The following is a 55,671-nucleotide window of genomic DNA, read 5'->3' on the forward strand; positions in this document are numbered from 1 at the left end:
TGGCAGTGGCCGCGCGGGATGGTCAGCGGGCTGCCGGCGGTGAGGATGCGGGGGCCGGGACGGGTGCCCGCGTCGATCGCGTCGCGCAGCCGCAGGGCCAGCCCGTCCCGGTCGCCGAGGTCACGCACGGTCGTGACACCGGCGGCGAGCAGCCGTGCCGCCCGGTGCGCCATGTCGACCGCGAGGGTGGCGGGCTCGGACCGCAGCAGCGCGCCGAGCGGATCCGGGCTGGCGTCCATGGCCAGGTGCACGTGCCCGTTGACCAGCCCCGGCAGCAGCGTCGCGGTGGGAAAGTCGAGGTGCGGGGTGTCCGGGGGCGCGACGCCCTCCAGGGTGGCCCGTGGGCCGACGGCGGCGATGTGGGCGTCGTCGACGAGCACGCCGCCGTCGACGATGCTCTCGCCGGCCGGACCGGGCAGCACGACCGCGGCGGTGACCAGCATCATGGGCGGCGCACCGTGCCGACGATCCGCCGCAGCACCTCGGTCAGGACGTGCCGGGGGGAGGCGAAGTTCAGGCGGACGAAGCCGTCCCCGCCCGGGTCGAAGTCGGGGCCGGCGCTGAGCAGCACCCGTCCCTCGCGCAGGAACCGGGACGCCGGGTCCTCGTCCCAGCCGAGCGCGCGGCAGTCGAGCCAGGCGAGGTAGGTCGCCTCGGGGGCGCGCAGGCGGATCCGGGGGGCCTCCCGCCGGAGGACGTCGCACACCAGGAGCCGGTTCCGCTCCAGGTACCGCAGGGTGGCCGTCTGCCAGGCGTCGCACTCGGTCCAGGCCGCGATCGTCGCCTGCACGCCGAGGACGTTGACCGTGCCGAACAGTTCGGCGGGCTGGTCGGCGAGGGCCTGCCGGGCCGCCGGGACACCGACGTGGCAGACGGCCGTACGCAGCCCGGCGAGGTTGAACGCCTTGCTGGCCGAGGTGACGGTGATCGTCCGCGCCGCCACCTCCGGGCTCAGCGAGGCGAAGGGGATGTGCGCGTACGGCTGGTAGGTCAGGTCGCTGTGGACCTCGTCGGAGATGACGAGCAGGTCGTGCCGTACGGCGATCTCGGCCATGGCGTGCAGCTCGTCGGCGGTGAACACCCGCCCGGTGGGGTTGTGCGGGTTGACCAGCAGCAGGACGCGGCAGCCCGTCCCGGCGGCCTCCCGGGCGAACCGTTCGGCGTCGAACTGCCAGCGGGACCCGTCGTCGCGCATCGGGATCGGCAGCACCCGCCGGCCCATGGCGGTCACGCCGGCGGTGATCGGGCGGAAGGCGGGCGTGTGGACGGCGACGACGTCACCGACGGCGGTGACCAGGTGCAGCATCACCTGCACGGCCTGGGTGACGTTGGCGAACTCGCGGACGTGCTCGGCCCTCGGGTGCCAGCCGTGGCGGCTGGCCATCCGCGCGGCGAAGACCTCGCGCAGCGGGCTGACCCCACCCGGCCAGTCGGGGTAGCCGAGGTCGGCGCCCCCGGCGATGCGCCGGACGCGGTCGAGGATCGGGTCCGCGACCGGGAAGTCCATGTCCGCGACCCAGGCGGGCAGCACGTCGACCGGGACGCACCGCCACTTGGCGCCGGGTCGCTGCCGCAGGTCGGCCAGGTCGAGGTCGTCGAAGGAGCGGGTGATGACCTCGGCGGAGGTCGTGGTGAGGGCTGCCCCCATGTGCGGTGTCTCCCGTGGTGGCCGAACGGTTGCCGTCATCGCGCGAGCTGGGGCACCACCTGGTCGGCGATCAGGTCGACGTGCGCCTCGTCGGACAGGTCGAGCAGTTGGAGGTAGATCCGCTCGACGCCGGTCTTCTGCTGCCACTGCCCGATCCGGTCGACGACCTCGGCGGGGGTGCCGGCGATGCCGTTGGCCCGCAGGTCGGCGGGGTCACGGCCGATGGCCTCGGCGCGGCGGCCCACCTCGGCGTCGTCCCGGCCGACGCAGACCGTCTGGGCGACCGACCGGACGATCTCGGCGGGATCGCGGCCGAGCCGGTGGCAGGCGGCGTCGACCCGCTCGAACTGCGCCGCGCAGGTCGGGATGTCGCGCAGCGACACGTTGAACTCGTCGGCGAAGCGCGCGGCCAGGGCCGGGGTCCGCTTGACGCCCTTGCCACCGATGATGATCGGCGGGCGGGGGCTCTGCGCCGGCTTCGGCAGCGCCGGCGAGTCGGTCAGCTGGTAGCACCGGCCGGTGTACGAGTACGTCTCCCCCACCGGGGTGGCCCAGTACCCGGTGATCAGTTCGAGCTGCTCGGTCAGGCGGTCGAACCGCTCGCCGAGCGGCGGGAACGGGATGCCGGTGGCCTGGTGCTCGCCCTCGAACCAGGCCGCGCCGAGGCCGAACTCGACCCGACCTCCCGACATCTGGTCGACCTGGGCCACGATGACGGCCAGGGCGCCGGGGTGCCGGAAGGTGGCGGCGGTCATCAGCGTGCCCAGGCGGATGCGGGAGGTCTCCCGCGCCAGGGCGGCGAGGGTGGTCCAGGCGTCGCTGGGGCCGGGCAGGCCGGCGCCGGACCCGGTGGTCATCAGGTGGTCGGAGCGGAAGAAGGCGGGAAAACCGGCGTCCTCGGCGCGCTTCGCGATGCGGAGCAGATCCTCGTGCGACGCGCCTTCCTGAGGCTCGGTGAAGATCCTCAATTCCATGGCGGTCACGGTAGACGAGCCCTCGCAGCGGCCGTCGTAAATCTTTCCGGCATCTTTCGGCGGGCTCGGCGAGCCTGTTCCGGCGCTACCCGACAACCATCAGGGACACCACGACACCGACGGTGACCAGAATCGAGAGGCAGGCCAGCACGGCGGATCCCGACAGCGCGCGGGAGCCGCCGACGGCCACCGACCGGTCGCCCCGCTGCGGCATCCGCGCGAGGTGATTCATGTCGGAGAGCATCGCCTCCCAGTTCACGTCCGCCGAGTACGACATCCGGTCGGCCCGGCTCGGCACGGCCTGGGCGGACTCGTCGTGGAGATGCTGCACGGCCTGCTCCGATCCGCACCGGGCGTCGCGCTGCCGCCCGACGACCCGGGCGCGGGTGTCTGCCGGGGAGGACCGACGGGACGGAATCGTCGCCCCTGGTCCGGGACGTCGCGATTCTACGAGCGTGCTCCACGGTGGAGGCGGATTCCTTCTCGTTTCTTTCACGCCGGGCGCGGATCGGTGGCGGCGTGGCGCACGCGATCCCGGCCGGGGCTACCGCCGGGAACAGGCCGGCGACGCCCGGTGGGAGATACCGCACACGACGATCCGCGTCAAGCCGGGTTCGTGCTGAACGGTCCCGATCTCCAAGGCTTCTCAGCGCCGTAACAAGCCATAAAATATTGGCGCTTGCCACTCGAAATGGCTCGCGGGGGGCACCTTGCATCACGCAGCCGGCGTTCCGCATCCGCTATGCCCATCACCCCGGTCCCCCCGCTGCAGTTCGCACCACGCCGACGACAGCACTCGCGAAGGGTGATCCGGGGGGAACATGTTCAACCGCAGCATCCACGATGTGGAAATCATCCGTTGGCCGGAAGAATCGGCACGGCGGGAACTGTGCCGGAACTCAGGACGATTGCGCCTGCTCATCGTGGCGACCGGCACGACGCCGCCGATGTGCACCGACCCGCGGGAGGACTGGGTACGCGTCCCGGCGCCCCGGGAAGATCTCAGCCTGCGGGCCAGGGCGCTGCTGGCACGCGCCGGCTCGCATCAGATCCCGCAGGTCAACATGGACGGTGTCCTCACCTTCCGCAGCCAGTCGGTCGCCCTGTCACGGGGTGAGGCAGCCGTGATGGAGGTGCTGATCCGCAACTTCGGGCTGCTCGTGGCCCGGGAGGCGCTCTGCGACGAACTCGCCGGCGGCGACCAGCTCTCCAGCCGCAACTCCCTCGATCTGCACATCATGCGGCTGCGCCGCCGGATCACGCCGCTCGGGCTCGTCATCCGTACCGCCTGGGGTCGCGGCTACATCGTCGAATCGGCCGATCCGGAGAGCGGCACGAACTGACCCGGCACGGGGCCCGGATACCGCCGACGATCGACACGTCGACGGCGGCATCCGCGCCTCGCACTCGGGTGTGGTCCCGGCACCTCGACGGGCGCCTGCCCCCGCCAGGGGACGTCGGCGATCGGCATCGGACGCGTCCCGGGAAGCGCCCCGCGACCGCGGTCACCCCCGGGCGACCGGACAGGCCGGCCCGGCCACCGTCCGGCGCGACGTCGCCGACCCGACCTGGACCCGGGCGCTGCCGGCAGTGGACACGTCACCGGCCGGCGGGCCCTACGTGTACGGGTCGACCCGACCGATGACGATCGGACGGGTGTTCATGTCGTACCAGGTCGGGGAGCTCAGACTCCACCGGTGCGCGACGATCCGGCCGGTGGCGCGGCTGGTGCGGACGAACATCCAGCCGGCGCCGTTCGCCTCCGCCCACTTCTGGGCGCCGGTGTCGTAGTAGAAGCGGCTGTCCGGGTAGCCGCGCGGGTTGGCCGGATTGCCGTGCGGGCTGGCGGTGCTGTCGAGCAGGGAGATCGCCCACTCCCGGTGGCCGGGGTGGCTGTCGTCGGACAGCCGGCTTCCCGGGCCGATGACCGCCGTGTGTCCACTCTCGCCGTCGCTCGCGCCGATGTACCTGATGGCCATGACGTCGCCCGGGTACAGGGTCATGTAGGGCCGGAACGCCAGGTCGAAGGCGCGCATGCCCGGGGATGTCGTCGGTCCGGTCACGGTCGGCGGCAGAGCGTCGTGGAAGGCGGCGTTGTTCGGGAACTGCGCGCCGAACTCGCTGCTGAAGAAGGTCGGGGTCGCCCACGCGAAGGCGTGGGTCAGCAGCCGGCGGACGACAGTGGCGCACCGGGTCTCGTTGCGGTAGGTGGTCGGCTGGCCGGGCGTGCCGAAGACGACGGTGGTCGCGGCCCCGGTGACGGCCCACGGCGACGACGGTCACCCCGGCACGGAGGGTGGGTCGCCGTGCTCTGGTCTTCATCACTGCGCTCTCCGTGCCCTGAGGGTGCCGGGCAACGGCTTCGGCGTCCGCTCTCCGGCAGTTGCGCTGTCGGCGTCCCGACGGACCGATGGTCGGTCGGCGGTCCGTTCCGGCCCGCCCCGGCATTGATCCGAGCGCCGCCGACCGGCGTTCGGCGGCTGCCCGTGGCGGCGTCCCGGGCGGCGACGCCGGGCAGCGCACGCCGCGAGATGGCCGGCGCACCCTCCTGGTGTGACGATCCGGTGGTCCCTCGTGTCGCGCGACCAGGAGGCCCGCCGCCATGAGCTCCGACGTGTCGCTCGTGCTCTTCCCCGTCGCCCTGGGCATCGTCATGCTCGGCCTGGGGCTCACCCTCACGGTGGACGACTTCCGTCGTGTCGCCACCTATCCCCGGGCCGTGGTCGTCGCCCTGGTCTGTCAGATGCTGGTGCTGCCGGCCGTCTGCCTGGGCCTGGTGCTCGTCGCCGACCTGCGGCCGGAACTGGCGGTCGGCATGATGCTGCTCGCCGCCTCCCCCGGCGGCAGCACCGCCAACCTCTACAGCCACCTGTTCGGCGGCAACGTCGCGCTCAACATCACCCTGACCGCCATCAACTCGGTGCTCGCCCTGTTCACGCTGCCGCTGATCGTCAACCTGTCCATCGCCGCGTTCATCGGTTCGGACAGCGCCATCGGCCTGCAGTTCGACAAGGTGCTCCAGGTGTTCGCCCTGGTCCTCGTCCCGATCGCCGTCGGCATGACGGTCCGCCGGCATCGTCCGAGGTTCGCCGCGCGGATGCAGCGACCGGTGAAGGTGCTGTCCATCGTGGTGCTCGTCGTGGTGCTCACCGGCGCGGTGATCGGCATCAAGGACGAGCTCGCCGCGACCGTCGGCGCGGTCGGCCTCGTCGCGCTGCTGTTCAACCTGATCAGCCTGGCCATCGGGTACGCCGCTCCGCGCCTGCTGCGCGTCGGGCACCCGGAGGCCGTCGCGTCGTCGTTCGAGATCGGCATCCACAACGCCACCCTGGCCATCACGATCGCGCTCAGCCCGGCCCTGCTCGACAACAGCGACATCGCCATGCCGGCAGCCATCTACGGCACCCTGATGTTCTTCACCGCCGGCGTCGTCGGCCTGCTCTCGGTACGCCGGGGCGGCGGCCGGGTCGGGGCCACGCGTCCACCGGCCCGGACGGCATGACCCGAGCTGCTGCCGTCCGGCCGGCGACGCGACGACCGCAGCACACCTCGGTCTCTCAGCGGCGACCGGGGACGGTCAGGCCCGACTCGTACGCCAGCACCACGAGCTGGGCCCGGTCCCGGGCACGCAGCTTGACCATGGCCCGGTTGACGTGGGTCTTCGCGGTCAGCGGGCTGATCACCATGTGGTCGGCGATCTCGTCGTTGGACAGGCCCCGCGCGACCAGGGCGACGGCCTCGCGTTCCCGGTTGGTCAGCCCGTCCAGGACCGTGTCGGCCGCCCGGTGGAGCGGCTCGGCGACGTACCGCTCGATCAGCTTACGGGTGATCGACGGCGCGAGCAGGGCGTCACCGCGCGCGGCGACCCGTACGGCGTGCAGGAGGTCCTCCGGTTCGATGTCCTTGACCAGGAACCCGGCCGCCCCGGCGCGCAACGCGTGGAAGACGTACTCGTCGAAGCCGTAGTTGGTCAGCACGACCACGTGCACCCCGGCCAGGGCCGGGTCCGCGGCGATGCGCCGGGTCGCCTCGATGCCGTCCATCACCGGCATCTGGATGTCGACGAGGGCGACGTCGGGCAGGTGCTCCCGGACGAGCGCGAGCCCCTGCTCCCCGTCGGCGGCCTCGGCCACCACCTCGATGTCGTCCTCGACGTCGAGGAGCGCCCGGAACCCGCTGCGCAGCAGCGGTTGGTCGTCGACCAGCAGGACGCGGATCACGACGTCCCGGCCACGGGGAGTTCGGCGCGTACCGTGAAGCCACCCTCGTCCCGGGGCTCCGCGCGCAGCCGGCCGCCGAGGGCGGTGACCCGTTCGCGCATTCCGAGCAGCCCGACGCCGGGCGGCGCGGCGCTGTCCGGCGTGGCCCGGCCGTCGTCGTCGACCCGGATGGCCAGGACGTCCGGGCGGTAGTCGATCAGGACCGACGCCGTGCCGGCGCGGGCGTGCCGGGCGACGTTGGTCAGCGACTCCTGCACGATCCGGTAGGCGGTCCGGTCCACCGCCGCCGGCACGTCCTGTCGTCGTCCCTCGATCGTCAACGTCGCGTCCAGGCCGGCCAGCCGGGCCCGCCGCACCAGCTCCGGGACGTGGGCGAGCCCGCGCGGCGGCGTCCGGTCGTCGTCGCGCAACGCCTCCAGGGTCGCGCGCAGTTCCCGGCTCGCCTCACGACCGGCCTCCTGGATGGCCAGCAGGGCGTCCGGCACCCGCTCCCCCCGCTTGCGGGCCAGGTGGACGGCCACCCCGGCCTGCACGGTGATGACCGAGATCTGGTGGGTGAGCGAGTCGTGCAGCTCCCGCGCGATGTGCAGCCGCTCCTCGTCGGCGCGCCGCAGCGCGGTCTCCTCCCGGGTGCGCTCGGCCTCGTCCGCACGCCGCTCGGCCTGCCGCAGCGCTTCACCCGCGGCGCCGGCAGCGACCAGCCACGCCAGTTCCAGGGCCCCCCGGGCCCGCGCGAACGCCTCCCCCACCGACAGGTCCTGCGGCAGGGCGAGGGCGGCGAGCGGAAGAGCGGCCAGCATCAGCACCGCCGCCACCACCGTGACGGCACGATGGCCGGCCCGCACCGCGGCGTACACGGCGAACAGGAACGCGACGGCCGGCACGTCGACACCGACCGCCTGGTGGCCCACCGCGCAGAGCCCGGTGACGGCCAGGACGGGTACGGGCGCCCGCCGGCGCGCGGCCAGCGCCAGGCCACCGGCGACCAGCAGCGCGTAGCCGAGCGGATCGGCGTCCGTGGCCGGCCGGCTCCCGGTCAGCCCGGCGAGCAGCAGCGCCGCCGCCACGCCGACGGCGATCGCCGCGTCCACCACACCGGCCGGAACGCCGGACCGTCCTGTGCCCACCCGCGCACCCTAACCGGATCCCGCCGGTGGGCGACTCCTCCTCGCAGACGAGCCACCGCCTACCACGGACGCGGTAGCACCCCGCCGTCTGCGACGTCCGCGGCAGTCGGATACGCCACCCACGGCAGCGCGAACTGCCTCCCTGTGCAGGACGACCGGCGGCGCGCCCGGCGACATGATCAGACGGCAGCCACACCTCCGGAACGAGACGCACCACAGAGGAGAGCGACATGAGTTCGTCAGTAACCCGGACGGCGGTCCGGCTGGTGCTCACCGCCGGCGCCGCCGCCCTGCTCGGCGGGCTCGGGCTCGCCGCGCCGGCGGCGGCGCACGTAGCGGCCCGGCCGATCGCCGCCGACGCCTACACCATGAGCGCCGGACGACTGGGGTCGAGCGTGGCCGCCGTGCTGGGGCTGGCCGGCGTGATCGTCGCCGGGCTGGCGCTGGCCCGCCCCACCAGCCGGGTCGGCACCGGCACCGGGCGCGGCGGGGCGTACCTGGCGCTGGCGGCGGGACTGGTCGGCCTGGCTCTCGGCGGGCTGGTCGTGGTCACGTCCGACAGCGGAATCGGGACCGGCAACGGGCGCGGTGGGGCGTACGTGGCCCTGGTGGTGGGGGTGGTCGCCGTGGCCCTCGGCGGGCTGGCCCTGACCCGCTCCCGGCGCACCGGCTGACCGGGTCGACCACACCCGGCGTGGTCCCGCCTCGTCCGCATGTGCCGGGGCGGACGTCGGGCGCTGCCCGTGGCCGATCGCCACGGGCGGCGCCACCACGTCGACGGGCACGCGGGCGGGCAGCGGGTCGTCATCGGCGCGGGCACACCGGCAGCGGGATCTCGAAGTGCACCGTCTGGTGGGTGTCCGGGCACCCGTCGCGGGCGTCGTGGACGGGCACGGCCACCGACCGCCAGAACCCTTCGGCGCCCTCGATCCGGGTGTCGGTGTGCAGGTACAGCGCCCGGTAGCCGGGCTGCGCGGCGACGAACTCGGTGGCGAGGTCCACCAGCGCCCGGGCCAGTCCCCGGCGCCGGTGCGCCGGCCGGACGTACACCCGGAACAACTGGGCGGTGCTCTCCGGCGGGTACCGGTCGACCAGGAACCGCGGATGCGGTGGGCTCTTCGGTGCCGCCGCCCGCACGGCAGTGGTGCCGACCACCTCGTCCGCGAGGGTGGCGACGAACAGCGCGTGACGGGCCGGCCGTAGGTAGGTGCCGGCCAGGTCGATCACGTCGGCATGCCACTGTGGGCGGTAGCCGTGGCCGAAGTCGTGGTAGAAGGTGTCGAGCATGACGCTGCGGGCACCGGCGAGGTGCCGGGGCGTGGCCTGCCGCACGGTGTAGTCGCCGACGAGGTGTCCGGTCACAGTGGTTCGCTCGCTCTCGTGATCAGGTGGTCGGTGGGGCGCAGCAGGGCGCGGGTCAGCGGTTGCCGACCGGCGGTGAGCAGGTCCGCAGCCGTGCCGTGCTCGACGATCCGGCCCTGGTCGAGGACGACGACGTGGTCGGCGAGCCGGGCCACGACCTCCCGGTCGTGACTGATCACGACCAGGGTCAACTCCTCCGTCCGGCGTAACTGCCCGACGAGGTCGAGGATGCGGTCCTGGGTTCCGACGTCGAGCCCGGAGGTGATCTCGTCGCAGATCAGCAGCCGGGGCCGGGCCAGCAGGGCGCGGGCCAGCGCGGCGCGTTGCAGTTCCCCGCCGGAGAGCCGCTCGGGGTGGCGGCCGGTGAACTCCCCGGTGAGGCCGACCCGGGTGAGGACGGCCTGCGCTGCCTGACGGGCCGTCGCCGTCTCCAGGGCACGCAGCCGTACCGCGACCCGGGCCACCTGGTCGAGCAGCGGCCGGTACGGGTGGAAACTCGCCCGGGGGTCCTGGAAGACGTACTGCACGGCGGCGAGGTCGGCCCGGCTGCGCCGGTCGAGGCTCGCCGCCAGCCTCCGCCCGTCCAGCTCGACGGTACCGCCGGCCGGCCGGTGCAGGCCGGCGATGCAGCGGGCCAGGGTGGTCTTGCCACTGCCGGACCGGCCGACCACGGCGAGGCACCGCCCGGCGGTGAGGCCGGCGTCGATCCCGTGCAGGACGGTGTGCCGGCGGGTGCCGTCGCGGTGCCGGGCCACCAGTCCGGTGACCCGCAGCACCGGGGGCCGGTCCCGGTCGGGTGGGTCACCGTCCGCCGGTCGGTCGTCGACGACCGTGGCGGGCGGCCGGTGCAGGGCGAGGACCTCGGCGGTGGGGCCGGTGGCGCGTACCGTCCCGTGCGCCAGGACCAGGGTGCGGTCGGCGACCAGGCGTACCAGGTCCAGGTCGTGGCTGAGCAGCACGACGGCCAGGCCGGCCGTGGCGAGGCCGCGCAGCTCGGTGGCGATGTCGACCCGGTTCAGGTTGTCCTGCCCGGTGGTGGGTTCGTCGGCGATCAGCAGCCGGGCCCGGCACAGCAGCGCGTGGGCGAGGACGAGACGTTGCTGCTGTCCGCCGGAGAGCTGGTGCGGGAAGCGGCGCAGCAACTCCCGCCCGTTCGGCAGGCCCACCCGGGCGAGTGCGTCGGCCACGGCCCGGCGGAGCTGCGCCCGGCCGCTCGCGCCCGGGGCGGCGTGCCGGTGGGCGATCTCGCGGAGCACCGCCCCGATCCGGCGGACCGGGTTGAGCACGGCGGCGGGCTGCTGGGGTACGTAGGCGACGGTGCCGGGTGGCGGTGGGGTGTCCGGGGTGACCGGCTGGTCCGCGATCTCGATCCGGCCGGTGAGCCTCACCCCCGGCCCGGTCTCGCCCAGCAGGGCGCGGCCGGTGGTGGTCTTGCCGCTGCCGGACGCCCCGATGACGGCCAGGACCTGCCCGGCCGCCACGGCGAACGACACGTCGTCGACCAGGAGTTTCGCGTCGTCGGTGCGGGCGCCGAGCCCGGTGACGCGGACCAGTGCAGGACTCACCGCAGCACCTCCGCCGGATCCCGGTCGACGGTGGACCGCCGGCCGGCCAACATCTGGTCGGCGACCAGGTTGACGCCGACGGCCATGGCCACGATCAACGCGGCCGGTACGACGACCGCCCAGGGTTGCAGGAACATGCCGGTGCGGTTGCGGTCCACCATCACCGCCCAGTCGGATGCGTCGGGTGCCACCCCCACGCCTAGGAAGCTGGCGGTGGCCACCAGGTAAAGGGCGCCGATGAACCGGACCCCGGCGTCGGCGAGCAGCACCCGACGGATGCCGACGGTGACGTAGCCGATGGCCCGCCGCCACCAGGTTTCCCGGTACAGCCGCATGGCCTCCGTCACCGTGCCGTGCGCCAGCGGCAGCGCGGCGGCCCGAGTGACCCGGGCGATCTCGGGCAGGGCGATCAACGCGACGATCATCGTCAGGGTGGCCGGGCCGCGTGGCGCGGTGGCCGCGACGAGAATGAGCAGCAGCAGGGACGGTACGGCCAGCAGCAGGTCCAGTGGCCGCATCAGCAGCTCGTCGACCAGGCGGTGCCGGGTCGTCGCGGCCAGCAGTCCCACCGGTACGCCGACCAGGTACGCCAGCGCGGTAGCGGTGAGCGCGACCAGCACCACGGACCGTCCGCCGAGGAGCAGCTGGTCGACGACGTCCCGGCCGACGAAGTCGGTGCCGAGCGGGCCGGCCGGGTCGAACGGTCGCCCGTGCCCGGCCGGGCCGTCCACCAGCAGCGGCCCGGCCAGGGCGAGCAGCAGCGGTCCGCCGAGCAGGACCGCCCCGGCGGCGGTTCGCAGCCCGCGGTTCACCGGACACCGGCCGTGCCGGGGGCGAGCCGGAACGCCACCAGGTCGGCGGCCAGGTTGACGGTCACGGTGGTGACCGCGACCAGCACGCAGAGGCCCTGCACGGTGGGCACGTCCCGGGCGGTCACCGCATCGACCAGGGCGGTGCCGAGGCCGGGAATGACGAACACCGCCTCGACCACGATCACCCCGCCGAGCAGCCAGTCGGTGGTGCGGGCGAGCTGCTGCACCACCGGGGCGAGGGCGTTCGGCAGCGCGTGCGCCAGCCACCGTCGGCGGGCCGGGATGCCCAGCCGGCGGGCGTGGGCGACGTACGCGGAGCGGACCGCGTCGACCATGCCGGCCCGGGTGAGCCGGCTGATCGAGCAGATCGGTCGGGCCAGCAGCACCAGCAGCGGCAGCACCAGCACCGCCGGCTGGGCCAGCAGGTCGCCGTCGGTACCGACGGCGGTGGGCGGGAACCAGCCGAGGTGTACGCCGAACAGGGCAGCGAGCAGGACGGCCAGCGCGAACTCGGGTACCGCGTAGAGGCCCACCGCCACCGCGGACAGAGACCGGTCGAGCCGGCCGCCCTCGCGGCGTGCCGCCAGCATGCCCATCCCGACGGCGAGGGGGACGAGCAGCAGCAGGGTCGCCGCGGCCAGCAGCACCGTCGGTGCGGCGGTGGCGGCCAGCACCTCGATCACCGGCCGTTGCGAGACCAGCGAGACACCCAGGTCGCCGTGCAGCAGGTCGACCAGCCAGTCCAGGTAGCGTTCCCCGGCGGGTCGGTCGAGTTCGAGCCGGGCCCGGATGAGCGCGATGCGCGCCGGATCGGGCTGGTCGCCGGCGATCACCACCGCCGCGTCCCCGGGCAACGCCTCGGTGAGGACGAACACGGCGGTGGCGACACCGGCGACCTGCCCGACGCCGAGCAGTAGCCGCCCGGCGGCGTAGCGGGGCAGACTCACCCCAGCCAGACCTTGTCGAAGCGGGCCCAGTCCAGGGTGTTGGCGGGGGCGTCGGCGGAGACCCCGCCGACGTTCGGGCCGGTGGCGACCAGGAAGTCGGCGAACCCCCAGATCAGGAAGCCACCCTCGGCGTGCAGCATCCGCTGCATGTCGTCGTACGCCTGCCGGCGGGCCGCCTCGTCGGGGCTGGACACCGCCTTGGCGTAGAGCGCGTCGAATTCGGGGCGGGCCCAGCGGGTGGCGTTGGTGGTGGAGTTGGTCAGCAGCCGCTGGGAGATGTGCGTCTCGATCGGCATGGCCCCGGAGCGGTAGCAGGCCAGCACGCCGTTGGTCAGGATGTCCTTCCAGTAGGTGTCCTTGTTGCCGGTGGTCGGTACGACGGTGAGGCCGACCTGCCGGGCCTGGTCGGCGAGGACGGTGGCCGCCTCGACGAATCCGCTGGCCACGGCGGCGGTGTCCAGGGTGATCCGCAGCCCCTTCGCGCCGGCCCGGTCGATGAGGAAGCGGGCCCGGTCGAGGTCCGGGGTGCGTTGCGGGATGTCCCCGGCGTAGTACTGGTAGCCCTTGCCGTAGAGGTCGTTGCCGACCTGACCGGCGCCGGAGAGGACCGTGTCGACGAGCTGCCGCCGGTCGGTGAGCAGGAACATCGCCTCGCGCAGGTCCCGGTTGTCGAACGGCGGCCGGTCGACCTTCATGGTGAAGCCCTGCATGGTGCTGTTCGCCATCCGGGTGATGGCGACCCGTCCGTCACCGGCGTGGGTACGGGCGGTGGTGGGGGTGATGTCGTGTGCGTACTCCACCTGCCCGCCGAGCAGGGCGTTGATCCGCGCCGACTCGTCGTTGCTGATCAGGTACTCCAGCTCGTCGAGGTACGCCGCTCCGTCCCAGTGGTCGGGGTTGCGCCTGAGCAGCAGCGACCGACCCGGCTGGAAGGAGTCGAAGACGAACGCGCCGGAGCCGACCGGCCGGTCGAAGGTCTCCGTGTCCTCGGGCACGATGTAGGCGCCGAACGCGGCGAGCAGGTTGCCGAACTCGGCGAACGGGCGGGTCAGGGCGAACTCGACGGTGCGGTCGTCGACCGCCCGGCTGGCCCGCAGGTCGATCATCGCCAGGCTGGCCTTGGCCCGGAACGCGCGTTTCGGGTCGGTGATCCGGGCGTAGCTGGCCAGCACGTCGGCAGCGCGCACCGGGCGACCGTCGTGGAAGGTGGCCTCGCGCAGGTGGACCCGCCACCGGGTGAGGTCGGCGTGGGGTTCCCAGCGCTGCGCCAGGCGCGGCCGGATCGACACGTCCGGGCCGTAGTCGGCGAGCTTGTCGTACATGGCCTTGGCCCGGGACGCCTCGACGAAGAGGTTCGCCAGGTGCGGGTCGAGGGTCTCGTTGGCGCCGCCACCGGCGAACGCGGCCCGCAGCCGGCCGCCGCGCCTGGGCTGCCCGGTCGGGGCGGTGGCCGGTGCGTTGTCGGTACCACAGCCGGTGAGCAGCACCGCGGAGAGCGCGGCGGCGCCGCCGAGCAGGCCGCGGCGGCTCAGTCCGGGTGTGGCGCCGGTCGGAATGGGGGTCATGCGTGGCTCGTCCTTCCGAGGGGGTGCGTGGTTCAGGCCGCGTCGTTGCGGCGGCGGGCGACCAGGTGCAGGCGGTCGCCGGAGAGCGTGGTGGACAGCTCGGCGTCCGGCTGCCACGGCGGTTGGGTACGCGGCCCGGGCAGGTCGAACAGGGCGAGCACGTCGAACCCGGCGGCGTCGAGCAGGTGCCGCAGTTCCAGGGGGAACAGCAGCCGCCAGGCGGAGTTCTGCACCAGCGGCTGCCCGCCGTCCGGCCAGGTCCAGACCCGTTCCCGGCACAGCAGTTGCGCGGCGTGGTCGATCCAGAACCGGGTCCGTGAGGTGTAGGGGACGCCGCGCCAGCTGACCGTGCGGGTGCGCGGGGCGTCCAGCAGGTCGGTGTTGCCCAGGAAGTACGCGCCGTTGCGCATCTCGGCGACCAGCAGCCCGCCCGGCACGAGGTGGGCGTGGCAGCGGTCCAGGAACGCGACCAGGTCCGCGTTGCGGTGGCAGTACAGCATCGCGCTGTCCAGGCAGGTGACGACGTCGAAACGGGTGCCGAGGTCGAAGTCGCGCATGTCGGTGGCCACGAACCGGACCTGCCGGTGGTGTCGGCGGGCATGGGCCAGCATCCGGGCGGAGCTGTCCAGTCCGGTCGCCGCGTACCCGATCCGGGCCAGGTGGCCGGCGTCCCGGCCGGTACCGCAGCCGACGTCGAGCAGCCGCCGTCCCGGGTCGCCCTGCGGGGCGAATCGCCGTACCAGGTCGTCGACGAAGGTCGCCGCCGCATGATGCGGGTCCGGGAACTGCGCCTCGTACAGTTCAGGGTTGTCGGTGAGCAGGTTGGCCGTGGCCACGACCGGGTCGGTCATGCGGGCGCCTCCGCGTCGACGGGCACCGGTCGGGGACCGAGCCGGTGCCGGCGGTGCAGCAGCCGGACCGCTGCCGCCGAGGCCAGGCCGAGCGCCGCGCAGAGCAGCCAGGCGCCGGCCGGTACCCCGGCGCCGTCGGCGTCGCCCATGGCCCGGCCGACCGCCGTGGTGGCCGTCGCCGCGACCACTCCGGAGACCAGGTAGAACAGGCCGAAGTAGGTGCCGGTCAGGCCCTCGCGGGCGAAGCCGGGGACCAGTTCCAGGACGAACGGCTGGGCGATCATCACCCCGACGGCGAGCAGCACGGCCGCGCCGAGGACGGGCAGCAGCCCGACCGGCCCGGTGCCGGCCGGGAGCAGCGGCAGCAGGAAAGCGCCGCCCATGACCGCCATCCCGACCGTGATCGCGGTGCCCCGGGCCGTCCGGCCGGACAACCACCGGGTCAGCGGGATCTGCCCGGCCAGGGTCACCACCGTCGACGCCACGAACAGGGCGGCCACCGCCACGGGTGACCCGGTGGCGTGGCCGGCCTGGACCGGCAGGACGAGGTAGAGCTGGTTCTGCAGGGCGAACATCGCGCTCAGCGCGAGGGTGAAGACGAGGAACCGGCGGTCGGTGAGGCACTCCCGCCAGTCCCGGCCGAGGGTCTGTCCGCTGCGCACCACCGGCTGCGGGGGCAGGACGAGAGCCTGCGCGACGGTCAGTGCCGCGAAGACCGCAGCGGCGCCCCACGCGGCGGCGGTGAAGTCGACCAGCAGCAGCGCGCTGCCGACCAGCGGGCCGAGCAGTGCGCCGGCGCTGGCGAACACGTTGAACAGGGCGAACGCCTCGGACCGCCGGTCGGGGGCGGCCTGGGCGAGGTAGGCGCGGACAGCCGGGTTGAACAGTGCCCCGGCCAGCCCGGACAGCACCGACGCGACGAGCAGCGCCGGCAGGGACACCCCGAGGGCGAACACCGCGAAACCGACGGTACGCAGCGCACAGCCGGCGATGATGACACCCCGGGCACCGAGCCGGTCGGCGGCGGACCCACCGATCAGGAACATGCCCTGCTGGCTGAGGTTGCGTACCCCGAGCACCAGCCCGATCAGGGCGGCGGAGAGACCCACCTCGTCGGCGAGGTACCCGGCGAGGTAGGGCAGCAGCATGTAGAAGCCGATGTTGACGCCGAGTTGGTTGACCACCAGCAGCCGCACCGGCAGCGGGAAGCTGCGCAGCGTCGCCCAGGTGGCGCTCATCGGGGCGCCCCCGCCGGGTCACCGGCACCGGTCGGGGTGACCCCGAGCCCCGGCGTGCCGGCCAGTCGCAGGGTCCCGTCGTGACCGCCGAGGCCGGTCCACGGGTCGTCGGCCAGCAGCAGGTGCCCGTCGAGGTCGACCCAGCGGGCCCGCCCTGTCAGGTGTACGGCGGGGGCGATGCCGAGGGAGCTGGTGACCAGGCAGCCGAGCATGACGTCCATGTCGTACCCGGTGGCGACGTCGATGATCTCCCGGGCGGCGGTGATCCCGCCGCACTTGGCGAGCTTGATGTTGACCCCGGCCACCGCTCCGGCCAGCCGGCGCACGTCGCTGACGGTGGCGGCGTCCTCGTCGGCGACGACCGGCACCGGGGTTCGGGCCGCGATCCAGGCCAGCCGATCCGGGTCGCCGGGTGGCACCGGCTGTTCGACGGCGTCGACGCGGTGTGCCGTCATCGCCTCCAGCAGCCGGAGGGTCTGCTCGGCGCTCCAGCCGCCGTTGGGGTCCAGCAGCAGCCGGGCCCGCGGGGCGGCGGCCCGTACCGCCGCGACCCGGTCCAGGTCGTCCGCGTCGCCGGCCTTGACCTTCAGCGTGGTGAAACCGGCCGCGACCAGCCGCCGCGCGGTCGCGGCCGCCGCGTCGGGCGGGACCAGCCCGAGGGTGTACGCCGTGCCGACCGGGGTGCCGTCGGGCAGCCCGAGCAGTCGGTGCACCGGTACGCCGGCCCGCCGTGCGACGAGGTCGTGCACGGCGGCGTCCAGCGCGGCCCGCACCCCGGGCGGCACCGCGCCGGCCGGCGTGGACGGGTCCGCGAGGAGTGTCTCCGGGTCGGGGTAGTCGGCGATCCGGCCGGCGACGCCGGCCAGTGCGGTGACCGCGGTGGTCAGGTCCAGCCGCTGGTAGGTGCTGGTCACCAGCTCGCCGTGGCCGCTCGTCCCGTCGTGGTCGACGGTGACCTGCACCGCGTCACGTCCGGCCATGCTGGACCGGGAGATCCTCAGTGGCTCGCGCAGCACGAGCGGGTACGACCGCCAGGTCAGTTCCATGCCGGCACCCGTGCCATGCCCGGTGCGGCCGTGCCCGGCGCCGTCCCGCTCGCCGTGGTCGCGCGCCGCCCGGCCGGACCGACCGGGTCGACGACGACGCGGCAGCGGCTCCACCGGGTCGCCTCCACCGCCTGCGGGTGGTGGATCTCCACCGGATGCCCGTGGGCCGGGCCGAGCAGCCCGTGCCGGGCGCAGTAGTCGTCGTCGAAGATGGAGTCGAGGTAGCGGTGGGGTCCGTCGGGGAAGACGGTCAGCACCCGGGCGCCCGGCTCGGTACGGGCCGTCCAGGCGGCCACCCGGGCCACCGCGCCGGTGCTCCACCCGCCGGTGACGAAGGTGCCGGTCGCCAGGCGCCGGCAGCTCTCCACCGCCTCGACCGGACCCACCCAGTGCACCTCGTCGAACGCCCGGTGGTCGACGTTGCGGGGATGGATGCTGCTGCCCAGGCCGCGCATCAGCCGGGCACGGGCCGGCTGGCCGAAGATGGTGGAGCCGACGGTGTCCACCCCGACCAGGCGCAGCGCCGGCCAGTACCTCCGTAGGGCCCGGGCCAGTCCGGCGCTGTGCCCGCCGGTGCCCACGCTGCACACCAGCACGTCGACCGCGTCGACCTGCTCGGCGATCTCGGCGGCCAGCCCGGTGTAGCCGGCGGCGTTGTCCGGGTTGTCGTACTGGTCCGGCCAGTACGACCCGGGCAGGCCGGCCCGGACCTCGGCGACCCGGTCGAGGCGGGCCTGCTGCCAGCCGCCCACCGGGTGTGGTCGGTCCACCACCTCCAGCCGGGCCCCGTACGCGCGCAGCAGGGTCCGCATCGACGGTTCCAGCTCACCGTCGACGACCAGGACCACCGGGTGCCCGAGGGCCTGCCCGGCGAAGGCCAGTCCGATGCCGAGAGTGCCGCTGGTCGACTCGACCACCGGGGCGCCCGGCCGCAACTCGCCCCGCATCCGGGCTCCGGTGAGCATGGACACCGCCGCGCGCGCCTTCATCCCACCGGGGCTGAGGCACTCCACCTTCGCCCAGAACCCGCCGTGCGGGTGCGGCAGCGGGGTGTCCACGAACAGCACCGGAGTGTGTCCGACCAGGTCCAGCAGCTGCGGGGCAGTCACGGCGTCGCCCGGTACCGGTAGAGCGGCGTCGGGCCGCCGTCGAGCCAGAAGAACGGGTACGGCTCGGCGGACACCGCGGTCACGCCCGAGCCGACGAACCAGGGCAGCACCCCGCTGCCGGTCTGGGCGAACATCACCAGCGGGGTACCGGTGGCCGCCGCGTGCGCCAGCAGCGGCGCGAAACTGCCGTTGCCCAGGGTCATCCCGGAGGCCAGGATCGCGTCGGCCGCGCCGAGCAGCGCCTGCGCGTCGGGCAGGCAGTCCTCGTCCCACTCGGTCCGGCCGCCCGCGTAGTCGCAGGGCAGGTAGCGCAGACCGCGTCGGCGCAGCTGCTCCAGCAGTGAGTTGACCACCCCGACCACCAGTACCGTCTGCCCGGGTGCGCAGGGCAGCAGGTCCACGACGGCCGCCGCGCGGGCGGTCGACTTCGCCAGCGAGGTACCGGCGGGCACGGTCAGCACCGCGTCGGCCGCGTCGAGGTGCGGCCGGACCGTGAGCAGGTACGCGTCCAGCGCCGCGACCCGTACCGGCAGCGCCGGATGGGTCAGCAGCTCCGCCACCGACCGGCCGACGCAGGCGTAGGCGACGTCGTCGGGCAGTTCGTCCGGCTCGACGGCGCAGGAGCCGACCGCCGCCCCGACCCGCAGGCTGAGCACATGGTTGCGGTAGCCCCGGCCCCGGGTGACGTGCCGGGCCCCCTGACGGGTGACGAAGCCGACGGTGACCTGCTGCTGTGCCGGATCGGGGCCGACCCGACCGTCGCGCACGTCGGTGACCAGCGCGTCGAACGACCGGTACTCCGGTCGGGTCGTCGGGCCGGTCATGCCGGCACTCCGGCGGGCTCCTCGGCGTACCCGACCCGCAGGCCGGCGACCAGCCGGTCCGCCAGCGACCGGGCGCCGGCCCCCGCAGGGTCGACGACCATGACGTGACCCAGGTAGTGGTTGTTGCTGCTGGCCTCCCCGGCCCGGTGTCCGGCCGGCTTCACCGCCCAGTCCACCACCCGGGGCTCGGCGACCACCGCCTCGGTGCCGGTGATCCCGGTGACCGTGCCGGGGCGCGGAGGAAGCAGGAACGCGATCGCCGCGCTGCGTACCCCGGTGTCGGTCGGGGTCAGGTCGGGCCGCTCGCCGAGCGCCAGTTGCGCGTACCCCATCGGCAGGTCGATGCCGGTGACCCGGCGGACCAGTTCGGTGATCTGGTTGCCTGCGGGCCGGGGGTTGACCTCCACCACCCGGGGGCCGTCCGGGGTCAGCCGCAGCTCGGTGTGGGCCACGCCGTGGTCGAGCCCGACCGCGGCCAGGGCGGCGGTGGCCGTCGCGCCGACGGCACGGGCGAGGTCGGGGTCGAGGGGCGCGGGGAACATGTGCCCGCTCTCCACGAATCCTGAGGTGCCGGCCAGGCTCTTGTCCGTCACCCCGATCACCGTGGTGACACCGTCCACGGTGGCCGTCTCCACACTCACTTCCGGCCCGTCCAGCAGTTCCTCCAGCAGCACCAGCGGCGTCCTCGGCTGGCGTCGGGCGTTGACCGGGAAGCCGGCCAGTGCGTCGTACGCCGCCCGCAGTTCGGCCCGGTCGCGCACCCGGCGGACGTACATCCCGGCGCAGAGGTCGACGGGTTTGACCACCAGTGGGTATCCGATGCCGTCGGCCGCGTTACTGGTGGCGGCCCAGTCCTCGGTCACCGCGAATGCCGGCTGCGGAACGCCGGCCCGGCGCATCGCGGCGCGGGCCAGGTCCTTGCGGTACGCGCACTCCACCGCCTCCGGTGCGGCGCCGGGTAGGCCCAGGTGCGCGGCCAGCCGGGCGGCCGTGCCCAGGTAGTAGTCGCAGGAGGTGACCACCCCGTCGAAGCGCAGCACCCGATGAACGTCCTCCACGAAGGACATGAGTCCCGGCAGGTCGTTGGTCTCGGTCGTCAACACGTTCTCGGCCGCCAGTAGCGGGTGTGGCCTGTCCGTCGGCGCGCTGCGGAGGTAGTGGTGCAGGTCGCGGGTCAGGAAGGAGAAGCGATGGCCGGCTTCTCGGATGGCCCTCGGCAGCAGGCCGCTCATGGCGCCCACCCAACTCTCGACCACCAACACGTGCGCCATCGGCGACTCCCGCTCCCTGCGACGACCGGACCCGGTGATGGTAACGGTTTTCATTTTGGATGACCAGGCCGATACTCCCGCCACATCCGACTGGTCGGAGCCTCGCCGGCGGTGGGCCGCTCCGGCGCGGCCTCGGCGCCGGCGTCGCCATCGTGATCGTCGACGTCGATCGCGAGCGTCACACTGTTCCGGGCACCTTCCGGCGACAGTTCGCTGCCGGGTACGACCTCGTCGCGCAGCAGGCCCAGCGGAGACAACGCGAGCCGTACGCGTCGGCCCTGCCGTGCCGCCGATTGGACGCTGCACGTGCAGAACCGCCTTGCGCCGGTGCCGCGTCGTGGGCCATATTCGCTCCATGATCTCGTACCGGAAGGGCGGCGACGCCCTGGCGCGGTGAGCGCGCCCACGCGGCGCGACGACGCCGCGACATCACCAACCGCCGTTCGTAGCGGCGACTCTCACGAGCTGTGGCAGCAGGCCGTCCGGATCCGCCAGGAATGGCTCGGCCACGCCCTGTCCACGCAGCCGGCTGACCGGTCGACGGCCGAGCGCTGCCTGACCGCCATCTACGCCCGGGCATCACGGCCGCGCCCCCGCTTCGCATGGGTCGACTCGCCGGACAGGGCGCGGCCCCTGATCACCGGCTGGCCCACCCTCGACCAACTCCACGAACGCATCCGGGATCCCCGGCCGCGTGGGAAGCCGCCGCTGGCGAGCGATATCGCCATGACCGCCTCTCAGCTCCGCGGCGCGCTGAGCGCGGGCGTCACCCACACCGATCCCGAACTGTCACCCCTGCGGACGAGCAGGACCAGGCAACCATGGCCCGAACTGCCGCCGCCGCAGGCGCTCGACAGCGGCGTTCCGCTCGCTGTCGTGCTGCACCAGGGCGTACGCACGGCGTTGCACCGGAGCCTCGCGCACGGGTACTACCTACCCGTGCGTGCGGCGCTCGCGGACGACGGCCCGGTACCCGTGTGCTGGTACGGGCAGCAGGACGCGTCATGGATCGCCTACTACGACGTGCTGCACCGACTCGGCCTCGCCCGGTACGGGCCGGACGAGGCCGCACACCTCGACGCCTGGGCCGGCCTGGCCCGCTCCTGCGGCTGGTGGTGGCCCGGCGAGGAGGTCTGCGTCGTGGTGGACCGACCCGAGGCGATCCGAACCGAGGCGGTCTCCGGAACTGCGCACGACCAGATCCGACTGCACCCTCGCGGCCTGCGCCACCGCGACGGCTGGCAACCACTCCTGCACAGGTGAGCTGACCGCCGGCCGGGACGGACACCGTCCCGGCCGGCCCGCTCCACACTGCAACCGCCAAGCGGAGCCCCGCAGGGCAGCCCCACCCCGAGCCGGTGGGGGTACTGACCGGCGCGCGTTCCACCGCTGTCGAGGGCGTCGGTGATGTCAGACGGTGTAGTGCTCGACCAGGCCGGCCAGGACGGTGCGGGTGCGGTGCAGAGAGTCGATCTGGTCCTCGACCCGGCTCAGCTCCGCGCGCAACCGCTCGGCCAGCCAGGGCGTACGGATCGCCTCCTCGGTGATGCACGGCAACACGTCGCGGATGGTGCTGCTGGACAGACCGGCGGCGAGCAGGGACTGGATGAGCGTGACGCGCTCGACCGCCGAATCGGGATAGTGCCGTTGACCACCGGCGCTGCGCTCGCTCGCGAGCAGCCCCTGCTCCTCGTAGTAGCGCAGTGATCGGGCACTTGCGCCGGTCACCGCCGCCAGGTCGCCGATGCGCATCGATGTCTCCCTCGTCACAGGACTTGCCCTTGACGTCAATGTCAGGTTTTAGCGTACCGACATGACCGCGACGACGACCCCGCTGGGTTCCCTGCTCGAGCCGACGACGCTTGCCGGCCTGCCGCTGAACACCCGTTTCGTGATGGCACCGATGACCCGGTTCCGTTCGCCCGGTGGTGTGCCGACGCCCGAGGTCGCTGCCTACTACCGGCGCCGGGCCGACAACGGCATCGGTCTGGTCATCAGCGAGGGGGTGCTCGTCGGTCATCCCAGCGCCGGCCACGAGACGAGCGTGCCGCGAATGACCGCCGGGCCGGCGGAGAGCGGCTGGCGGCGGGTGACCGACGAGGTGCACGCCGTCGGCGGCCGGATCGCCGCGCAGCTCTGGCATCTCGGCAGCGCACGCCAGCCGGTGGACGGGATCCCGGCGTGGACCCCGTCCGGCGTGCCCGGCAACAGCCACGCGATGACCCTCGCCGACGTCGACGTCCTCCTCGCCGCGTACGCCGAGGCCGCCGGTGTGGCGGTACGGGCCGGATTCGACGCCGTGGAGATCCACGCCGCGCACGGCTATCTGCTCGACGAGTTCCTCTGGCCGTACACCAACCGCCGCACCGACCGTTTCGGCGGGTCACCCGCCGGACGCGCGGCGTTCCCGGCGGAGGTGATCCGGGCGGTCCGCACGGCGGTCCCCGCCGAGATGCCGGTCATCGTACGGCTCTCCCAGTTCAAGGAGCGGGACTACGCCGCCCGGATCGCCGAGTCGCCTGCCGAGCTGGCGGTGATCCTCGATGCCTTCGCGGCAGCCGGCGCCGACGTGCTGCACGCCTCCCAGCGCAACGTCGCCGACCCCGCGTTCCCCGGCTCGCCGCGCAACCTGGCCGGCTGGGCGAAGCACCTCACCGGCCTGCCGTCCATCACCGTCGGCTCGATCGGCCTGACCCGCGACTTCCTCGGCTCCCCCGCGCTACGCAACCTGCTCCAGCGGCTCGACGCCGGCGAGTTCGACCTCGTCGCTCTCGGACGCATCCTGCTCGGCAACCCGGCATGGGTGACCCTCGCCGCAGCCGGCCGGCTCGACGAGATCCACGACTACCGCAAGGCCGACGAGGACACGTACTTCTAGTGGCGCCTCGGCCAGGTGGGGGTGAGTGGGTGGCGGCGGGGTCAGCGGCCGAGCCGGGCCGCGAGCAGGTACCGCAGTTGCCGGAGGACGGCGTACAGGCTCAGCTGAGGTAGCCCGAAGCGTGGTGCGAGCACCTCGTTCGCCTCGGCCATCCAGGTCGTGGCCCAGACGAGATCGCAGGGCAACGCAGCAAGCCGGCGGCCGTGTTGGGCGTCGAGACCTGCCAGCAGAGGGTTGGCGTCATCGCCCACCGGCCCGGCACGGAAGGCGAAGGGCCGAAGCGTCCCGTCCACGTCGAGAAACAGCAGCGGACGGTCCGTCACCGTGCAGCACCGATGCCGTGCTCGGCGAGTCGGCGGACGCCCGCCTCGCCGAAGTCCACCTCCGGCCAGAGCTGGTGTGCGACCCGGTCCAGCCAGTCACGCGGCGGCGGCAGGACCCGCCCATGAGCATCGAGCTGTTCGCGTACGGCGGCGTCGAGGAGCTCGCGGGTCCGGTCCTCCATGTCGGGTGCTCCTCAGCTCAGCTCCATGACGGGCCGGGTCAGGATCTCGTCGGCGTAGCCGTCGTCTGAGGCGAGCCACTGCCCGAACTCCTGGTCGCGGTAGGCGGTCGCCAGGGTGAGCCAGCCCAGGAAGAATCCACTGCCGCCGCAGGTGGCGCTACCGCCATCGCCGCCACACACGACGGTTCGCTCGGTCGTCACCTCATGCCGGTAGGGATCCTGCCCGATCGCCAACCCCCACAGGTTCTCCTGCGCGTGCCGACCGGTCGGGTAGTCGGATGGGTACCCGTCGCCGGGGCAGTCGTCGCCCCAGCGGAACAGGGTGGTCACACCGGCTCCACACGCCCACTCCCACTCATCCGCAGTAGCCGTCCGCAAGCCAACGCTCGCCAGCGCGGCCATCGCCTCGTCGTAGGAGACCTCCCCGGTCGCTGCAGCCCGCACCACCCGCCCGGTCTGGTCGAACTCGACCGTCAGCCCACCACCAGATTGGAGTGTGCTCACCCCGCGAAGCCGGTCCCCGACCGAGGCGACCAGTTCGAGTACCCGAGGGTCCTCCGGCGCCAGCACAATCTCGCACGGATCGAACGCCTGCACCGCGACGAGCATCGCAGGCATCTCGACGCTGCGTACCGGTGACGTCATGGCCTCGACGTGCTCCAGCAGCGGTGGAAGACCGTACTCGTCGGCGCTGTCCGCATAGCTGGCGGCCTGCTCGGCAGCGGGCCGGAACCGGGCCGCGTCGTAGCCGAGCATCGGCCGGCCGCCGGGTACGAGAGCGAACCGCATGCCGCCACGGTCGAACAGCGCCACCCGATGCGACCGCCCCGCGTACGCCGTGTCCCGCAGGCCCACGACAGTAAGGTCGTGTCGGTCGGCGATGTCCTGCGCCAGCCGACGGGCAACGCCGTCCGACAGGTCGTTCCACTGCTCGAAGCTGAGATCGGCGTACGGCACCGCGCAAGGATAGAGGCGACGGTACGAATCGCACAGTGGGTCGTGGCCGACGGTGCGTCATCCTCTGCGCCACCGACCTGTCCTCGGACCGACCAGCATCCCTGCGAGCGAGGTGCGTCAGCTTGATCCTGGCCATCACCGTCATCTACGTCATCGGATTGGCCGCCAGCGCCATCGTGCTGCTGGTCGTAGCCGCGACGCGCTTCGCCACCACCTCACCTGTCGACCGAGTGCTGGCAGCCCTCGGCGGCACCTTCGCCGCCTACTACGCCTTCCACCTTGCCACCACCGGCCGTGGCCTCAGCATGGTCTTCTACGGCGCGGTGCTGATCCCCATCTTCGCCGGACGCAAGCTCGTTCAGGGATTCCGGCGCCGCGAGCAGGACCGGGCCGAGCGCGCGGCAGCGGAGCATGCGATCCGGGCCGCAGAGGACTGGCGCTCGGTGCGCCGCTGGTAGCGAGCCGACCCTGACTTGTCAGGGCACCGGCAGCGTAGATCTTCGCCACGGATCGGTGCGGCCAGCCGGTCACCGGGCAGCCAAGCCGTACACCATCCTGCCGACGGAGCGCCGGCAGGACCGGCAGGGGCAACGGTGGGCTGCGAGAGTTCTCCCATCCGGCCGACGCCGGCCCTGCTCCCGGTCCGACAGCCGTACGGGAGGGACGACGGGAGCCACTGAGCGATCAGCCACGACGGTCGACCCGATCGAGACGAGGTCGACCGGGGATTCGCTGCACTGAGATTGGCGTGGTCAAGCGCGCTTGACCATCAGTACAAGCAGCATGAATGCTGCAATGTGGTGTCCGAGGGGGGACTTGAACCCCCACGCCCTATACGGGCACTAGCACCTCAAGCTAGCGCGTCTGCCATTCCGCCACCCGGACCTGCTCGTCCAGCCTACCCTGTCGGCCGCGGCGGGTCTCCCGCCGGTCGGCCGCCCTGGTGGGCCGCACGGGGGATTACTGTACACGGCGGAGATGGATCATGCACATCGCCGGTCGGCGCGCTCTCTCCTGGCGCATCTGCCCAGGTCAGAGGCACACAGACGAGCGGATCGGACGTCCGGCCCGCTCCGCGGGTAGCGTCCGGGCGCGCTCTACCGGCAGCATGGCTCCCGTGTCACAGCCCTCTCCCCTCACCACCGTCCAGCAGCGGGCCCTCGCCCTGCGGTCCGCCGGTGATCTCCCCGCCGCCCGTCGGCTGCTCACCGACACGATCGCCTCGGCCCGGCCCCTGTACGGCGTGGACCACCCGGAGGTGCTGAGCACTGCCCACCTGCTGGCCCGGATGCACCGCGAGGCCGACGACCCGACCGGCGCCCGCCGGGTGCTGGAGGAGGCGTACGCCGCGGGCGAGCGCCGGTTGAGCCCCGCCCACCCGCTCATGCTGGCCATCTCCTTCGACCTCGCCTCCGTCGCCGAGGAGCTGGGCAACCGGCACGAGGCCCGCCGCAACTACACCCGCGTCGCCACCGCCGGCCCCGCCGTGCTCGGCGAGCACCACCCATCGGTACGCGCCGCCCGCCAGTACCTCGGTGGCAACGCCGCAGCGGCGACACCGCCGGCGCCCGTCGCCCCGCCGCCCGCGCCACGTCCCGGCCCGATGCCACCCGGCCCCGTGCCCCCACCCGGGCCGGTGTCACCCGGTCCCGTGGCCGCGCCACGGCCCGCGCCGCCCGGACCGGTGACCACGCCCGGACCGGCCACCCCGCACCGGCCCGGTCCGCACGCCGCGCCGGTCAGCGCGAGCCCGCAGGGGTGGCAACCCCCGCCCCCCGCCGCCCCTGGGCCCGCGCCGGGTCCGTCGTACCCGCCGCAGGCCGGGCAGGCTCCGTCGTACCCATCGCAGGCCGGGCAGAGTCCGTCGTACCCATCGCAGGCCCGGCAGGGTCCGTCGTACCCGCCGCAGGCCGGACAGGGTCCGTCGTACCCGCCGCAGGCCGGGCAGGCGGTGCCGTACGTGCCGATGCCCCGCCAGCAGCGGTCCGCTCCGCCGGTGCCACCGGCACCGGCACACCAGGCGCCCGCACCGCCGGGGCCCGTCCCGCCGCATCGCCAGGTCTCCGTGCCACCGAGCCCACCGGTGCCCGGGCCCCGGTCGGCGCCGCCCGCCGTACCCGGGCCCTATCCACCCCGGATGGGCCCGCCCGCGCACCCGGGTCCCGCTGCGGCGACGTCCCCGTGGGCGCCACCGCACCTGCGGACGCCGGCCGTCCCACCGACGCCGCCGGTCGTACCGCCGCCTCCGCACCAGGGTTCCGCTCCGGCTCCGGCTCCGGCTCCGCAGCCGCCGTACGTCGCCCGGGCCGTCCCGCCGCCCGGCCCGGCTCCCCAGGTCACGCCGCCGGCCCGACACGGACCGCCGACGCCGGGTCCGGTCTCCGCTCCCCCGGCCGTCCCGCCGGCCCCGACGCGGGGCGTGGCCGTGCCACCGCCTCCGCCGGTCGTGCCCGCACCGGCGACCGTTGCGCCCCCACCACAGCCGCCGACCACCAGTGCGCCGGAACCGACGGAGGGCCGGAACCCGGCCGCCGTCGCCCGACACGCCGCCCCGGTCACGCCGTCCGCCGCCAGCGCCACGGCTCAACCCACCGCCACGGCTCAACCCACCGCCGCGGATCAGGCCGAGCCGGTGACGCCGGCCACCAGTGCGCCGACCCCGGCCGAGGCCACGCGCGGGCCGGCCGCTGTCCCGCCACCCGACGAGCCGGCCACGCCGCCGGTACCGACGAGCGGCCCTCCGGCGCCCGTCGAGGCCCGCGACACCGCCGCCGCTCCGGCGCCGACCGGACCGGCCACGGCGGAGTCGACGGGCACCGGCGGCTCGGAACCGGCGGCCGCGAAGGGCTGGGACCGGCCGACCATCCAGGTCAAGCAGATCGGACCGCTGCTGCGCGAGGAGGCCGAGCGGATCGCCTCGGCAGCCCGCCAGGCCGCCGCCGCTCCCGCCCGACCGGACGCCGCCCCGGTCAGCGCACCCCCGGCCACCCCGACCCCGGTCAGCGCGCCCCCGGTCAGCGCTCCCCCGGTCAGCACTCCGCCGCCGGCTCACCCGGTCTCCGCACCACCGGTCGCCAGCGCGCCGCCGGCACCTCCTGCCGTCCCACCGGTGAGCGCCCCGCCGGTGAGCGCGCCCCCCGTCCCACCGGTCAGTGCGCCGCCCTCGCCCACGCCGCCGGTCTCCGCACCGCCGGTCGCGAACACGCCACCCACCCCGCCGGTCTCCGCACCTCCGGTCGTGAGTACGCCTCCCACCCCACCCGTCTCCGCACCACCGGCCGCCAGCACGCCTCCCACCCCGCCGGTCAGCGCACCGCCGACTGCGCCACACACCGGTGCGCACCCGGCCACCCCCGGCCCCGCCACCACCCCGACGCCGCCCGCACCACCGGTGCTCAGCGCACCGCCGGCTCCCCGTCCGTTCAGCGCGCCCCCGGTCGTGCCCGCACCGCCGGTGGTCAGCGCACCGCCGACCCCGCCCGTCCCGCCGACGCCACCCGCCCACCCGGTCAGCGCACCGCCGACGCCCGCACGGCCGGTGAACGCCCCATCGCCGGCGACCAGCGCACGTCCGGTCAACATCCCGCCGCCGCCGGTGGTCAGCGCCCCGCCGTCGCCCGCCTACCCGGTGAGCGCACCTCCCGTGCCGCACCCGCCGGTGAGCACGCCACCGGCACCACCGGTGGTGAGCACCCCGCCCGCGCCGGCCCACCCGGTGAGCACGCCGCCGGCCGCGTACCAGCCGGTGAGCACCCCGCCGGCCCATCCGGTGAGCGCCACGCCGGTGAGCGCCACGCCGCACAGCGCTCCGCCGTGGGGACTGACCGCGCCGCCGTGGAGCAGCGTCGCGCCTCCACAGCCGTTGACCACGTCACCGGTCGACGACGAGCCCGGCGGGGACGACGAGGACGACACCACGGACGGGACGACCGATCCGGCCGACGGCGCGCTGGTGGCCTACGACGTCCCCGAGCGAGTGTCCGACGAGGTCGACGTGTCCACCCCGGCCGACCGGGAGCAGCCCCGGGCGGCGTACCCGCAGGGCGATGCGGTGTTCCCGGCGCCGCTGCCGCCGGCGTACCCGATGGATCCGGAGCCCGAGCGGCGCGGACGGGGCCGGACGGTGATCGCGGTCGTGGTCGGCGTCGTGGTGGTGGTCGCGGCCGGCATCGTCGGCGCGGTGGCGCTCGACCGGAACGAGGCCGCTCCCCCGTCGACGCCGCCGGGCGCGTCCCCCGGCGCGGCGAGGGAGACCGGCGCGCCACCGGCCGACCTGAAGCTGCGCGACGACGAGACGACCGTGACGATCAGCTGGTCGGACCCGACCAACGGTGGTGTGCCGTTCATGGTGGCCGGCGGTCGGGCCGGCAAGGCGCTGGGCGTCATGGCGACCGTCGACCCCGGACAGACCAGCTACACGGTCAACGGGCTGAGCGAGTCGGTGGACTACTGCTTCACCGTGCTGGCGGTGTACTCGACGGACGCCTTCGCCACCTCGGGGCAGGTCTGCACGGACCGGGAGCGTCGCTCGCCGGCCGGCTGACCGTCCGTCCACACCGCACACGCTGGGTGTCCACAGCGGGACGGTGCGGGTTTCCCCGCACCGGAGCGGCCCATATGATGTCCCACGGCTCAGGGGAGGGTCGCCGGGGCACGGCGCGCCACCTGGGAGAGCCAGACGGGGAGGCAGCCGGCCGTGGCCACCATCGAGGACGCCGTGAGCACCGACACCGGGACACCGCCACGCCGCTCGCGGATGCGGGGCGGGCTGGTCACCATCGGCACGGTGGGCGCGTTGCTGGCCGCCATGGGGCTGACCGTGCTCGGGCTGGGCGCCGCCGACAACGCGGTGGCCAACTACGACGCCAGCAGCTGGTTGTGGAGCGCGGCGCGCAGCGAGCTGGCCCGGGTCAACGGGGTCACCGCCCGGGTGGACACCCGGCTGGAGGTCCCCGGCGCCCGCCGGCACCCGGTGCAGGTCACCCAGACCGACCGGCTGCTGATCCTGCGCGACCTGAAGACCGGCCAGGTCAGCTCGTTGGACCTGGCCACCCTCCAGATCACCGCCACCACCCGCACCACGCCGGGGCTCGGTGTGAACGTGGTCCTGCACGAGGACGCCGCCTTCGTGGTCGACGCCGTACAGGGCATCGTCCGGCAGCTCGACCCGCGCTCGCTGACCCCGGTGGGCGAGCCGGTGCGGTACCCGCCGGGCATCACCGGTGGCGCGTTCGACGGTGAGGGCAGGCTCTGGATCGCGATCCCGAGCGAGGGCACCGTCTCGGCCGTGACCGCGGCCGACCTGCCCGCCAGCCCCGAGGCCGGGGCGGGCGGCGGGCTGAGCCCGAAGCAGGTCGAGACGTACACGGTCGCCGAGCCGAACCACGAGCTGGTGGTGTCCACCCTGGACGACGGGGTGGCGGTGCTGGACCGTACCTCCGCGTCGCTGGTCACGGTGCGCGCCGGCACGACCCGGCGGACCGCGTTGACCATGGCCGCCGCCGGCACGCTGCCCGCCCGTACCAGTGGCCCGGCCGTGCCGGTCACGGTCAACGGCGACCGGCGGGTGCACGTGGTCACCGACGGCGCCGGCGAGGTACGGCAGTTCACCGTGCCCGGAGCCGGTGACCGGCTCAGCCCCGCGGTGGCCTGGGCCGGCCGGTTCTACTGCGCCGACGAGGCGACCGGCACCGTCTACGCCTTCGACGGCGCCGGGCAGCTGGTCGACACCGTCGCCGGCCGGGGCACCGGCCCGTTGGAGCTGGAGGTGCGGGAGAACCACCTCTTCATCAACGCCCCGGACTCCTCCACCGCCCGCGTGGTGGACGACAAGCACCAGGTCCGCGAGGTCAACAAGTACGCCAACGACGTGCTCGGCGGTGACCCGCCGCCGGCGCCCCCGCCGCCGCCCCCGCCGAAGAAGCCCAAGGTGGGCAAGCCGGGCGCCCCGCGCAGCGTCACCGCCGCCGCCGGCAACGCGCAGGCGCGGGTCAGCTGGCGGCCGGCCGCCGCGAACGGCGCCGAGATCACCCGGTACGTGGTGGAGGGCGCCGGGCAGAAGCACGAGGTCGGCGCCAACCAGCGCGCGATCGAGATCAAGGGCCTGACCAACGGCGAGACGTACACGTTCTCCGTGCACGCGGTGAACGCCAAGGGCGAGGGTCCGGCCCGCCGCAGCAACCCGGTCACCCCGACCGCCGCGGTGCCCGACCCGCCGGCCGGCGTCACCGCCGAGGCCCGCCCGGACGGCACCGTGCTGGTGAAGTGGCCGGCCGCCAACGGCCAGGGCAACACCATCGCCAAGTACGCGGTGACCGCCACCTCGGCCGGCACGAACGCCCCGGCCGGCGAGTCGGCGAGGACCGAGCTGGTGATCCCGGCCGGCGAGCTGGAGTACGGCACCCAGTACGCCTTCACCGTGGTGACCGTCAACGACAAGGGCGCCGGCTCGGCGGCCTCGCCGATGAGCAACACCGTGGTGCCGTTCGCCCCGCCCGGGCAGCCGGTCGAGCTGCGGGCCAGCACCGTCGCCGACCGGCCCGGCACCATCGCGGTGCAGTGGTCCCCGGCGGTCGACAACGGCCGGCCGGTGACGAAGTACCTGGTGGACGTGGCCGGCAAGGTCAGCGAGGTGACCGACACCCGGGCCACCGTGGGCGGCCTGGGCGACGGGCAGAACGTGCTGGTGAAGGTCAAGGCGGTCAACGAGGCCGGTCCGGGCCCGGAGGCGAGCGTCACCGCGCGGACGGTGGCGCCGCCGAAGGTGACGGTGACCGGGTCGTCGGCGACGGCCACCTCGGTGACGGTGACGTTCACCGTCGACGCCGGCGGCGGCCAGGCCACCTGCACCGCCGCCGCCGGGGGCGAGTCAGCCGGCGGCAGCTGCTCCAGCCTGCGGGTGACCGGCCTGACGCCGGGGACGGCGTACACGGTGACGGTGACGGCGAGCAACGCGGCCGGCAAGGGCACCGCGACCCGCGCGCAGACCACCGACGCGCTGTACGGCATCGCCACCTGCAACAACGGGCCGGACGGTGACCAGCGCACCTACTGCAACGCGGAGATTCCGAACAAGCGCAACGGCAACGAGATCTTCCGGGTTCCCCGGCAGGACAACGACCAGCAGGAGGGGTGGGCCCGGCCGGGCACCCGCCTGAAGGCGTACTGCAGGGTGCGCGGCGAGAACGTCGACTCGTGGATCTACAACAACCAGAAGCAGAGCACCTGGTGGGTGCAGGTCGAGTACTCCGGGAGGAACTACATCCCGTGGGCCTGGCTCAACCTGGAGGGCGGCGACGACATCAACGTCCTGCCCACCTGCTGAGCCGTACCACCCAGCCGAGGAGCAGCACCACCGTGAACAGCACCCAGGAACCGCTCACTCAGCCGGAGGTGCAGGGCTTCGCCGCCCTGGCCGCCCGGCTGGCGGAGAACGTCAACGCGGTCGTGCTGGGCAAGCCGCAGGTGGTCCGGCTGGCGCTGACCGCGCTCTTCGCCCAGGGGCACGTCCTGCTGGAGGACGTCCCCGGGGTCGGCAAGACCACGCTGGCCCGGGCGATCGCGGCGACCGTGAAGGGCCAGTGGCGGCGCATCCAGTTCACCCCGGACCTGCTCCCGTCCGACGTGTCCGGGGTGACGATCTTCAACCAGGCCACCCGGGGCTTCGAGTTCCACCCGGGCCCGGTGTTCGCCAACATCGTCATCGCCGACGAGATCAACCGGGCCTCGCCGAAGACCCAGTCGGCGCTGCTGGAGGTGATGGAGGAGCGGACCGTCACCGTGGACGGGGTACGGCACCCGGTGCCGCAGCCGTTCCTGGTGGTGGCGACGCAGAACCCGGTGGAGATGGACGGCACGTACCGGCTGCCGGAGGCGCAACTGGACCGCTTCCTGGTGAAGCTCTCCGTCGGCTACCCCGACGAGGCGGTCGAGGTGGAGGTGCTGCGCGGCGCGACGGTTCGCTCCCCCGACTCGCTCAGCGCGGTCACCGACACGGCCACCGTCGGGGAGATGGTCCGGATGGCCCGCCGGGTGCACATCGCCGAGCCGCTCTACGCGTACGCGGTCCGGCTGGCCGCCGCGACCCGCAACCATCCGCAGGTACGCGTCGGGGTCAGCCCCCGGGGCGTGATCGCGCTGACCCGGGCGGCGTGCGCGTACGCGCTGATCGACGGCCGGGGCTGGATCATGCCGGAGGACCTAAAGACGCTGGCCGAGCCGGTCTTCGCGCACCGGCTGCTGCTCACCCCGGACGCGCAGGTGCGCGGGGTGACCGCCGCCGAGGTGCTGCGCCAGGCGATCGCGTCGGTGCCGGTGCCGCTGCCGTCGGGTCAGCCGGCCCCGGCCCACGGCTGACCGGCCGGATCGGGATGGGGATCACGGCCCGGGGCGTCGGGCTGCTCGTCGCCGCCGTGGCGCTGCTCGGCGTCGGCTTCCGGTACGCGTACCCGGAGTTGGCGCTGCTCGGCACGGCGGCCGTCGTGGCGGTCGGCTACGCCGTGGTGTCCGCGGCCTGGCGGCCCCGGCTGGAGGTCACCCGCAGCGCGGACCCGGACCGGGTGGCGCGCGGGGAGTCGGCGCGGATGACGGTGACGGTGCGCAACGCCGGCCGGTTGCGGGCGGCGAACCTGCTCGCCGAGGACCGCTGTGGCGCCACCACGGTGCCGGTGCCGGTGCTGCGGCTGCGCCCCGGCCGGGACACCACGGTGGACTACGAGGTGCCGACGCGACGCCGGGGGGTGGTGCCGGTGGGCCCGCTGCGGGTGACCCGACGGGACCCGCTGGGCCTGGTGGCGCTCTCCCGCCCGTACGGCGGCACGGTGCCGGTCTGGGTGCATCCGCGGGTGCACCCGCTGCGCGCGGTGCCGACCGGCGCGGGCCGCAGCCTGGAGGGACGGTCGGACAGCGTGCCGCACGGGTCGATCACCTTCGACTCGCTGCGCGAGTACGTGGTCGGTGACGAGCTGCGCCGGGTGCACTGGCGCACCAGCGCCCGGGTGGGCGAGCTGATGGTGCGGGAGAACGTGGACACCAGCCTGCCCCGGATCGTGGTGCTGCTGGACAACCGGGCGGTCGCCCATCCGGAGCGGGTCGACGGGGTCGCGGAGTCGTTCGAGGCGGCCTGCGAGGCGGCCGCCTCGGTGGTCACGGCGGCGGTGCGGGACGACCTGCCGGTGGTGCTGCTGCTGGTGGCGCCGGGCGAGGACCGGGCCGACGAGCCACCGCTGGACCGGCTGGCCGCGGTGGAGCTGGCCGACGGGGGCGAGGAGGCGCTGCGCGCCTCGACGGGCCGGCTGCGCCAGGACCGGGGCGGCGACACCCTGGTCTTCCTCACCGGCCCGGGTGGGCGCGAGCACCTCGGGCAGGTGGGCGCGCTGCGCGGGGCGTACCCGTCGGTGCTGGTGGCGGTCTTCGGCGCGGACGGCCCGACCCCGTCCGGGACGGCCGGGCTGGTGGTGGTGGACGCCGCCGACGGCGCCGACTTCGCCGCCGAATGGGACGGGGTGCGCCGGTGGTGACCGGGACCGACGCGCCGCTGGCCGCCCCGGTCGCGCCGCCGGCGGACGACCGCGGCGGGCGCGCGCTGCGGGTGCTGCGCGCGACGCCGGTGCCGCTGGCGCTTGTCGTGCAGGTTGCGCTGGCCGGCGTGGTGCTCGGCCGGGTGTACGCCGACGACCTGCTGACCCGGCTGATGCTCGGCGCGGCCGTCGGGTCGGTGCTGGTCAGCGTGGCCGCCCGGCGGCTGCCCTCCTGGCTGGTGGCGCCGGTGTCGGTGGCCGCGATGACCGGCTGGACGCTGTTCGCGCTGCACCTGGCTGCCCGGCGCGCGGCGCTGCCGGGCGGCTTCGCCGAGGTGGCCGTCGACGCCGCCCGCAACGGCATCCCCCGGCTGCTGACCGCGATGATCCCCGTCGAACCGACCCCGGACACGGTGCTGGTGCCGCTGGTGGCGGCCTGGCTGGCCGGGCTGACCGGCGCCGAGGTGGCGATGCGCGCCGGCCGGACGCTGCTCGGCTTCCTGCCCGCGGCACTGCTCTACGCGGGTGCGCTCTACGTCGTCGGCCCGAACGCGGACCCGGCGGTCTGGCCGTCGGTGGCCTTCGCCGCCGCGGTGGCGCTGGGCCTGGTGGCGCCCGGCGGGCGGGGCGCGAATGGTCCGGATCCGACGGCCGCGCTGGCCCCGGAGGTCCGCACGGCGGTGCGGGCGCGGCTGGTGGCGGGGACGGCGACCGGGGTGGCGGTGGTGGTCGGACTGGCCGCGCTGCTCGGCCCGGCGCTGGCCGCGCAGGTCGACGAGCGGCCGGTGGATCCGCGCCGGTACGTCGAGCCGCCCCGGGTGGAGTCGCTGGACGAGAACCCGCTGATCCGGATCTCCGGGTGGGCGCTGAACCCGGACCAGAAGCTGCTGGACGTCACCACCCGGGCGCCGGCCGGCCCGCCGCCCCGGATCCGGCTGGCGGTGCTCAGCGACTACGACGGGGTGACCTGGCGGGTCGGTGCGACGTACCGCAACGCGGGGCGGGTGCTGCCGGCGACCGAGCCGGGCCCGGGGACGGTGGACACGGTCCGGCAGGAGATCACCGTGGCGGACCTGACCGGCCGGCTGCTGCCGGCGGTGGCGACCCCGCGTGAGGTCACCGGCGCGCGGGTGGCGTACGACCCGACGACGGGGACGCTGATCCGCCCCGAGGGGTTGGGCCCGGGGCTGCGGTACACGGTCACCTCGCTGCGGGAGCGGCCGGACGCGGGCCTGCTCGCCACCGCCGACGTGCCGTCCGGTGACGAGGTGGCCCGGGTGCTGCGGGTGCCTGACGGGACGCCGGAGCCGATGCGCCGGCTCGCCGCCCAGCTCGCCGAGGACAACGGCGCCCCGTACGCGCGGGCGACCGCGATCGAACAGTTCCTCGCCGAGCACTACCGGGTGGTGGCGGACGCGCCGAGCGGGCACGCGTACCCGAACCTGAGCTTCTTCCTCTTCGGACCGCGCAACGGCGGCGGGCAGCGCGGCACGTCGGAGCAGTTCGCGGCGTCGTTCGCGGTGCTGGGGCGGCTGACCGGCCTGCCCACCCGGGTGGTGGTCGGGTTCTCCCCACGCGGTGACGGGCCGGTCCGGGCCGCGGACGCGCTCGCCTGGCCGGAGGTGTTCTTCTCCGGGGTGGGCTGGGTGCCCTTCGATCCGCTGCCCCGCCCCGACGAGGAGCCCCGCCCGGTCGAGGAGGACTTCCGACCGCCGAAGGAGGAGCCGCCGCCGTCGGAGGCCCCGGAGCCCACCGTGGAGCCGACGGCGACCCCGTCCGCGGTGGCGGCGCCGGGGTCGGGCGACACCGGCCGGGGCGTGTCGAGGTGGCTGCTCGTCACCGTCGCGGGGCTCGTGTCGTCCCTGCTGGTGGGGGCGGCGCTGGCCACGCTGGTCGGGCTGCGCCGCGCGCAGGCCCGGGCCCGGCTCGGGCGGGGTGACCCCGGTGAGCGGGTGGCCGGCGCCTGGCGGCAGGTCACCGACGCGCTGCGGCTGGCGGGGCGGCCGGTCGGCGACGACCTGGCCGCCACCGAGGTCGCCGCCCGCGCCCGGCAGGCGCTGGCCGAGGCCCGCGCCGCCCTGGCCCGGGGCACCGCGCCCACCCCCGACCGGACAGGGGCCCTACCGACCGGTGACCCGACGGCCGGATGGCCGGAGGGCGGCGACGGCGCGGGCGGCTGGCCCGGGAGTGGCGAAGGCGCGGGCGATGGACCGGTAGGTGACGGCGCGGCGGGCGGCGGCGCGGCAGGTGACGGCGCGGCGGGCGGCTGGCCGGCGGACGGCGGCGCGGCACCGTTGGCCGGCGCACCGACCGGTACCGCGCTCCTGGCAGCGCCGGTGCCCGGGGTGGACGAGCTGGCCCGCCTGCTCAACCAGGTCGCCTTCGCCCCCGGCACCCTGACCGGTGCGGAGGCCGACCGGGCGGCGGCGGAGGCGGTCAGCTACGTGGCCGCGCTGCGCGCCGCCCGCCCCTGGTGGCGCCGCCTGCTCTGGTCGATCCACCCGGGCCCCCTCCGCTGGCACCGCTGACCCCACCCCGCCCCCGGCCCCACCCCCCGGCCGGGGGCGGGACCTCAGCCCGATGATCAAGAAGTTCGGGTAGCTCCGAGGGCCCGATTCAGACCCAGAGCTCTTGATCAACGAGGCGGGAGGCCGGCGGCCGGGTCGGCGCACGGAGGTGGGAGGGCGGGCGCACGGAGGTCGGGCGCATCCGGGCGGGCCACAGCAGGACAATATGGTCGGTCAGGCGCTGAGTCGGACCAGACCGGGTGACCCCACCTGCAGCCTCACTGTCAGGCGCGAAGGCGGCGGACGAGTTTGCGCAGGCCGGCCTGCCAGCCGTCCGGGTCCTGGGCGCGGCGCAGGGCGTATCCGGCGACCTCGGGGTGCGGCAGGATCAGGAAGCGCTCCTCGGCCAGCCCGGCGATCGTCGCGTCGGCGACCTGGTCCGGGGTGAGCACCGCGCCGGAGGCCGCGATGACCTGCGCGCCCAGGTGACCGGAGGCCAGCCCGTCGGCGAGCATCGGCGTGTCCACCCCCTGCGGGCAGAGCGCGCTGACCCGTACGCCCCGGTCGCGGTAGGTGATCGCCAGCCACTCGGCGAACCCGACGGCCGCGTGCTTGGTGGCGGTGTACGGGGCGTCGCCGACGGCGGTCAGCACCCCGGCCGCCGAGCAGGTGTGCAGCAGGTAGCCGCCGCCGCGCTCCAGCATCCCGGGCAGCGCCGCGCGGGCCGCGTACACGTGGTGCAGCACGTTGACCCGCCAGGCCCGGTCCCAGTCGGCGTCGGCGGCCTCGACGCCCCCGCCGGTGGAGACGCCCGCGTTGGCGCAGAACAGGTCGATCCGGCCGTACCGTCGCTCGGTGTCGGCGACCAGCTCGCGGACCTGGTCCTCCACGGTGACGTCGACGGCGACGGCGTGGGCGACCGGGCCGACCTGCTCGGCCACCACGGCGGCTGCCGCCGCGTCCAGGTCGGCGACGACGACGGCGGCCGCGCCCTCGGCGGCGAAGCGGCGGGCCAGCGCCGCGCCGATGCCGCCCGCTCCCCCGGTGACCACCGCCACCCGGTCGGTCAGGTTCATCTCAGCGTCCTTCCGCCGGACCGAGCCGGGGGAGCAACGCGGCCAGCGCCGCGGCCCCGCCGGAGGTCAGCTCGGGGGTGGGCAGCAGGGCGAGCACCGGCACGTCCACCCCGGCGTCGGCGTAGCGGCGCACCTCGGCCCGGCAGTGCTCGGGCGAGCCGTGCAGCACCAGCTCGTCGACCACCTCGTCCGGCACGGCCGCCCCGGCGCCGCGCCGGTCACCGGCCGCCCAGGCGGCCCACATCGGCCCGAGCGCCGACTCCCGGCCGAGCCAGCGGTGGAACTCGGCGTACGCGGGGACGGTGAGGTAGCTGGTGATCAGCCGGCGGCCGAGGGCCCGGGCGTAGTCGGCGTCCTCGGTGGGGCAGACGAAGATCCGGGCGACGACCTCGAACTCCGGCGCCCGGGCGCCCAGCCCGGCGAGGGCCTTCGGCACGTCGTCGGCGGCGAGCCAGTTGAGGATCACCCCGTCGGCCTCGGCGGCGGCTAGCCGCAGCATGCCGGGGCGCAGCGCGGCCAGCAGCACCGAGGGCGGCACGGCGGGCGGACGCTCCAGGGTGAACCGCCGCACGGCGAAGGTGTCGAACGCGCCGTCGACCGTCTCCCCGCGCAGCGCCGTCTTCAGGAAGCGCAGCACGTCCCGGGTACGCCGGAACGGCTCGGTGAACTCGACCGCGTTCCAGTCGCCGACGACGACCGGCGAGGACGCGCCGATGCCGAGGGCGAAGCGGCCCGGCGCGGCGTCCGCGAGCGCGGCGGCGCTCATCGCGAGCAGTCCGGGCCCACGGGTGAACACCGGCGTGATCGCGGTGCCCAGGCGCAGCGTCGGTTGCCAGGCGGCGGCCAGGGCGAGCGGGGTGAACGCGTCCGCGCCGTTGACCTCCGACGACCAGACATCGGTGAAGCCGGCCCGGTCCAGGGCCGCGTAGACCGCGGCGTGCTCGGCGAGCGGGATGCCGCCCAGCGGCACCGTCATGCCCCATCGGTTCGTCATCCGGTCGATCGTGCCCGTTCCCCCGCAGCGGGACAAGAGCCGGATCCGGCCGTCCCGACCCACCGGCCACCCCGGACGTCCGGCGGACGAGGCCGCCGCGACAGCCCGGACACGACCGACGAGGCCGCCAGGACACCCTGGACACCGACCGACGGGGCCGCCGGGATGCCCCGGACACGGGCGGACGTGGCGGTCCGGATGTCGTGAACACCCGGTCGGCGGGCCCCGGGGATGTTACGAACGCCAGGTGGGCCGGGCCGACGGTGAACGGCGACGAGCGTGACGAGCGGGACGGGGGCCGGGCCCCTCCCGCTGGCCGGTCCTGTCCAGCGGGCGACCTTCCTGGAACTCTTCTTCGACCTGGTCTACGTCTTCGCGCTGACCCGGATCTCGTACCGCGCCTTCGAGGACCTGGCCCTGGAACCGGGGGGCACCGAGGGCTGGTCACCGGTCACCGGGGGCGGCAAGACGCTGCTGCTGCTGCTCGCGCTCTGGGCGGTCTGGCAGGGCACCTCGTGGACCACCAGCCGGTACGACCCGCGCCACGTCTGGCTGCAGACGCTGGTGGTGGCCGCGCTGATGTGCAGCATGGTGATGGGGGTGGCGGTCCCCCGCGCGTTCAGCGAGACCGCGCTGGCGTTCGCGGTGGCGTACGTGGTGGCGCAGGTGTCCCGTCCCGGCATCCTGCTGCTGGCGTTGGGGCAGCACCAGTACCGGCGGCTCAAGTGGCGGATGCTGATCACCTTCTCCGTGACCGGTGTGCTCTGGATCACCGGCGCGCTGCTGTCCACCAATCCCCAGGTGGTGCTCTGGGGCACGGCGCTCGGCCTGGAGTACCTCGCGTCCCGGTTCGGCTGGCCGATCCCGGGGCTGGGCCGCTCCGCCATCAGCCGCTGGGACATCGCCGGGGAGCACCTCGCCGAGCGGTACCAGCAGTTCTTCCTCGTCGCCCTCGGCGAGACGGTCCTGGTCAGCGGGTTGGCGTACAGCAGCGTCCCGCTCGAGCTGGCACAGAGCGCCGCGTTCGCGGTGGCGATGGTCACCTCGGTGCTGTACTGGCGGATCTACGTGCAGCGGGCCGGGCTGATCCTGGCCGAGGCGGTGACCAGGTCCCGGCACCCGGCGGCCACCGGCCGCTCGGCGGCCGACACCCATCTGTTGATGGTCATCGGGCTGGTGGCCACCGCGATCGGCTACGAGCTGACCATCGAACATCCGCTGGACCACCCCGAGGCGGCCTGGGTGGCGATGATCGTGGGCGGCCCGGTGCTCTTCCTGGCCGCCCGGGCCCGCTTCGAGTACGAGGTGTTCGGCCGGGTGTCGCCGTCGCGCTGGATCGCCGCCGTGGTCCTGGTGGCGCTGGTGCCGCTGCTGCTGCACGCCGCCCCGTTGATCTCGACGGTGCTGGTCGCGGTGGTGCTGCTCGTGGTCGCGGTGGCCGACGCCCGCCGGGCCCGGGGCAGGCCGCCGGAGGAGGCGTCGCCACCGCTGTGACGCCGGGGTGATGGGGGCCGCGCCTCGACGCTGCGGGACGTACCGGTCACCGTCGGTCGGCGCTAACCTCCTGGGGTGACCTTCTCGATCGTGGCCCGTTCGGCTGACGGGCGCCTGCACGGTGTGGCCGTGGCCAGCAGGTTCCTCGCCGCCGGCGCGCTGGTGCCGGCCGCCGAGGCCGAGGTGGGCGCGATCGCCAGCCAGGCGCACGCCAACCTCGCCTACCGTCCGCAGGGGCTCGCCCTGCTGCGCAGCGGCGTGGCCGCCCCCGACGTGGTCGCCGGGCTGGTCGCCGCCGACCCGGGCCGCGACGACCGCCAGCTCGCCGTGGTGGGGGCCACCGGCGACGGCGCGACCTGGACCGGTCCCCGGTGCGGTGGCTGGGCCGGCGGCCAGGCGGGCGACGGCTGGGCGGCCCAGGGCAACATCCTCACCGGTCCGGAGGTGATCGACGCGGTCCGGGACGCCTGGCTGGGCCGTTCGGCGCTGCCGCTCCCGCAGCGGCTGCTCGCGGCGCTGCGCGCCGGCGAGGAGGCCGGCGGCGACCGGCGTGGCCGGCAGAGCGCCGCGTTGCTGGTGGTGCAGCGCGGCGGGGGGTACGCCGGCACCGGCGACAACCTGGTCGACCTGCGGGTGGACGACCACCCGGACCCGATCGCCGAGCTGGGCCGGCTGCTCGACATCCACACCATGCTCTTCGGCCGGCCCGACCCGGCCACCCTGCTCGACCTGACCGGTCCGCTCGCCGATGAGGTGGCCGCGCTGCTGGCCGCCGCCGGGCACCCGGTGGTGGGCGGGGCGACGCCGGGCACCTCCGGGCAGCCGGTCGGGGCGGTGGCGGCCCCCGCCGACCCGATGGCCGCCGCGCTCGACGAGGCGCTCGCCGCGTGGGCCGGCTGGGAGAACCTGGAGGAACGGCTGGTGCCCGGGCGCATCGACCCGCTCGTCCTGGCGCACCTGCGCCGCAGCGCGCCGCACCTGCCGGCCCCGCGCACGGGCGACTGACCCCGCCCGGCGAGCCGAGTGCCGGCCGGGTCAGCCGCCGAAGGCGAGCCAGCGGAATCCGGCCGCCTCGACCACGGCCCGCTCCCCCGCGGTCAGCGGCGTCCGGCCGGTGGCCTTGCGGATCAGGGTGAGCGGGTCCCAGCCGAGCCCCGCCGGCGCCGGTCGGCCGGCGGCCAGCAGGTCGGCGACCACCCGGGCGGCGGCCGGGGTGAGCCAGGGTTCCCGGTGCAGCGCCTCGGCCAGGTCGAGGCCGTGCACGCCGACCTCCACCACCCGGGTGACCAGGAAGTCGGTGAGCGTCATCGCGTCGCCGTGCCGGGTGCGGACCAACCGGCCGGGCGGCGCCGCCGCGAGCGCCGCGTCGGTGCCGCGCCAGGCGGCGGTGAAGGCCGAAGCGACGGTCGCCACGTCGGCCCGGCCGCGCGCCACCCGGCGGGCGCTGTCGACGCGGGCGGCGTCCACCTCGGGGACGAACTTGGCGGCGCCGAAGTAGCCGGCCGCGTCCACCTCGGCCCGGGGCGGGGGCGGCGCGGCGAGCATGTCCACCAGGCGTCCGGCGCCGGTGCTGACGTGTGCGACGAGGTCGCGCACCGCCCACGGCGGGCAGCGGGTGGGACGGTCCAGGTCCGCCTCGTCGAGGGTGCGCAGGACCGCGTCGAGCCGGACGCACTCGTCGCGGAAGGCGCCGTGCGCGTTCTCCACGGGTCGTACCCTCTCACGCGGTTTCGTCGACCGGGCGACGGGTACGCGCCGGGCCGACGAGAGGGGGCGGACGAGAGATGGCCGGGATCATGCTGCGCAGCACCGCGTTCACCGACCACGACCAGCTGCCGGGACGCTTCGGCCGGGAGGACGGGAACGTCTCACCGCCGCTGGAGTGGTCCGACGTGCCCGAGTCGGCGACCGAACTGCTCCTGCTGGTGGAGGATCCGGACGCCGGGCGAAGTCCGTTCCTGCACTGGCTGGTCACCGGCATCTCCCCCACCTCCGGCGGGGTCGCCGAGGGCGCGGTGCCCGAGGGTGGCCGGGAGTGGCCCAACGGCTTCGGCACCACCGGCTGGGGTGGGCCGCACCCGCCGCAGGGCGAGGAGGCGCACCGGTACTTCTTCCGGCTGTACGCGCTGGAACGCCCGCTGGACCTCGCCGAGGCGCCGCAGGCCGCCGACGTGCACGCCGCCCTCGCCGGCCGTGAGCTGGCCAGCGGGACGCTGGTCGGGACGTACCGGCGTTAGGCCGGTTGCACGGGGACGGACCGGCCTGGGTGAAGGACGGCCTAACCCTTGTGGCGGGGCACCAGGCGGTGCACGGAGAGCAGGACCAGCGCCGCCACCACGCCCATCGTCCCGGCGATGCCGGCGGCGCTGCCGGCGTACCCGGTGAACAGGGTGCGCCGGCTCAGCTCGTCGACGGCGACCTGCTGCTGGTCGAGCAGCGAGGTCACCGCCAGCCCGGAGACGACGACGGCGGCCAGGCCGCCCACGCCGAGCACCGCGGCGGAGACCCGGTGCGCGTCCTCGCCGGCGACCTGCGCCTGCTCCCGCTGGAAGATCAGCAGCAGCAGCCCGGCCAGCGCCGCCCAGACCCCGACCACCAGGAACGCGGCCACCGCGTCGCTGGGCCGGTGCCAGCCGGCGGAGAGGGTGGCCACCCCGGCGACGGCGGCGTACGCGACGCCGAGGAACGCCCCGAGCGCGCGCACCTTGGGCGGCAGCACCAGGATCAGCGCCAGCGCCACCGACGCGGCGATGGTGGTGTGCCCGCTGGGCAGGCTGTTGCCGACGGCGTCGCGCTCCGGGTCGATGCCGAGGGCGGGCCGGTCGATGACGTACTTGAGCACCTGGGTGGTGACGTTGGCGCCGGCGATGAGCAGGGTGGCCGCGATGGCGAGCGCCTTGCGTCCCCGGATCAACGCGATGAAGCCGATCACCGCCGTGGTGGCGAGCAGGGACACCACGGACATCGCGTCGAGGATCCGGTTGACCAGATCGTCGATGCGGTCCTGGCCGATCCGGTTGCCGGTCAACGCGACCGTGTCGAGCCACTGCCCCGTCCCGGTGTGTACGGCGAGCCGCCACACCACGGCGAATGCGGCCGTCTGGGCCAGAGCCAGTACGACCAACCAGACTGCCGTCCAACCCCTCGCCGTCGCGCGCACCCGCACACCGTAGCGGTACACCCGGCAGGTCGCTCGTGGGACCACCGGTACGTCCCGGCTACGTTGGGGCCGGACCACGGGAGGTGACGGTGGGCGGCACATCGGAGCGGGAGCGGACGGGCGCGCAACGGCCCGAGTCGCTGGCGGATCTGCTCGGCGGGCGCAGCGGCGCGGTGGACGCCACGCTGCCGCCGGTGGCGTTCACCGTGGGCTGGCTGCTGACCGGCCGCTCCGTCGTCGGCGGGGTGGCGGTGGCCGTGCTGGCCGGCTCGGCGGTGGCGCTGTGGCGGTGGCGGCGCGGTGACCGGCCACGGTCGGTGCTCGTCGGGCTGCTCGCGGTCTGCGTCGCCGCGCTCATCGCGCTCCGCACCGGACGGGCGGTCGACTTCTTCCTCGTGCAGCTCTTCTCCAACGCGGCCAGCGCGCTGGTCTGGGTGGTCAGCATCGTGGTGCGGTGGCCCCTGCTCGGGGTCGTGGTCGGGACGGCGTTGGGGCAGCGGGGTCGCTGGCGTCGGGACCGGGCGCTGCTGCGGGCGTACGGCCGGGGCAGCTGGGTGTGGGCGGCGACGTACGCGCTGCGGGTGGCGGTGTTCCTGCCGCTGTACCTGGGCGGACAGGTGGTCGCGTTGACGGTGGCCCGGGCGGCGCTGACCTGGCCGCTGGTGGCCACGGCGCTGACGGTGAGCTGGGTGGTGATCCGGCGGTCGTTGCCGGCCGGCCATCCGGGGCTGCGGCACCCGGTGACGCCCTCGGACGGGTGAGGCCCGGAACGTAAGAGGAGAGGCCGCCACGGGGGGAGCGGCCTCTCCGAGAAATACGGTACTCCGTCGTGGGGCATCGTGTGATCCCACGACGCCCTCTTTTTTCGCCGCGTCGCGCACAACGACTGGAACGGCGGACGGTGGGGTGGGCCTCCCGATCCGCTGCGTCGACCGGACGGTCGACCCACCCCCGGCCTGACCGTGGGAATCAGGCCGTCCGCCGACCGGGCGGTCCGCTCCCCCGGGCCCGGTCGGCCTCCGGGTGGGTGGCGCCGCGCCACCCACCCGGAAGGGTCACCTCACCCGTTCGGGAACAGGTGGCCGTAGTCGGCGTACGCCATGGCGACGTCGGCCTGCGCCCAGAACCGGTGGTAGTTGAAGACCGGCTCGGGGCCACCGTCGAGGTAGGCCTGGACCTTCGGCCAGGCGGGGTCGTTCTTGTAGAACGACCGGATGTCGGTGAAGCTCTTGCCGGCGGCGATGGCGTCACCGTTGGGCATCCTGCCGGTCCAGCCCGGCGGGATGTAGAGGCCCTGGCCGGTGGCGGCGTCGTAGACGTCGTCGAAGCGCTTGTAGTCGCCACGCTTCTCCGGCATCGAGACACCCTTGTCGTCGCTGGCCGCGTGCAGCGCGTCCAGCAGACCCTTGGCGGTGTTCTTCGCCGACACGTTGCCGGACTTGGCCGCGTACGCGATAAGCGTGCGGGCGTAGGCCGCGGCGACACCGACGTCCTGGCCCTTGACCGTCACCTCGACGTGCAGGTTGGTGTTGGGCTGCGGGTTGGTCGGGTTCCAGTTGTTGGGCTGACCGGTCCACTTCATGTCCGACGGGATGGACCAGTTGGCGCCCAGCGTGGTGTTGGCGATGGCCCACGGCACCCACTTGTCCAGCAGCGCCTTGGCCTTGGCGTTGCCGGTCTCCAGGTAGAGCTCGGCGATCCGCTGCATCGACCAGGCCTGCATGCCGAACCACTGGTTGGACGGCGGGTCGTTGTAGACCGGGTCGACGTCGTAGTACATGCCGTAGAAGGTGGCGGTGCCGGCCGGCGGCTGGGCGTAGCTGCCGTCCCAGCTGTTGGTGGCGCCACCGGCGATGCCGCCCTCGGCGGACTGGAGCCAGGTGTAGAACTCCAGCTGCCGCTCGAAGCTCTTCTGCCAGTCGGCGACCGCGGTCGGCGACTTCGGCTTGAGGGCGTCGACGTTGGTCAGGGCCCAGGCCGCGAACGGGTTCTGGTAGCCGAAGTGGTTGTGGCTGGAGCCGATCCGCCAGGACCAGTTCTGGCCGGCCTCGTACGCGCCGCCCCAGGCGTAGTACCAGGACATCAGGTAGTGCGCCGAGTCCTTGCCGGTGCCGGCCGGGCAGGTGGACGCCCCGACGCAGTTGCCGATCTTCTTGAAGTACTTGTCGAACATCGCGTACCGCAGGTAGTCACCCATCTTGGCGGCCTTGGCGACGGTCGCCGCCACGTCGGCCTCCTTGCCCTGCGCCTCGGCCCAGGTCATCGCCCAGTACGCGGCCTGCACGGCGCGGGCGTCGGCGTCCGGGGCGTTGGTGTACTTCCACTGCTTGGCCGGGGCGTTCGACTCCTTGATGAACAGGTCGAGGTAGCCGTACTGGCCGCCGTGCTTGAAGGTCTCGCAGGACGGCTGCGGCACGGTCTCCCAGACCGACTCCTGGGTGCCCCGCTGGAAGGTGTTGATGTACGCCGGCTTGGTCGTGCCGTCGCCGCAGCGGCCGTAGCCGTAGACGTTGTCGACGTCCAGCAGCCAGTGCATGCCGTAGATGTCACCGGTGCCGTAGGTGGACTGCAGCTCCGAGCGGAGCGGGTCCTGGCCGACCGGCACGTTCGGTTGCAGCTGCGACGGGTAGCCGCTGGGCAGCGGGTGCTCCGCGGCGTACTGCGGGGTGCCGGCGGCGCCGGCGGTGGGCTGGTCGGCGTGCGACGGGATGATGTACTTCTCCATCACCGTCCAGGCGTTGTTGAACGGGGCCCAGTTCTGGGTGACCCGGCCGTAGTTGGCCTCCAGCCAGAGCCAGAAGCTGAACGCCTCGGAGGTGGTCTCGTGGCCGTGGTCGGGCGCCTCGACGATCAGCGTCTCGATCGAGTGGTACGGCACGCCCTCCGGGCTGAAGTACCCGGAGTTCTTGATCTTGCCGTACTGGTCGAGGAAGCGCGCGATGTAGGTGTTGTCGCCGCCGGGGGTGTCGTTGTCGATCTCGGTGGCGGTGATGGCGAGCGGGGCGAGCCCGCTGGCCGAGGCGGTGATGGTGGCGGTGCCGCCGACGGTGTCGGAGTCCTCCGCCGCCGAGACCGTGACGGTGGCGCCGGTGTTCCAGTTGCTCGGGGTCAGCGTGACGGAGGCCGGCGAGACGGTCACGTCGGTGTCGCCGGTGCGGGCCAGGGCGACCGTCACGTTGGCGCTCGGCGCGGCGCTCAGCTTGAGGTTGACCGTGGAGCTGCCGCCCTCGGTGACGCTCACCGCCGACGGGGTGGCCACGAGCACCGGGCCGGAGGCCGGGCTGACCGTGAACGCCTTCTCGGCGACCGCGCTGGCGTTCGCGTTGTCGTACGCCTTGGCCTGGACGGTGTAGCTGCCGGCCGGCAGGTCCTCCAGGGTGTAGCCGTACGGCGCGGTGGTGTCGGTGTTGACCAGCAGGCCGTTGCGGTAGAACTCGACCTTGCTGATGGTGCCGTCCGGGTCGCTGGCGGTGGCGGTCAGCGGCACGTCGGCGGGCGCCTCGAACGGCCCGGTGGGCACCCCGAGGGCGACCGTCGGCGGCTGGTTGGTGCCGACGCCGTTGCAGGTCACGCCGTTGAGGGTGAACGAGGTGGGCTTCGGGTTGCTGCCGGAGTAGGCGCCGTTGAACCCGATGGTGGTCGAGGCCCCGGTGCCGAGGCTGCCGTTCCACGACTCGTTGGTCGCGGTCACGACGCTGCCGGTCTGGCTCCACTTGGCCGACCAGCCCTGGGTGACGCGCTGGCTGGTGTTGGGGAAGGTCCACTTGAGCGTCCAGCCGTTGACGGCGTCGCCCAGGTTCTTGATGGTGACGTTGCCGGTGAAGCCACTGCCCCAGTCGTTGGTCGTGTAGACCACGTCGCAGGCGGGGGCGGCCTGCGCGGCGCCGGCCGGCAGGGTCACCCCGCCGATGGCGAGGGCGGTGGCGGCGAGCATCGCCATCCGGCGACGTCTTGCCATGAGTCTCATGTGCGCGGTGTCTCCTCGGACCGGGCCGGGGCCGTACGGGCCGCCGGCGGGGCACCTCCACGCGAGCAGGGTTCGCGGGGGGACGGAGGCGCCCGGGAAGGTGGTCGGTCTGGATCGGCCGTGCGCTGCCCAGCGGCAGCGTGCCGTCTCCTCGGGTGCCGTCCGGAGAACCGGATGCCCTCGGCGACCCGCGCTCGCGCGAGCTGGCTCCGCGTCGCGATTGATTCGACAGTCTGCCATGGAAGCGCTCCCACAACAACACCGCAGGTCACACGCAGATCCATGTTTCGATCTCGTTTAGGGTCTTTCACAAACCGGTGACGGGCGTTACAGTCGCTGCATCGCCGATGGGAGCGCTTCCATCGACGGAGATGCAATTAGTTGGATCGACCGTGGTCACCGGCCACGGAGTACAGCCCGAGGGGCTGACGACGGGCCAGCCCGGACACCGTCGTCAGCCGACACCCACCAGCAGGAGGGAGGTGGAACCAGAGCCACTCGCGTGGCCCGGCTCCCGCGCGACACGCACGGCCGGACAGCCAATTCCACACGTGCGTGTGTGCACCACAGGTGGGGACGGGGGTTGCCCTCCCCCGTCCCCACACTAAACCCCCGTACTCGACGGGAAAAGAGGCCGACGGGACAGGCGTGCGCGCCACCCGGCCGGCCTCGCTCGCTATCTGCGCACCGTCACGGGCCTCGGCGAAGCGGCCAGGCCCTGCGACCCCTCCCACACACCCCCATCCCGGCCACCCGCACGGGTCCGGCCCCTCTAGGCTGGGCAGTCCGCCCGACGAGACGGCCGGGTCGTCACGCGCCCGATTTGGGAGCGCTCCCGGCCGTCGGGTGGCCCGCACCCGAGGAGAAATGCCCATGTCGATGCTCACCCGACGGCGACTGCTCCGCCGCGCCGCGCTCTCCGCCACCGCCACGGCCGGGGCGGGGACATCCCCCGTCACCACCGCCGCCGCGGCCGGGGCCACCGCCACGAGCTGCGACACCACCACCGGGCCGGACGCCGACCCGACGGCCGCCACCGCCGCGCCCGGCCTGCGCTTCCCCCGCGACTTCGGTTGGGGCGCGGCCACGTCGGCGTACCAGATCGAGGGCGCCGCGAAGGAGGACGGCCGGGGCGAGTCGGTCTGGGACACCTTCAGCCGTACCCCCGGCCGGACCCGCAACGGCGACACCGGCGACGTGGCCGCCGACCACTACCACCGCTGGGCCGAGGACCTGGACCTGATGCGCGACCTCGGCCTGCGCAGCTACCGCTTCTCCATCTCCTGGCCCCGGATCCAGGCCGACGGCACCGGCCTGCCCAACCAGCGGGGCCTCGACTTCTACCGCCGCCTCGTCGACGGACTGCACGAGCGCGGCATCGCCCCGATGGTCACCCTCTTCCACTGGGACCTGCCCCAGTCGCTGGAGGACGCCGGGGGCTGGGAGAACCGGGACACCGCCTACCGCTTCGCCGACTACGCCGACGCCGTCTTCCGGGGCCTCGGCGACCAGGTGCCGGTCTGGCTCACCGTCAACGAGCCGAAGACCGTGGTGCAGAACGGTTACCTCTGGGGCCACCACGCGCCCGGCCGGCAGGACCCGGAGGCGGCGTACCTCGTCGCCCACCACCTCCAGCTCGCCCACGGCCTGGCGGTCCGCGCGCTGCGCGCCGGCGGCTCGGACGCCCGCATCGGCCCGGCGCTGAACCTGCACCCCTGCTACCCCGCCGACGACAGCCCCGGCGCCGCCGCGGCCACCCGCCTCTACGACGGGTACGAGAACCGCCTCTACCTGGACCCGATCCTCACCGGCGCCTACCCGGCGGACGTGCTGGCCGACCTCGGCGAGGGCAGCCGGATGGCGCGCGGCATCGCCGACGGCGACCTGGAGATCATCTCCAGCCCGGTCGACCTGCTGGCCGTGCAGTACTACACCCCGATCTACGTCACCGCCGACGGCGGCACCACCCGGCGCTGGTCGACCTCCGAGGCCGACTGGCAGCAGATCTACCCGGACGGGATGTACGACGTGCTGACCCGGGTCACCCGTGACTACGGGCCGGTCCCGATCACCGTCACGGAGAACGGCCTGCCCTGCCCGGACGTGCTCGGCCCCGACGGCACGGTCGACGACGCCGGCCGGGTCGCCTTCCTGCGCGACCACTTCGCCGCCGCCCACCGGGCCATCGCCGACGGGGTGCCGCTGGAGAGCTACCACGTCTGGTCGCTGCTGGACAACTTCGAGTGGGACCAGGGGTACGACCAGCGCTGGGGGCTGGTCTACGTGGACTACGCCACCCAGCGCCGGGTCCTCAAGCGCAGCGCCCACTGGTACCGGGGCGTCATCCGCGACAACGGGCTCTGAACGGCCGACGGACCACCCGGGTGGCCGGACCGCGTGGGGGCGGTCCGGCAGGCCGGACGGCGTCGGGTCAGCGGGGCAGCGCCTGCTGCAACTCGGCGCGCAGCGCCGGGGTGAGCATCTCGCCCGCCTGCTTGGCCAGCCGGGCCATCTCGTAGCCCACCACGCCGATGTCGGCCTCGGACCCGGCCAGGGTGGCCAGGATCGAGCCGTCGCGGATCTGCATGACCAGGAAGTAGCCACGGCCCATCTCGACCACCGTCTGCTTGACGATGTCGCCGTCGAACATCTGCGCCGCCCCGGCGGTGATGCTCATCAGCCCGGAGGTCACCGCGGCGAGCTTGTCGGCGTGGTCGCGGGGCAGGTGCGCCGAGATGGCGACCAGCAACCCGTCGGAGGAGACCACCACCGCGTGGGCGACTCCCGGCACCCGCTCGGCGAACGCGTTGACCAGCCAGCTCAGGTCACGCGCCTCCTGGCTCAACGTCGTCACTGTCGTCCCCCTTCACTGCCCATGCCGCCCGGCGGCACGATTATCTCTCTGGTCTCCTCGGCCTCCGCCTGGCGGACGCCGCTGTACAGCCGCGACAGCATTCCGCCGACCGCCTCCGGGTCCGGGTCCTCCCGCGGGACCGGGACCGCCGCGCGGGCGGGCTCGGTGACGGCGGAGAGCTGCGCCATCGGCACCCGCACCGGGAGCCCCTGCGCGTTGGTGCCTCCGGTCACCGGCGTCGCGGGCGGCTCGGGCGTCACATGACCGGTCGAGGCGGGCGAGGACGGGGCCGGTCCCTGCCGCGACCACCAGCCGCCGCCGGCCGGCGCGGCCGGATCCGGCGCGGCCGCCGGGGCCAGCACGTCCTCGGCCCGCAGCGGCACCGGACGGCCCGCGACGGGCGTCGGATCGGGGCGGCGACCGGCCACCGGCAGCTCCGTCGGGTTCGGCCGACCCGCCCGGGGCAGGGTACGCCGCCGGGCCGCGCCGCCGGCCGAGGCGAGCATCCGCTGCGGCGCCGGCGGGTCCAGCTCCGGCGCGGCGGCCGGGGCCAGCAGCACCGGTGGGAGCAGGACCCGGGCGACCAGTCCGCCCGCGCCGCCGGAGAGGTGCACCCGCACCCCGTGCCGGGCGGCCAGGTGGCTGACCACGAAGAGACCCATCCGCTCGGAGGCGGCCACGTCGGCGGCCGGAGGCGTGGCCAGCACCTCGTTGGCGGCCGTCAGCGCGGCCGGGCTCATCCCGAGCCCCTGGTCGACGATCTCCACCAGGGCGCCCGGGCCCTCCCGGCGGGCGGTGACCCGGACCACCGTGTCCGGGCGGGAGAAGGCGGTGGCGTTCTCCAGCAGCTCGGCGAGCAGGTGCACCAGCTCACCGACGGCGTGGCCGACGACGTGCAGGTCGGCCACCACGTCGTGGCGGACCCGCTGGTACTGCTCGATCTCCGCGCTGGCCGCGAGGAGCACCGCGCCGAGCCCGATCGGGCGGTTCCACCGCCGGGTGGACTCGGTGCCGGCCAGCACCAGCAGGCTCTCGTCGTTACGGCGCATCCGGGCGGCCAGGTGGTCGAGCTTGAACAGGTTCTCCAACTGGTCCGGGTCGGCCTCCTCCCGTTCCAGGTCGTCGAGCAGCTCCAGCTGCCGTTCCACCAGCACCTGGCTGCGCCGGGCCAGGTTGACGAACATCGCGTTGACGCTGCGCCGGGTCTCGGCCTGCTCGACGGCGACGCTGACCGCGCTGCGGTGCACCGCGACGAACGCCTCGGCCAGCTCACCGATCTCGTCGAGCGAGGTCACCACCGGGGGCGCCACGTCGATCGCGGGCACCCCGCCCTGGACCTGGCGCAGCCGGTCCAGGGCGTGCGGAAGCTCGATCTGGGCGATCCGCAGCGCCTGCCCGCGCAGCAGCTGCATGGAGTTCGCGATGGACCGGCCGATCAGCAGGGCGAGCAGCACGGCCAGCCCCAGCACGACCAGGATGCCGCCCACCACCAGCAGGGTGGCCCGCAACTGCTCGCCGCTGACGTCGTCGGCGCGGGCCACCGCGTCGTCGAGCACCCGGGCCTCGATCTGGCGCAGCAGCTCCTGCCGCGCCGCGCTGGCGTCCCACCACTGCTCGGCGGGCAGCACCGCCGGACGGGCGCCACCGCCGGCGAGGCTGCGCTCCTCCAGCTTCGTCGCCGCGACGAAGGCCGGGTCGACGGAGGTGCGGTCGTAGAGCCGGATCTGCCCGGTGGTCGCGGCGACCCGGAACGCGCCGAGCGCGGAGAGCTGCTGGGCCCGCAGATCGGTGAGGGTGACCTGGTCGTCCAGGTCGTACCGGCCGGCCCGGGCGGCGGCGTACAACTCGGCGCGCACCCGCGACGACAGCTCCTTGACCCGGGCCAGCTGCACGTAGCGCAGCACGGCGTCGGTCAGCTCCGGCTGGCCCTCGCCCGGGGACGGCTCCGCCAGCAGATTGAGCAGCGCCTCGACGGCCCGGTGGTAGTTGCTCAGGATGGTGTCGTTGTTGAGCACCGCCGGCAGGATCGCCGCCCGGATGTAGCGCACCTGGTCGTACGCCTCCAGCACCTCGCCGTAGCCGACCCGCCAGGAGGCGTCGGCGTCGGCCAGCGGCTCGGCGGCCCGGCGCAGCTCGCCGACCGCCGCGTCGGTGGCGTCCTGCAACGGCCGCAACGCCAGCGCCGCCGCGGCCCGGTCCGAGGCGAGCCCGTCGCGGCGCAGCTCGGCCAGCTCACCGGCCGTCCGGTCGCGCTCCTGCTGGATCCGGTCCACCAGGACGGTGATCTGCCGCCCGATGTCGACCTGCTGGGCGAAGTCGCTCAGCGCGGTCGTCCGCCCCACCAGCGTCGTGGTCTGCACCCCGGCCAGCACCAGGAAGGCCACCGACGGGATCACCAGGACGGTGGCCAGCTTCGTCCGCATCCGCCAGTCGCGCAGCCGGAACGGCGAGCGCCGCCGGTGGGGTGCGACCCCGACGTCGGCCCGCCCACCGGGCTGCTCGCCGCCGGTCGCGTCGGGACCTGCGCCCACGCCTGCCTCCTCGGTCCCGCCCGACTCCCCCTCGCCGGGGAGCGGGGTCCATCCAACCAGGCCCGCGAGCTGTGTCAACGCCCCCCGGGGGCAACCCGTCGGGCCGGGACGCCGGAACGGCTCGGCGGAGCCGGGGAGCCGACCTCCTCCGTCCGGCCGGGGCCGGCGAACCGCCGCGCCTCGGCGACCCGCCCGAGCGCCACGAACGCCGCACCGGTGGCCCCGATCTCCGGCTCCGGGCGGTGCCGCACGGACCGTGGGGCGAGCGCCGCGGCGAACGCGGCCCGCCACCATCCGGACGCCGTCACCGCGCCCCCGCCCAGCACCACGTCGACCGGGGCGTCCACGACGGACTCCAGCACGGTCAGGTCGTCGGCGACCATCCGGCACAGCCCGCTCATCAGACCGGCCAGGATGTCCACCGCGGAGGTGGAGAAGCTGAGCCCGACCAGCTCGCCCGCGCCCGCCGGGGCCAGCCCCGGTGGGCGGTCGCCGCCCAGGCGCGGATTCGCCAGCACCAGGCCGTCCGGCGGTACGCGGGCCAGCGCGGCCTCCAGCTGCGCCCCCTGCGGCAGTCGCAGTTCCCGGTTCGCCCAGGCGAACAGGTTGCCGCCGCTGGAGTAGGCCGCCCCGGTCACCACGTGCTCGTGGTCGACCCGGTACCGCCACAGCCGCTCCGGCAGCGGCGGCAGCTCCGCCCCCACCGGGAGGCGCTGCACCAGCCGTACCGCGGCGGAGGTGCCCACGGTGACCGCGACCCGGCGCGCGTCGACGCAGCCGGAGCCCACGTTGGAGGCGGCGCCGTCGCCCACCGGGGCGGCCCACCGGGCGTGCGCCAGCTGGGGCCAGCGGCGGGCGTGCTCGGGGCGCAGCCGGCCGCGCCAGTCCGTCGGCGCCAGCTCGGGCAGCTCGCCCCGGCGGACGCCGGCCAGCTCGCAGGCCTCGGCGTCCCAGTCCGCCGTGCCCAGGTCGAGCAGCCCGGTGCCGGAGGCCATCGACACCGACATCGGCGCGGAGTCGAGCAGCTCACCCAGCGCGTACTCGACCAGGCCGGCGAACCGGGCGGCCGGGGCGTGCGCGCGCAGCCAGGGCAGCCGCACCGACCAGTAGCAGCGGTGCCACCAGGTGCCGGTACGCCGGTGGAAGGCCGCCGGGTCGGTCGGGCCGGCGGATCCGGCGGGCGGCTCGGGCCGGGTGTCCAGCCAGGTGAGCACCGGCCCGAGCGGGGCGCCCGCGGCGTCGAGCGGCAGCACCGAGTGCCACTGGGCGGAGACGGCGACCAGTTCCACGTCCCGCAGGTGCCCGCCCTCGGCCAGCTCGTCCAGGCACTCGACCAGGCACGCCAGGTAGCCCGCGCTGTCGAGCGTCCCGGCGCCGTCGTCGGTCACGTGCACCCGCACCTTGCGGCGGGCCAGGGCGCCCGGCAGCGGGTCCGCGTCGGCGTCGAGCACCAGCCCGCGCACCGAGGAGGTGCCGAGGTCGAGAGCGAGAATGTTCATCGCGGGTCACGGTACCCAACGGCGGGGGTGGCGACGCCATGATCGGGGCGTCGGCGCGCGCCGCCACGAAGTGGGAACGGCTGTGCGCACCGGCGCGGTCCCCGTATGGTGGCGGCATGCTCGCGCATCTGTCCTGCTGGTGGCCCGCCGACCCGGCGGCCACCTTCCGCGCGTAGCTTCCACGCGGCCGCCCGACGAGGCGGCCGCCGGTCTCTCCCCGGCTCCCGGGCCGCCCCGCCGGGCGGCGTACAGCCCCGGAGGAGATCCCGATGACCCGCCCGCACGACCTGCTCGCCGTCCTCGCCCGGGGCGGGGACCCCGGCCCGTTCGCGCTCGTCCGACGCGAGAGCGCCGACCACGTCGACCTCTTCACCGGCACGGTACGCGTCGCCGACCGGCTCGCCGACCTGCCGCTGCCGGACGGTCCGGCCGGCGCGCGGACGCTGGCCCTGGTGCCGTACCGGCAGATCACCGAGCGGGGCTTCGACTGCGTCGACGACGGCACGCCACTGGAGTACCTGGAGATAGCGGGGCACGCCCGGCCGACCCTCGCCGACGTCCTCGCCGCGCTGCCCGACGCCCCGGTGGTCACCACCGGCGCCGCCTTCGACGTCGCCGACGACGAGTACGCCCGCACCGTCGAACGGGTCCTCGCCGAGGAGATCGGCCGGGGCGAGGGGGCGAACTTCGTCATCCACCGCACCCTGCGCGCCACCGTGCAGGGCGCGCCGCTGCGGGCCGGGCTGGCGGCGTTGCGTCGGCTGCTGCGCGGCGAGCGGGGCGCGTACTGGACGTTCCTGGTGCACACCGGCACCCGGATCCTGGTCGGCGCGAGCCCGGAGCGGCACGTCAGCGTCGACGACGGGCTGGTCATGATGAACCCGATCAGCGGCACCTTCCGGCACGCCGGCGCCACCGCCGACCGGGACGCGCTGCTGCGCTTCCTGCGCGACCCCAAGGAGGTCGAGGAGCTGTACATGGTCCTCGACGAGGAGCTGAAGATGATGGCCACGGTCGCCGAGCACGGCGGCCAGGTGGTGGGGCCGTACCTCAAGGAGATGGCGCACCTGGCGCACACCGAGTACCTGCTCGCCGGGCGGGGCACCCGGGACGTCCGGGAGGTGCTGCGGGAGACGATGTTCGCCCCGACCGTCACCGGCAGCCCGATGCAG

General features: G+C 74.5%; 51 protein-coding genes, 1 tRNA gene and 2 pseudogenes (2 of these 54 cut by a window edge). 19 read left to right on the forward strand and 35 right to left on the reverse strand.

Annotated elements, in window-relative coordinates:
* The 4 genes from GA0070614_RS05770 to GA0070614_RS05785 all read right to left on the reverse strand — a co-directional run.
* On the reverse strand, positions 1-446 hold the 5' end (the start) of the coding sequence (locus tag GA0070614_RS05770; protein ID WP_231933549.1) for an amidohydrolase family protein. 799 nt of this gene lie to the left of the window's left edge; the window shows 446 of its 1,245 coding nt (coding positions 1-446); its start codon is at positions 444-446; its stop codon lies off the left edge, out of view.
* Positions 443-1,648, reverse strand: coding sequence for a MalY/PatB family protein (locus GA0070614_RS05775; protein ID WP_088974984.1), 1,206 nt, complete (start codon positions 1,646-1,648; stop codon positions 443-445). Before GA0070614_RS05775 ends, GA0070614_RS05770 begins: the two co-directional genes overlap by 4 nt.
* Before the next feature lie 35 nt (positions 1,649-1,683).
* Positions 1,684-2,622, reverse strand: coding sequence for an LLM class F420-dependent oxidoreductase (locus tag GA0070614_RS05780; RefSeq protein ID WP_088979247.1), 939 nt, complete (start codon positions 2,620-2,622; stop codon positions 1,684-1,686).
* An 85-nt stretch (positions 2,623-2,707) separates the two neighbouring features.
* A complete protein-coding gene (locus GA0070614_RS05785; RefSeq protein ID WP_088974985.1) occupies positions 2,708-2,953 on the reverse strand; it encodes a hypothetical protein in 246 nt (81 codons plus the stop codon).
* Between the two features lie 490 nt (positions 2,954-3,443).
* On the opposite strand from GA0070614_RS05785, the gene GA0070614_RS05790 reads away from it, so the two are divergent.
* Positions 3,444-3,965 carry a helix-turn-helix domain-containing protein gene (locus GA0070614_RS05790; protein WP_231933550.1) on the forward strand — a complete coding sequence of 174 codons (522 nt, stop codon included), beginning with the start codon at positions 3,444-3,446 and terminating at the stop codon, positions 3,963-3,965.
* A 273-nt stretch (positions 3,966-4,238) separates the two neighbouring features.
* Here GA0070614_RS05790 and GA0070614_RS05795 read toward each other — a convergent pair whose 3' ends face one another.
* A complete protein-coding gene (locus tag GA0070614_RS05795) occupies positions 4,239-4,658 on the reverse strand; it encodes a hypothetical protein (RefSeq protein WP_088974986.1) in 420 nt (139 codons plus the stop codon).
* Between GA0070614_RS05795 and GA0070614_RS30130 the strand changes: the two genes are divergently transcribed.
* Positions 4,657-4,830 carry a hypothetical protein gene (locus GA0070614_RS30130; RefSeq protein WP_157744948.1) on the forward strand — a complete coding sequence of 58 codons (174 nt, stop codon included), beginning with the start codon at positions 4,657-4,659 and terminating at the stop codon, positions 4,828-4,830. The two genes, GA0070614_RS05795 and GA0070614_RS30130, sit on opposite strands and share 2 nt — an antisense overlap.
* A 394-nt stretch (positions 4,831-5,224) precedes the next feature.
* Positions 5,225-6,124 (forward strand): bile acid:sodium symporter family protein, encoded by a 900-nt coding sequence (locus tag GA0070614_RS05800; protein WP_088974987.1) that lies wholly within the window; start codon positions 5,225-5,227, stop codon positions 6,122-6,124.
* 55 nt (positions 6,125-6,179) lie between these two features.
* On the opposite strand, the gene GA0070614_RS05805 is transcribed toward GA0070614_RS05800, so the two are convergent.
* Positions 6,180-6,842 carry a response regulator gene (locus GA0070614_RS05805; RefSeq protein WP_088974988.1) on the reverse strand — a complete coding sequence of 221 codons (663 nt, stop codon included), beginning with the start codon at positions 6,840-6,842 and terminating at the stop codon, positions 6,180-6,182.
* Complete coding sequence (locus tag GA0070614_RS05810) at positions 6,839-7,969, reverse strand: sensor histidine kinase (protein ID WP_088974989.1); 1,131 nt, start codon at positions 7,967-7,969, stop codon at positions 6,839-6,841. The genes GA0070614_RS05805 and GA0070614_RS05810 overlap by 4 nt, the downstream gene beginning before the upstream one ends.
* Positions 7,970-8,199: 230 nt before the next feature.
* On the opposite strand from GA0070614_RS05810, the gene GA0070614_RS05815 reads away from it, so the two are divergent.
* Positions 8,200-8,643 (forward strand): DUF6223 family protein, encoded by a 444-nt coding sequence (locus tag GA0070614_RS05815; RefSeq protein ID WP_088974990.1) that lies wholly within the window; start codon positions 8,200-8,202, stop codon positions 8,641-8,643.
* 130 nt (positions 8,644-8,773) lie between these two features.
* Here the strand turns inward: GA0070614_RS05815 and GA0070614_RS05820 are convergent, their stop codons facing one another.
* From GA0070614_RS05820 to GA0070614_RS31395, 12 genes are read right to left on the reverse strand one after another with little or no spacing between them, the layout of a single operon-like run.
* A complete protein-coding gene (locus GA0070614_RS05820) occupies positions 8,774-9,331 on the reverse strand; it encodes a GNAT family N-acetyltransferase (RefSeq protein WP_231933551.1) in 558 nt (185 codons plus the stop codon).
* Positions 9,328-10,896, reverse strand: coding sequence for an ABC transporter ATP-binding protein (locus GA0070614_RS05825; RefSeq protein WP_231933552.1), 1,569 nt, complete (start codon positions 10,894-10,896; stop codon positions 9,328-9,330). The genes GA0070614_RS05820 and GA0070614_RS05825 overlap by 4 nt, the downstream gene beginning before the upstream one ends.
* Positions 10,893-11,708, reverse strand: coding sequence for an ABC transporter permease (locus GA0070614_RS05830; RefSeq protein ID WP_088974991.1), 816 nt, complete (start codon positions 11,706-11,708; stop codon positions 10,893-10,895). Before GA0070614_RS05830 ends, GA0070614_RS05825 begins: the two co-directional genes overlap by 4 nt.
* Complete coding sequence (locus tag GA0070614_RS05835) at positions 11,705-12,655, reverse strand: ABC transporter permease (protein WP_197701427.1); 951 nt, start codon at positions 12,653-12,655, stop codon at positions 11,705-11,707. Before GA0070614_RS05835 ends, GA0070614_RS05830 begins: the two co-directional genes overlap by 4 nt.
* Entirely contained in the window at positions 12,652-14,220 is a 1,569-nt protein-coding gene (locus GA0070614_RS05840) for an ABC transporter substrate-binding protein (RefSeq protein WP_088974993.1), read from the reverse strand. The genes GA0070614_RS05835 and GA0070614_RS05840 overlap by 4 nt, the downstream gene beginning before the upstream one ends.
* A 32-nt stretch (positions 14,221-14,252) precedes the next feature.
* Positions 14,253-15,071, reverse strand: a complete 819-nt coding sequence (locus GA0070614_RS05845; RefSeq protein WP_088974994.1) for a class I SAM-dependent methyltransferase — start codon at positions 15,069-15,071, stop codon at positions 14,253-14,255.
* Complete coding sequence (locus GA0070614_RS05850) at positions 15,068-16,309, reverse strand: MFS transporter (protein WP_088974995.1); 1,242 nt, start codon at positions 16,307-16,309, stop codon at positions 15,068-15,070. The genes GA0070614_RS05845 and GA0070614_RS05850 overlap by 4 nt, the downstream gene beginning before the upstream one ends.
* Entirely contained in the window at positions 16,306-17,355 is a 1,050-nt protein-coding gene (locus GA0070614_RS05855) for a dipeptide epimerase (protein ID WP_088979251.1), read from the reverse strand. Before GA0070614_RS05855 ends, GA0070614_RS05850 begins: the two co-directional genes overlap by 4 nt.
* Positions 17,346-18,464: a PLP-dependent cysteine synthase family protein gene (locus GA0070614_RS05860; protein WP_088974996.1), complete on the reverse strand. Its 1,119-nt coding sequence runs from the start codon at positions 18,462-18,464 to the stop codon at positions 17,346-17,348. The genes GA0070614_RS05855 and GA0070614_RS05860 overlap by 10 nt, the downstream gene beginning before the upstream one ends.
* Complete coding sequence (locus GA0070614_RS05865) at positions 18,461-19,288, reverse strand: Rossmann-like domain-containing protein (protein ID WP_088974997.1); 828 nt, start codon at positions 19,286-19,288, stop codon at positions 18,461-18,463. Before GA0070614_RS05865 ends, GA0070614_RS05860 begins: the two co-directional genes overlap by 4 nt.
* Complete coding sequence (locus GA0070614_RS05870; protein ID WP_088974998.1) at positions 19,285-20,559, reverse strand: ATP-grasp domain-containing protein; 1,275 nt, start codon at positions 20,557-20,559, stop codon at positions 19,285-19,287. The genes GA0070614_RS05865 and GA0070614_RS05870 overlap by 4 nt, the downstream gene beginning before the upstream one ends.
* 50 nt (positions 20,560-20,609) lie before the next feature.
* Positions 20,610-20,741, reverse strand: coding sequence for a hypothetical protein (locus GA0070614_RS31395; protein ID WP_269459472.1), 132 nt, complete (start codon positions 20,739-20,741; stop codon positions 20,610-20,612).
* A gap of 544 nt (positions 20,742-21,285) precedes the next feature.
* Between GA0070614_RS31395 and GA0070614_RS30995 the strand changes: the two genes are divergently transcribed.
* Positions 21,286-21,822 carry a DUF6745 domain-containing protein gene (locus tag GA0070614_RS30995; protein WP_231933553.1) on the forward strand — a complete coding sequence of 179 codons (537 nt, stop codon included), beginning with the start codon at positions 21,286-21,288 and terminating at the stop codon, positions 21,820-21,822.
* A gap of 147 nt (positions 21,823-21,969) precedes the next feature.
* On the opposite strand, the gene GA0070614_RS05880 is transcribed toward GA0070614_RS30995, so the two are convergent.
* Positions 21,970-22,311: a MerR family transcriptional regulator gene (locus GA0070614_RS05880; RefSeq protein ID WP_088975000.1), complete on the reverse strand. Its 342-nt coding sequence runs from the start codon at positions 22,309-22,311 to the stop codon at positions 21,970-21,972.
* 61 nt (positions 22,312-22,372) lie between these two features.
* On the opposite strand from GA0070614_RS05880, the gene GA0070614_RS05885 reads away from it, so the two are divergent.
* Positions 22,373-23,437 (forward strand): oxidoreductase, encoded by a 1,065-nt coding sequence (locus GA0070614_RS05885; RefSeq protein WP_088975001.1) that lies wholly within the window; start codon positions 22,373-22,375, stop codon positions 23,435-23,437.
* Between the two features lie 101 nt (positions 23,438-23,538).
* Here GA0070614_RS05885 and GA0070614_RS30480 read toward each other — a convergent pair.
* The 3 genes and pseudogenes from GA0070614_RS30480 to GA0070614_RS05895 all read right to left on the reverse strand — a co-directional run.
* Positions 23,539-23,760: pseudogene (locus GA0070614_RS30480) on the reverse strand (HAD domain-containing protein); the annotation flags it as partial.
* The gene (locus GA0070614_RS30485; protein ID WP_172892378.1) at positions 23,757-23,942 is read right to left on the reverse strand and encodes a hypothetical protein; all 186 of its coding nucleotides are present in this window, start codon (positions 23,940-23,942) and stop codon (positions 23,757-23,759) included. The gene GA0070614_RS30485 and the pseudogene GA0070614_RS30480, both read right to left, overlap by 4 nt.
* 12 nt (positions 23,943-23,954) lie before the next feature.
* A complete protein-coding gene (locus GA0070614_RS05895) occupies positions 23,955-24,899 on the reverse strand; it encodes a hypothetical protein (protein WP_088975002.1) in 945 nt (314 codons plus the stop codon).
* A 122-nt stretch (positions 24,900-25,021) separates the two neighbouring features.
* On the opposite strand from GA0070614_RS05895, the gene GA0070614_RS05900 reads away from it, so the two are divergent.
* Positions 25,022-25,357, forward strand: coding sequence for a hypothetical protein (locus GA0070614_RS05900; protein WP_088975003.1), 336 nt, complete (start codon positions 25,022-25,024; stop codon positions 25,355-25,357).
* Positions 25,358-25,697: 340 nt separating this feature from the next.
* Here the strand turns inward: GA0070614_RS05900 and GA0070614_RS05905 are convergent.
* A tRNA-Leu gene (locus tag GA0070614_RS05905) sits at positions 25,698-25,784 on the reverse strand.
* Positions 25,785-26,007: 223 nt separating this feature from the next.
* Here GA0070614_RS05905 and GA0070614_RS31000 point away from each other — a divergent pair.
* A pseudogene (locus GA0070614_RS31000) lies at positions 26,008-26,223 on the forward strand (tetratricopeptide repeat protein); the annotation flags it as partial.
* 1,295 nt (positions 26,224-27,518) lie between these two features.
* Here GA0070614_RS31000 and GA0070614_RS30490 read toward each other — a convergent pair.
* Genes GA0070614_RS30490 through GA0070614_RS30500 form a run of 3 tightly spaced genes read right to left on the reverse strand, consistent with a single transcriptional unit; the run spans position 27,519 to position 28,694 of the window.
* The gene (locus tag GA0070614_RS30490; protein WP_172892336.1) at positions 27,519-27,935 is read right to left on the reverse strand and encodes a hypothetical protein; all 417 of its coding nucleotides are present in this window, start codon (positions 27,933-27,935) and stop codon (positions 27,519-27,521) included.
* A gap of 12 nt (positions 27,936-27,947) precedes the next feature.
* Positions 27,948-28,481: a hypothetical protein gene (locus GA0070614_RS31400; protein ID WP_172892337.1), complete on the reverse strand. Its 534-nt coding sequence runs from the start codon at positions 28,479-28,481 to the stop codon at positions 27,948-27,950.
* A 39-nt stretch (positions 28,482-28,520) separates the two neighbouring features.
* Positions 28,521-28,694, reverse strand: a complete 174-nt coding sequence (locus GA0070614_RS30500) for a hypothetical protein (RefSeq protein WP_172892338.1) — start codon at positions 28,692-28,694, stop codon at positions 28,521-28,523.
* Between GA0070614_RS30500 and GA0070614_RS05915 the strand changes: the two genes are divergently transcribed.
* The 5 genes from GA0070614_RS05915 to GA0070614_RS05935 all read left to right on the forward strand — a co-directional run bounded on the left by GA0070614_RS05915 (position 28,684) and on the right by GA0070614_RS05935 (position 36,945).
* Positions 28,684-29,442: a fibronectin type III domain-containing protein gene (locus GA0070614_RS05915; protein ID WP_231933663.1), complete on the forward strand. Its 759-nt coding sequence runs from the start codon at positions 28,684-28,686 to the stop codon at positions 29,440-29,442. The genes GA0070614_RS30500 and GA0070614_RS05915 overlap by 11 nt on opposite strands.
* Positions 29,443-29,655: 213 nt before the next feature.
* Positions 29,656-32,223 carry a fibronectin type III domain-containing protein gene (locus GA0070614_RS05920; protein WP_088979253.1) on the forward strand — a complete coding sequence of 856 codons (2,568 nt, stop codon included), beginning with the start codon at positions 29,656-29,658 and terminating at the stop codon, positions 32,221-32,223.
* A gap of 32 nt (positions 32,224-32,255) precedes the next feature.
* Entirely contained in the window at positions 32,256-33,254 is a 999-nt protein-coding gene (locus GA0070614_RS05925) for an AAA family ATPase (RefSeq protein WP_088975004.1), read from the forward strand.
* A gap of 14 nt (positions 33,255-33,268) precedes the next feature.
* The gene (locus GA0070614_RS05930; RefSeq protein WP_088975005.1) at positions 33,269-34,417 is read left to right on the forward strand and encodes a DUF58 domain-containing protein; all 1,149 of its coding nucleotides are present in this window, start codon (positions 33,269-33,271) and stop codon (positions 34,415-34,417) included.
* Positions 34,393-36,945, forward strand: coding sequence for a transglutaminaseTgpA domain-containing protein (locus tag GA0070614_RS05935; RefSeq protein ID WP_088975006.1), 2,553 nt, complete (start codon positions 34,393-34,395; stop codon positions 36,943-36,945). The genes GA0070614_RS05930 and GA0070614_RS05935 overlap by 25 nt, the downstream gene beginning before the upstream one ends.
* A gap of 263 nt (positions 36,946-37,208) precedes the next feature.
* Here the strand turns inward: GA0070614_RS05935 and GA0070614_RS05940 are convergent, their stop codons facing one another.
* Both GA0070614_RS05940 and GA0070614_RS05945 read right to left on the reverse strand, forming a co-directional pair.
* Positions 37,209-38,000, reverse strand: a complete 792-nt coding sequence (locus tag GA0070614_RS05940) for an SDR family oxidoreductase (RefSeq protein WP_088975007.1) — start codon at positions 37,998-38,000, stop codon at positions 37,209-37,211.
* A gap of 1 nt (position 38,001) precedes the next feature.
* Positions 38,002-38,976 carry an LLM class F420-dependent oxidoreductase gene (locus tag GA0070614_RS05945; protein WP_088975008.1) on the reverse strand — a complete coding sequence of 325 codons (975 nt, stop codon included), beginning with the start codon at positions 38,974-38,976 and terminating at the stop codon, positions 38,002-38,004.
* A gap of 297 nt (positions 38,977-39,273) precedes the next feature.
* On the opposite strand from GA0070614_RS05945, the gene GA0070614_RS05950 reads away from it, so the two are divergent.
* Entirely contained in the window at positions 39,274-40,488 is a 1,215-nt protein-coding gene (locus tag GA0070614_RS05950; protein ID WP_088975009.1) for a low temperature requirement protein A, read from the forward strand.
* A 75-nt stretch (positions 40,489-40,563) separates the two neighbouring features.
* Positions 40,564-41,493 (forward strand): DUF1028 domain-containing protein, encoded by a 930-nt coding sequence (locus tag GA0070614_RS05955; protein ID WP_088975010.1) that lies wholly within the window; start codon positions 40,564-40,566, stop codon positions 41,491-41,493.
* A 30-nt stretch (positions 41,494-41,523) separates the two neighbouring features.
* Here GA0070614_RS05955 and GA0070614_RS05960 read toward each other — a convergent pair whose 3' ends face one another.
* Entirely contained in the window at positions 41,524-42,195 is a 672-nt protein-coding gene (locus GA0070614_RS05960) for a maleylpyruvate isomerase N-terminal domain-containing protein (protein WP_088975011.1), read from the reverse strand.
* 77 nt (positions 42,196-42,272) lie between these two features.
* Between GA0070614_RS05960 and GA0070614_RS05965 the strand changes: the two genes are divergently transcribed.
* Positions 42,273-42,725, forward strand: a complete 453-nt coding sequence (locus GA0070614_RS05965; RefSeq protein ID WP_088975012.1) for a YbhB/YbcL family Raf kinase inhibitor-like protein — start codon at positions 42,273-42,275, stop codon at positions 42,723-42,725.
* A gap of 41 nt (positions 42,726-42,766) precedes the next feature.
* Here GA0070614_RS05965 and GA0070614_RS05970 read toward each other — a convergent pair whose 3' ends face one another.
* Positions 42,767-43,654 carry a phosphatase PAP2 family protein gene (locus tag GA0070614_RS05970; protein ID WP_172892562.1) on the reverse strand — a complete coding sequence of 296 codons (888 nt, stop codon included), beginning with the start codon at positions 43,652-43,654 and terminating at the stop codon, positions 42,767-42,769.
* An 83-nt stretch (positions 43,655-43,737) separates the two neighbouring features.
* Here GA0070614_RS05970 and GA0070614_RS05975 point away from each other — a divergent pair, with 83 nt between their 5' ends.
* On the forward strand, positions 43,738-44,409 hold the full coding sequence (locus GA0070614_RS05975) for a DUF3159 domain-containing protein (protein WP_088979255.1): 672 nt from the start codon (positions 43,738-43,740) through the stop codon (positions 44,407-44,409).
* Positions 44,410-44,708: 299 nt separating this feature from the next.
* On the opposite strand, the gene GA0070614_RS05980 is transcribed toward GA0070614_RS05975, so the two are convergent.
* Positions 44,709-47,606, reverse strand: a complete 2,898-nt coding sequence (locus GA0070614_RS05980; protein WP_172892563.1) for a glycoside hydrolase family 48 protein — start codon at positions 47,604-47,606, stop codon at positions 44,709-44,711.
* Positions 47,607-48,488: 882 nt separating this feature from the next.
* Here GA0070614_RS05980 and GA0070614_RS05985 point away from each other — a divergent pair.
* A complete protein-coding gene (locus GA0070614_RS05985; RefSeq protein WP_088975014.1) occupies positions 48,489-49,979 on the forward strand; it encodes a GH1 family beta-glucosidase in 1,491 nt (496 codons plus the stop codon).
* 67 nt (positions 49,980-50,046) lie between these two features.
* Here the strand turns inward: GA0070614_RS05985 and GA0070614_RS05990 are convergent, their stop codons facing one another.
* The 3 genes from GA0070614_RS05990 to GA0070614_RS06000 all read right to left on the reverse strand — a co-directional run bounded on the left by GA0070614_RS05990 (position 50,047) and on the right by GA0070614_RS06000 (position 54,499).
* Positions 50,047-50,469 carry a roadblock/LC7 domain-containing protein gene (locus GA0070614_RS05990; protein ID WP_088975015.1) on the reverse strand — a complete coding sequence of 141 codons (423 nt, stop codon included), beginning with the start codon at positions 50,467-50,469 and terminating at the stop codon, positions 50,047-50,049.
* The gene (locus GA0070614_RS05995; RefSeq protein ID WP_088975016.1) at positions 50,466-53,000 is read right to left on the reverse strand and encodes a sensor histidine kinase; all 2,535 of its coding nucleotides are present in this window, start codon (positions 52,998-53,000) and stop codon (positions 50,466-50,468) included. Before GA0070614_RS05995 ends, GA0070614_RS05990 begins: the two co-directional genes overlap by 4 nt.
* Before the next feature lie 74 nt (positions 53,001-53,074).
* Entirely contained in the window at positions 53,075-54,499 is a 1,425-nt protein-coding gene (locus tag GA0070614_RS06000) for an FGGY family carbohydrate kinase (RefSeq protein WP_088975017.1), read from the reverse strand.
* Positions 54,500-54,768: 269 nt separating this feature from the next.
* On the opposite strand from GA0070614_RS06000, the gene GA0070614_RS06005 reads away from it, so the two are divergent.
* On the forward strand, positions 54,769-55,671 hold the 5' portion of the coding sequence (locus GA0070614_RS06005; RefSeq protein WP_088975018.1) for an anthranilate synthase family protein. 1,017 nt of this gene lie beyond the right edge of the window; only the first 903 of its 1,920 coding nucleotides appear in the window; its start codon is at positions 54,769-54,771; the stop codon falls past the right edge of the window.

It is taken from the genome of Micromonospora coxensis (assembly GCF_900090295.1).
GTDB classification, from domain to species: domain Bacteria; phylum Actinomycetota; class Actinomycetes; order Mycobacteriales; family Micromonosporaceae; genus Micromonospora; species Micromonospora coxensis.

Excerpts from the sequence above, each read along its gene's own strand:
- GA0070614_RS06000 (WP_088975017.1), bottom strand. The coding sequence starts at position 54,499 with ATGAACATTCTCGCTCTCGACCTCGGCACCTCCTCGGTGCGCGGGCTG.
- GA0070614_RS05985 (WP_088975014.1), top strand. The coding sequence starts at position 48,489 with ATGTCGATGCTCACCCGACGGCGACTGCTCCGCCGCGCCGCGCTCTCC.
- GA0070614_RS05775 (WP_088974984.1), bottom strand. The coding sequence starts at position 1,648 with ATGGGGGCAGCCCTCACCACGACCTCCGCCGAGGTCATCACCCGCTCC.
- GA0070614_RS05790 (WP_231933550.1), top strand. The coding sequence starts at position 3,444 with ATGTTCAACCGCAGCATCCACGATGTGGAAATCATCCGTTGGCCGGAA.
- GA0070614_RS30485 (WP_172892378.1), bottom strand. The coding sequence starts at position 23,942 with ATGGAGGACCGGACCCGCGAGCTCCTCGACGCCGCCGTACGCGAACAG.
- GA0070614_RS05795 (WP_088974986.1), bottom strand. The coding sequence starts at position 4,658 with ATGCGCGCCTTCGACCTGGCGTTCCGGCCCTACATGACCCTGTACCCG.
- GA0070614_RS05935 (WP_088975006.1), top strand. The coding sequence starts at position 34,393 with ATGGGACGGGGTGCGCCGGTGGTGACCGGGACCGACGCGCCGCTGGCC.
- GA0070614_RS30130 (WP_157744948.1), top strand. The coding sequence starts at position 4,657 with ATGCCCGGGGATGTCGTCGGTCCGGTCACGGTCGGCGGCAGAGCGTCG.
- GA0070614_RS05850 (WP_088974995.1), bottom strand. The coding sequence starts at position 16,309 with ATGAGCGCCACCTGGGCGACGCTGCGCAGCTTCCCGCTGCCGGTGCGG.
- GA0070614_RS05965 (WP_088975012.1), top strand. The coding sequence starts at position 42,273 with ATGGCCGGGATCATGCTGCGCAGCACCGCGTTCACCGACCACGACCAG.
- GA0070614_RS05885 (WP_088975001.1), top strand. The coding sequence starts at position 22,373 with ATGACCGCGACGACGACCCCGCTGGGTTCCCTGCTCGAGCCGACGACG.
- GA0070614_RS05920 (WP_088979253.1), top strand. The coding sequence starts at position 29,656 with ATGCGGGGCGGGCTGGTCACCATCGGCACGGTGGGCGCGTTGCTGGCC.
- GA0070614_RS05930 (WP_088975005.1), top strand. The coding sequence starts at position 33,269 with ATGGGGATCACGGCCCGGGGCGTCGGGCTGCTCGTCGCCGCCGTGGCG.
- GA0070614_RS05870 (WP_088974998.1), bottom strand. The coding sequence starts at position 20,559 with ATGGCGCACGTGTTGGTGGTCGAGAGTTGGGTGGGCGCCATGAGCGGC.
- GA0070614_RS05945 (WP_088975008.1), bottom strand. The coding sequence starts at position 38,976 with ATGACGGTGCCGCTGGGCGGCATCCCGCTCGCCGAGCACGCCGCGGTC.
- GA0070614_RS05800 (WP_088974987.1), top strand. The coding sequence starts at position 5,225 with ATGAGCTCCGACGTGTCGCTCGTGCTCTTCCCCGTCGCCCTGGGCATC.
- GA0070614_RS05840 (WP_088974993.1), bottom strand. The coding sequence starts at position 14,220 with ATGACCCCCATTCCGACCGGCGCCACACCCGGACTGAGCCGCCGCGGC.
- GA0070614_RS05865 (WP_088974997.1), bottom strand. The coding sequence starts at position 19,288 with ATGACCGGCCCGACGACCCGACCGGAGTACCGGTCGTTCGACGCGCTG.
- GA0070614_RS05880 (WP_088975000.1), bottom strand. The coding sequence starts at position 22,311 with ATGCGCATCGGCGACCTGGCGGCGGTGACCGGCGCAAGTGCCCGATCA.
- GA0070614_RS05940 (WP_088975007.1), bottom strand. The coding sequence starts at position 38,000 with ATGAACCTGACCGACCGGGTGGCGGTGGTCACCGGGGGAGCGGGCGGC.
- GA0070614_RS30995 (WP_231933553.1), top strand. The coding sequence starts at position 21,286 with ATGACCGCCTCTCAGCTCCGCGGCGCGCTGAGCGCGGGCGTCACCCAC.
- GA0070614_RS05855 (WP_088979251.1), bottom strand. The coding sequence starts at position 17,355 with ATGGAACTGACCTGGCGGTCGTACCCGCTCGTGCTGCGCGAGCCACTG.
- GA0070614_RS05780 (WP_088979247.1), bottom strand. The coding sequence starts at position 2,622 with ATGGAATTGAGGATCTTCACCGAGCCTCAGGAAGGCGCGTCGCACGAG.
- GA0070614_RS05845 (WP_088974994.1), bottom strand. The coding sequence starts at position 15,071 with ATGACCGACCCGGTCGTGGCCACGGCCAACCTGCTCACCGACAACCCT.
- GA0070614_RS31400 (WP_172892337.1), bottom strand. The coding sequence starts at position 28,481 with ATGTTGACCGGACGTGCGCTGGTCGCCGGCGATGGGGCGTTCACCGGC.
- GA0070614_RS05980 (WP_172892563.1), bottom strand. The coding sequence starts at position 47,606 with ATGGCAAGACGTCGCCGGATGGCGATGCTCGCCGCCACCGCCCTCGCC.
- GA0070614_RS05815 (WP_088974990.1), top strand. The coding sequence starts at position 8,200 with ATGAGTTCGTCAGTAACCCGGACGGCGGTCCGGCTGGTGCTCACCGCC.